The organism is uncultured Porticoccus sp., assembly GCF_913061305.1.
GTDB lineage: Bacteria > Pseudomonadota > Gammaproteobacteria > Pseudomonadales > Porticoccaceae > Porticoccus.
Map to the genome: position 1 here is coordinate 114,042 of NZ_CAJXST010000001.1, position 56,411 is coordinate 170,452.

Below are 56,411 nucleotides of genomic sequence, written 5' to 3' on the forward strand. Positions count from 1 at the left end.
AACGATGACTCACCCCGCTCTTTTTGCATTTTTGCAAATATCGTTTGAACATAATGAGAATTATATTTCATATTTGCAACACTCATACTGCACCTGAACCCATTCACTTACAGAGGATCGCAATATGAACAAGTACGCAAACCACGGCACCGGCCTACTTCGCATCAGCCTTGGCATTATCTATATCGCCCACAGTCTGTACCTGAAACTGGTGGTATTCACCCTGCCCGGCACAGCCGCCTTCTTTGCAAGCCTCGGCTTGCCCGCTATAGCGGCCTATGCCACGTTTATCGTTGAGGCAATAGGCGGTATTGCATTGCTGCTGGGCTATCAGGCCCGCTGGGCGGCGTTGGCATTGATACCCGTCGCACTGGGAGCCACCTGGGCCCACAGCGGTGCAGGCTGGGTATTCAGCAATGCCGGTGGTGGCTGGGAATACCCGTTGTTTCTCGCCATCACCACGGCGGTCATTGCCCTACAGGGCAACGGTAGTCTGGCATTGCAACGCAATGCATGAGTCAACCCGTTAACCTGGAGCCATGCAGATGCACAAACACATCCGGGCAAACGAGCGGGGCAGCACGCTGCTGCCCTGGCTCCGAAGCTATCACAGTTTTTCATTCAACCGGTATTACGACCCCGCGCGGATGGGCTTTGGCCCCCTGCGGGTAGTTAATCAGGATTGGGTGGCTCCCGGTGGCGGCTTCTCCAGCCATAGTCACCGTGACGCTTTGATCATCAGCCTGGTCACGCACGGTGAGATGGTTCACCGGGACAACGCCGGTCATGAACGTTTACTTGGCACCGGAGACTATCAGTATATGAGTGCGGGTAGCGGCATCCGTCACAGCGAATTCAATGCCAGTGATACCGAGTCAATGGAATTTGTACAGATCTGGGTAACACCCCGCCACAAAAATACAGCACCTGCTTACCAGGTCCGGCATTTTGACGATGCGGCGACGCTGCAGCCAATCGCCGCCGGGGAGGTGGATGTGGATACCAAGGTCTTTCTGCTGGATCAGGACATCCGTATCTGGCAACTGCGGCTCAACGCCGGAGAACACCTCCAGCATAATTTACCCGATCAATGGCAGCGCCGGGTGCAACTTGTCAAAGGTGAAGTCACCCTGGAGAACACGCGCCTGCAACCCGGCGACGCACTGGAATTCGGCCCAAACCTATACCCGAGTCAGGTAACGACTTATCGGGCCACCAGCAACAGCCTGGCTCTGATCTTCGATATTCCCGCTAACAACCAACCAAGGACATCCCATGAACCCTCTTGATCAAACCACTCTGCAACAATTGTTTACCCATGCTCGCACCCACAGCCACTGGCAGGACCGCGGTATTGCCGCCGATACCCTGCGCCAGCTCTACGCGCTCGCCGCCATGGGTCCCACCAGCATGAATGCGCAACCGGGACGGTTTGTATTCCTCACCACCCCGGCGGCCAAACAGGAATTGCTGCCAGCGCTGGCAGAGGGTAATCGCGACAAAACCCTGGCTGCCCCCGTCACTGTGATTGTCGCCCACGACCCGGCCTTCTACCGTCACATGCCGGAACTCTTTCCGCATTTTGAAGGGGCTGACAAAATGTTTGCCGACAATGAGGAATTGGCCCAAAGCACAGCATTTCGCAACGGCACCCTGCAGGGAGCATGGCTGATCATGGCCGCCCGCGCACTGGGACTGGACTGCGGCCCGATGTCCGGTTTCGACAACGGCAAAACCGATGAGATTTTCTTTACTGAAAATGGCTGGAAATCCAACTTCCTGATCAACCTCGGCTACGGCGATTCGCAAAAACTCCACCCCCGAGGCAAACGGCTCGACTTCGAAGAGGCCTGCCTGTTGTTGTAGAACAGCCCCTCAAACTTCAGGCAATAAAAAATGCCGCTGTTCTCACGAGCAGCGGCATTCACTTATCTTACGTTCTAACTTTTAGTTTTTACTCTGACCCCAAATATCGCAAATATCCGGCGAGGCAACATAGCTCAACCTGAAGTGAATGGATGAGGGCCTTTATCTATTAACAATATGCCTCTTAAAGAAGCAGGATCTTCACTCAGTAAATCAACCTCATCTTCTACAACTTTGTTCATTACAACTTTCCAAACAGCTGACTTGAGATGGGAACATCGAAACCGAGCCAACTCGAGGTGCTGATATCTATTCTCGTACCTATTTGAATCTATGGAATTCGTACAAAATTCCAGATATTCACGAACCTGGGGCTTAGGAGTTTTTATACCATGGACGAGCAAGTTGCGAATTAAACGCACCTCTGCAAAGCGAGGTGGCCATTTAGATTTATCGACCCAATTTTGAGTAACTTCAGCTGCTTCACAAATTGTGTCTAGCATAACAAAACACAAAACCAAGTCCTCAGTATGGCTAGCGACGTCCCACGCAGACAGTATAAATTCTAACGCTTCCTCCTCCTCCCAACCCACATGACTTGGTGGAAATTGCTTTTGATGAGCCCAGCCTGCTGAAGGTTTTATAGTGATTCCACCGGGAGAAGGTTCGATATTGATAGAGGTCGCTTTTAACAGCTTATTAGTAAGAGCATTCAGTCGAGATAACTCGCGACTAATCCACCGAGCACAGCGGTTACGAAACTCATCACTTGATTCATCGCAGTTACGAGCTAGTTCAAACTCAACTTTTTCATCAGCTATGCGACAGCCACCTTGTTCGAGCAAAGTCGAGTGGAGTGAAGTTAAACCGGGAATTTCACACGTCACAACATAGTTGGACATAATTACCTCATTTTAAATTTCTGGTGCTCGATACTTACGCAGAACGCCTTACGCCAATATTCAGCGGCCGCCTTTACGGAGCGGAGCGTAGAAAAGGCGGTCCGGTGGAGGCCCGTTAGGGCCGGAACGTACTGGAATGACTGGTTATGTGTTCTCGTCGAACATAGCATTCAGAATACCGTACACCAGCTCATGCATGTATGAATTGCCGCCAAGATGGACAAGTTCGTTGTCCCCGTTCTGAAACGTCAGGTATGGATGAGCCTCGCTACCATCGAAGCTGACTTCTGAGACGCCATCAATCATGCAGGCTACTTCAAAGGCCACTTTCCCGGTTGTTTCTTTCAGCACATCCCCTTTAAGGCCACCAGCGTCCAAATGGTCAGCAACCCTGGCGATCATTTCGCCAGTCAGAATCTCTTGTTGCTCCAGGAAGGAGCCCGCATCTATCGATATTTTCATGTTCTCAAAGATATTTGGGGTCAGTGTAAAAATACCAATCAAATCAACTGGATATTTTTGGCAAGACCACCAGATGAATAGTTTTGCCTATGTGACTAGCCTGAGGCCCTGACGCAGTTGCGCCCCTCGGACTTGGCCCGATAGAGCGCCTTGTCCGCAGTGTCCAACAGCTTTTTGGCTGTCTTGCCCGGTCCTGGCGCTTCGCTGGCAACACCGATACTGACTGTCACGACTCCGGGGGCAACGCTTGTATGGGGGATGGCGAGCGCTTCTACGACGCTCCTTGCGCGCTCCGCTACCTGCATGGCCACCGTGATATTGGCACCGGGCAATACCATCGTAAACTCTTCACCGCCATAGCGCGCCACCAGGTCTTCCTGACGCAAACTCTGCTGCAGCGCCTCGGCAACTCGCCGCAGGCATTCGTCGCCCGCCAGGTGACCGTAGCTATCGTTATACAGTTTAAAGTTATCGATATCGACCATCCCGATACCCAGCCGCCGTCCACTGGATATGGCCCGGAGCCACTCGGCGTACAACAGTTCATCCAAACCACGTCGATTGACCAGGTTGGTGAGCTGGTCGGTGATGTTGAGGGCTGCCAGCTTCAGGTTAACCAGCTCGAGCTCCTTCTGCGCCTGCATGCGCTGGCTCATCTCGGCGTCCATTTGATCCTTTGCCTGTTGCAGCGCCCGGGTCATTTTTTTATTGTCCTGCAGCGCCACCTCCAGCTGTTCGGTGCGCCGCTGCACCTCTTCTTCCAGCACGATAGCCGTCTGGAACAGGTTGAATGCCGAGCCCTGCAGGCTGCTGGCGTGCTCTGCGCGGTTCATCAACACCTCAATGACTTTGTTGAGCCGCTGTACTTCCCTGTCCTTTTCGGGCTCCGACCGCTTGTCGCCCTGCTGGCTCAGTTCGCGCGGTTTATTCATCGACAGTTTCCGCCATATGCCCAAAGGCGATACCGGTTAACGTCTGGTTGACGTGCACCCCACCATATTGTTCGCCATAGGTATTGAAACCGACGACCTGATAGTCGTTCATGATTTCACCCATGCGCTTTTCGAGCCCCTTCTGAGTAACCTCCAACCGCCGCAACACACAATCGCATGCCAGAACCAGCGCCAGATCGCCCATGTCCTGCTTTACCGACTCCAGGCTGTGTCGCAGGTTTTCAACCAAATCAACGCCCTGGGCCTCGCGCAAAACCAGGCCTTCTTCAATGGCACAGTAAAATGTCAGGCTCTTGTCATCATTGGCCGACTGGATGGCACGCACGTAATCCGTACCATCGATAAGTACAACCACGGGTGACTCGGCAAACCGGCCCGGTGCCAGATCGTCAACGGTCACGCCAAGCAGACGCGCGTACTCATCTGATGCCGGATAGCCGCTTATCTCATAAACGGTACGGGTTGCCGGGTCCGCCTCCGTCACAACCATCCGCTCTTTGCCAGGGACAAAATGCTGTGTCTTGAACGTTTTGTAAGGCAAGGGCGTGGTCGCCAGTACCATCACCGCGCTGTCGGAATGAAAACGTCCCTGGTGGAAGACACGGGTTTGCTCAAAGCGCAGGTCATCCCCTGCAGAACCGCCAACCAGGGGGATACGGCCGAGCCCATACTGGAGGGCGTGGACCACAGGCTCTTCCCGAATGGAAAGCCCGTCAATCATCAGAAAGGCAAAACAGTTTTCGTCACTCGCCTGAGGTGCCAAAGCCTCCAATTGCTGCAACTGTTCCTGAACAAATTTCTGCCCATCCACCATCGAGAATTGCTGCAAATTGTCCAGGCGGCCAATGACGGCGCTGCAAAACTCTGCGGGGAAACTCACACCGGACAAACTTTGGCTACAGTACCCCTGGGGGCCGATTTCTCCCGCTGACGTGCAACCCACCAGGGGGACGTCCCTGAACAACTCGTTCAACGCGCTGGTCAGGCGATCCAGATCGTAGTGGCTGGAACAAAAAAAGATCACCAGTCCCGGGTCGGGCTGCTCTAACTGACGGTATAGCTCGCGCACTGCTTCCCGTTCATCGGCGGCGAGACTGTGACCATGGCGAATCTGAGGTTCTCTGCTCATCTGTACTCCCATCAATCTGGCTGGACCGGCGCTGCAAGAAATCGACCGTGTCTCTCCAAAGTACCAGCTGCTCACTTTTCAGCGCCAGCTCTATATTCTATTTGTTTTCTTTCCGGGTCCCCAATCACTCATAAGCGCTACCAAAAACCTCACACTAATAAGATAGTACAGGTACCCCCGGGATATTTTGGGTCAGGGTAAACCTACCCCTTTCTTATATTTTTTGCATTGCACGATGATGCTTGGCCTTGTTCAGGCCTTCAATGTATAGTTGTACGGCATTTCCGTACATAATGGTGGGTATATGGATACCATAAGCGTAAACAAATTTCGAGACAACCTGAAAAGCGTTGTAGAGCAAGTAGTTAGCAGACATGAGCCCTTGAAGGTTACCCGTAGAGCAGGCGAGGCCTTTGTGGTTTTGAGCGCCGAAGACTGGGAGCGCGAACAAGAAACGTTATCCGTTCTGCAAAATCGTGACCTGATACAGCAAATTGCAGCCTCTCTTGAAACTCACCAGCATGGCCAAGGCTATAAACCGACCAAAGAGCAGATGGATGAGATCACTGGTATTTGAAGGGAGCACTTGGGAGGCGCATGAACAAATGCGGGAAAAAGACAAGAAGCTGCATAAAGCTCTATGCAAACTCCTGAAAGAAATGCTTCGCTCTGACGACCCATCTTCAGGTTCAGGTAAGCCAGAACCTTTAAAGCATAACCTTTCTGGGCTTTGGTCCAAGCGTATATCCCGGAAGGATCGATTGATATATAGAGTTGATGATAATTCGATTTATATCTTCGCTATTGGTGGGCACTACGACCAGCCCTAACCCCGCAATCACGGGCTTGTCGCGTGCATTGCATTAATTAGCTTCTATTTACTGTGATGATTGTTGTGATGGTTCCCATGTCCAGCACGACCATAGCCTCTCAAAGCCATGTATTTAGCTATCTGTTGATCATTGAGGTTTTTAGTCTGCTGCAAATGCGCGCTGAGGTGGACTGCGCGCAGACGGGATTCAATATCGCCAATATTTTTCACAAGTTTCGACAAAGATGAATCGTTGATCACCTTACTCCTGAATACCTCATTCAGCGCACGCTCCGCCGCAACCAAATCAGCACCCAGTTCTTTGGCCGCGGTCTCCATCTGGGCAAAAATAACTTCGGTCTCTCTCTGCTGATCAGCTGTGAGAGAAAGCTCTTCTTTAAGCTCAAGCACATGCGCGGGACCAGGGTACCCATTCAGTTCTGCTGCTTTGGCATAACCCATACCTTTTCCAGACAATAGGCCGTCAATCTGTGATTTTGACAGGGCTTTGATTTCTCGGCCTTCTTCGCCAGCATAAGGGGAGCTTTCCGAAGCCAGAGCTTGTCCAGCCAGCATCACTAACACCATTACCAAAATGGCCTTTACTCGGTTATTCATATGATCTCCATCAATAAAGGGGTCGGTGACTTTTGAGAATAATTTGTTGTACCTGACCCCACTTATTGTTGAGAATAATTTGCAGTTGTCACCGACCCCTCTTACGGTTCGGAAAGTTGTATCTGACCCCACTTGTACCTGTACGGTTCGGAAAGTTGTACCTGACCCCACTTGTATTAATCACGTTTAGTGAAGTTGAGTGAAGACTTCCGGATGTTGTTCCGCAATTCGCAGAAGAGCCACAGCTGGGCCTTGCGGTTCGCGGCGGCCTTGCTCCCAATCTTGGAGTGTACGCATACTGACGCCCAGCAACCCCGCGAATGCTGATTGCGACATTTTGAGCTTTGAGCGGATTACTTGTGGTGGAGAAGGCTCCGAAAGCTCTGTGGTTTTTAATTGAACCTTACCTTTCTTGTACTGCTGAATCTCTCTAATGCCACCCAGGATCTCAGCACCGATATCTCGCTTACTCATGATCGATTGCCTCTGCGATTTGTTTCAAAATATGACCAGGAATCGTAGTTCGCTCCGATTTGCTATAAATCGTAAGCATCCAAACTTCATGATCAGGCTTCTTCCAATAGTAGATAACTCGAACACCACCGGACCCTTTAACGATATCGCCAGCATCGGGCTTTTGCATGAGATAGGTCTGCAATGCTCGATAATCTTCATCCGAAAGGTAATTTGGGAGAAGTTTCGTAAAAGCACTGGTTTCGATAAATATCATAGCGCCAGATTATACGGCATTGCCGTATTTTGGCAAGAGCAAGGTTAAGACATGTAACGCCTTGCACAGCGGCGCGAGGTACAAGCGTCCGACGCCGCAGGCGCAGGCGCGAACTGCTGCAATTTATTAGATGCTGTCTTCACGTTAAGTTTAACCCACCATCTGAAAGCACGATTTCACCAGTTAAATAGGAGCTATTGATTAACATGCCAGCGATATAGGCAATTTCCTCTGGTTCTGCACCCCGTTTCATAGGGGCTTTGGTTTCCCAAAGTTCGCGAGCAGCTGCCCAGTCTTTACTCATGGGGGTATGCACTAGACCTGGAGCTATGGCGTTGACCCTAATACCAGGCCCCAAATTCAAAGCCAAGAGCTTTGTCATATGATTGAGCGCAGCCTTAGTTACTGAATAAGGAATTGATGCCCCTTTGGGGCGTACACCGGCATGAGAACTGATGTTAAGAATACAGCTAGTAGTACCTTCAGAAGAGGACTTTTTCAACAAAGGCTCAGCTTCGGAAATCAGTGTCCATGGAGAAATAACATTAACCTCATGGAGCATTCGCCATATTTCAGGAGTAGCAGCCTTTAGATTTGAATGGTCTATAACCTCAGTTAATGCTGCGTTATTCACTAGAACATCCAAACGTCCATACTTGGAGGCAATTTGCTCAATTAGACCTTTCGATTCAGCCTGATTTGATAGGTCAGCCTGGAAATAAGAAGCGTCTTCGTTCTCTGATGCCAAGTGCTGACCGGCTTCTACAGATGAGCGCGAATGGAAAACGACGGAAAAACCCTCAGCAGCAAGCCGGTTGGCAATAGCCTTACCAATCCCTGATGTTGATCCTGTAACTAAAGCGACTCTGTGTTCCATGTAATTCAGTCTGTATATGTATGGTTGGAATTGGTGTGCATCTAACGCTCCGCTAATGTGCGCCGCCCGCGGCGTCACCATTTAGCGGTTTGTGAGCAGCTTCAGCTTGCAAACGCTCAACCAGCCAGACCTTTATGATCGACTGCCGTGTAACGCCAATACGAGCCGCTTCACGATCCAACGACTCTACTACCCATGAGGGAAAGTCAACATTTATGCGCTTCTGTTCCTGGTTGGCACGACGTGCCGTGGACAAGTCAAGATCATCAATGATGTCCTTCTTACCTTGGTCAAATTTCTTGTCAAAATCTTTAGCTTTCATACAGCTCTACCTCTCTTATGCGAGAGCGCCTCACAGAAATGAGCCGAATTGCTCCATTTCTATAAGTGATGACGGCAGACCAAAGTTTCTGGCCTATAAGACCTATGACCAAAAATCGAGACTCATCGTCCGATTTAGCCTAGATTTCCAGCAGGTTAGGGTCCTTCCACAGAGCCTGAGCATCCAGAAAGTCAATTCCATGCTTTTCTAGATTGGCTCGGCTTTTGTCGTCATCATACTCGAAGTCGCTCATGAGTATAAATTATCCCTTTTTTACTCATTTAGCAAGAGAGGTGGAATTTTGGGTGGCTGCTAACGTCCCTCTCGAAGCGTTTGTTAGCCATCAGTGGCAATCCTGAACTCGGGATTCCAACCAAGCACAGACTTGGCCTTGAAACTGGAAATGGTTCCGTCCTCCTCTGCAATGTTGAATATGCCGGACTGTCGGCAGGTGATCGAAAGTCGCGCGGCTTCGGCAGCGGCATCGACATGCACTGGTCCACCAGTTGGTGCAATATCAAATCCAGTGCCAGGGCCGTAAAGTTTGCCATAGCGCAATACGGCCGCAGTAAAAGGGCCACCGAGCACCTGCTGCTCCAAGCCAGCCACGGCACGAGCAGATAAAGCAGCAGCTTCATCTGTGGACGCGACATTCAAGGGCGACTCCTCGACGTAAGGCGTAACACTGGGGGCATAAGCAAAAGCAATACTCTGGGCGACAAATTGTTTCGCACGGGCAGCTATTGCAGCGGAAACGAGATTTTTCGTGCCGATTTCTCGCAAGTAAGCGTTTCTGATGCGAGCTTCCGCCATCAGCTTTGGATCAAGTCCATACGGGAGATCAGTCAACTGGTGAACAACAATATCTGGTTGCGCCGCGAGTACCGCAGAGTGAAGCGAGTCCAAATCAAAGACATCCACAACTACCGGGGTTACGCCCAACGACTCGAGAATGCCTACTCGCTCGGGCTTTCGGGTCGTGCCAACAACCAAGAAGCCATCATCTACTAATAGTCGACAAAGCTTCCGGCCAATCGCCCCACTTGCGCCGGCTACGAATATTCGCTTGACGAATGAATTTTGCATGCTATATCCCGTGATGGTTAACGACCGGCTTTGGGACGGCGGAGCTTCAGCGTAGCCGTCCCAGCCGCATGATTTTTATGCGGCGACAGCTGCTTGTTAGCCATTGCTCGGTACAACCCTTGAAATAAACTGATCCCACGGAGGGTTGTCCTCTGGGCACCAGATAGACTCAATGTGCTCTTTGGCCCGGATAGCAGGCCAACCGAGATGCTCATATGCATACATAGAGTAGAATGCTGATACCCGGTAGTTTGCTGCACAATGAATCAATACCTTCTTTCCTTGGCAAGACTTCATAGCTTTAACGAATTCTGAATAATCCTGCTCTGTCGGAGCTGCAAAATCTATCGGAATGTAAAGATAATCAACGCCTTGGCTGACAACGATATCTTCCTCGTTCTTTATAGCGTACTGGTTATCATGTGGCAGAAGATTAATTACAGCTTCATAGCCGCTAGTGCGTAATTCCGAGAGCTGCTCCTCGCTCAGGAGTCCAGAGGTAGAAACTGCTTCGTCGATAGTCCGAAAATTGTATGCTTGATCGACACTCATGACATTTTCTCCTGATGGCTAACGCGCCGGTTTGTAGCCGCGAAGCGGCGGAAAAACGGTCGCTGTGCAGCCGATTGTTAAAGCCTGCCCAGCCAGTACTGCGGACGCCGGCGGTCATGGGCAACAGCCAGAACCTGAAAACCATCAGGGCTCTCTCGGTAAACGATAGACAAGGGAAATCTGTGAAGGTGCGCTCTACGAATATCTGGGGGCAACTCGACTTGCCAGACTTTTGGTGACTCGCCAATCAAATTGGCCAAGGCCTCAAATTCCCCTATGAAGGCACCACCCAATCCCGGAACTTTTGATTCGTAATAACCAACTGATTCCAGGAACTCGGCTTCCGCTGCCGAGTGAAAAGAATAGTTCATTTGATCAGTGCTCTAGCCTTCCTCATGACGTCCTCACCAGACACTGCCTGAACCGTGCCATTGTCGAGCTCTTCGCCCCTGCGCCGGGCCTCAAGCAACCAATCGGACCTGAGCTCTTCTTCTGGCGGAGACTCCAGACTCAACACCAGTCGCTGGATCAACTGGACTCGCTCCTCTTTAGGGAGGTGGAGCGCCTCATCTTCAATTTTCTGGAGATTCATGGACAAAGCCTCTCGTTCACGTATCGCCCAATTTTGACACGGATGGGTACCAGGTGCCACGACTCGGCTTTTCAGCTTTAACGTTAGCGATCAGCTGCGCCGGAAAGCGGCGCAGAAATTGCGAATGCAATTTGTGTGACGGTTGGTGTTGTCCACTGCATCGCCATGGTTAGGCGTCACTGCCCGCCCCGGCCGGCTCCTTCCTAAAAACCATCCGCGTCCACGTTACCCCCGGTTTGTTGCTCATCTTGCTGGGCTGATCAGCAAGGTGAAGCGCGACCTCCATCCCGTATCGGCGAGCCAGAACAGTTGTCATTGGGCCGTCAGTAGGGAATACGTGTTTGCCGGCTCCTGCGGGGCCGTGTCGTAAAGATAGCGCGCAAATACCCCCATCGATCAAGAGCGTCGAGAGTCGTGCCATGCTCCACTCGCGTTCTTCGTCGTCAAGATGATGCCAGACTCCCTCCAGGAGTATGAACCCGAACCGCTCCGAAGGATCAGGCAAATCCTGGAGATGCGGGAGGCTATCCTGGACCCAAGAAATATCGAGATCGCCATAGGTCGAGCGTCCTGCGTCCAAGAAGGCCGGAAGCGGTTCGGCCGCAACGACTGAGTACCCCATCCGAGACAACGCGGCGGCATTCTGCCCAGCCCCGGCTCCTGCATCGAGCACACGACACGGAATGGATGGTAAGAACTCGAGGACGTCGCTACAGATCTCTGCGAAGTTCAAGGCCTGACTGGCTTCAATGAATACGTCTACGACCTCCTCGTAACCTCGCGTCCCCGCTACGGTATCCGCTAGTTGGTCTTTGCGATCAGTCATGCCCGTGACGCCTAACAGTATGTTAATGATGGCTTTGCCATCATAATAATTATTAGAGTGCATTCCTCATAATTCACAGCAATTAAAATGCACTTTTCCTAACTTATTAGTTATACAGGATTTATTTTTTCGGCGGGACGTACAACAAGCTTCATGGATGAGGTTGGCATGGCGAAATCTCCCTTTCTTGAATTTATTGTTTGGTTTGTGCAGATTCGCAATTGCAGCAAACGAACCATTGAGGTGTACCTGTGCTGGATCCAATATTTCATAGTGCTTTGTGGAAGGCAACTCTCGGGGACTTGGGGTTTTCTGATATCGAGGGTTTACTCGTCGTTCTAGCGGTGGAGAGGCCGGTATACAGAAGGAGGTGAGCAGCCCCCTCAGTCATCTGTAGGGGGCTTGGACAGGAAATCCGGGAATGGGTTGCTTTAATGAGCACCACGCTGATGAGCACACCAACCTACTCATCAGCGCGGCATATTAGCTGGCGATGGCTTCCATTTCCTCCTCCGACCTCGCTGCTGCCCGGTGCCGACCGAGGCCATTGAAGATGGCCTTGATTGCCGCACTGATAATATTCCGGTGTACCCCTACGCCGAATATCGCCGGGCCATCGTCGATCTGCATTTCCAGGTAGCACACCGCCTCCACTTCCGAGCCTGTTCCCAGGGCGTGCTCGTGGTAGTCGATGACGCGAATATTGCCCCCCAATGCTTTTACCGCGGCGTCGATGGTGCCGTTGCCGATGCCATTGACGGTTCTGGGCTTGCCGTCCTCGCTAAACCGGATCTGCACTTCGGTGGCGCCTTTGTCGCCATGACTGTGGCTGGAGACATCTGCCTCTTCGAAGCCATAGGCACCCTGTTCCCGCAGATATTCCTGTTCAAACAGGGCGAAAATATCGGCGCTGCTGGCCTCGCGGCCCTCCCGGTCGGTGAAGGCTTTCACCACGCGGCTGAATTCAATCTGCAGGCGGCGCGGCAGTTCCAGGCCGTACTGCTGTTGCAACAGGAAGCTGACCCCCCCCTTGCCGGACTGGCTGTTGACCCGCACCACCGCTTCGTAGCCCCGGCTGAGGTCGGCGGGGTCGATGGGCAAATAGGGCACCTCCCAGATCTCGCCCTCCACCCGCTGGGCAAAGCCCTTCTTGATGGCATCCTGGTGGGAACCGGAAAAGGCGGTGAACACCAGTTCGCCGGCATAGGGATGGCGCGGATGCACCGGCAACTGGTTGCACTCCTCGACGGTGCGGCGAATGGTCTCGATACGGGAAAAATCCAGCCCGGGGTGAACGCCCTGGGAATAGAGGTTCAGCGCCAGGGTGACAATATCCACATTGCCGGTGCGCTCGCCGTTGCCAAACAGGCAGCCCTCCACCCGGTCGGCACCGGCCATCACCGCCAGCTCCGCCGCCGCCACGGCGGTGCCCCGGTCGTTATGGGGATGGACACTGATGAGGATGCTGTCCCGGCGGTTCAGGTTGCGGTCCATCCACTCCACTTGGTCGGCATAGACATTGGGGGTGGACATTTCCACCGTGGCCGGCAAATTGAAAATCATCTTGTGCTCGGGGGTGGGCTGCCAGATGGCGCTGACCGCGTCGCACACCTCTTTGGCCACCGCCAGTTCAGTACCGGAAAACACCTCCGGCGAATACTGGTAGACCCACTCGGTCTCCGGGTGCTGGCTAGTGTAGTGCTTGACCCAGCGGGTGCCCTGCTCGGCAATGGCCTTCACGCCTTCCACATCGGTGTTGTAGACGATGCGGCGGAATTGTGGCGCTGTGGGGTTGTACAGATGCACGATGGCCCGCCTCGCCCCCACCAGGGATTCCACGGTGCGGGCGATCAAATCCTCGCGGGCCTGGGTCAACACCTCGATGGTGACATCTTCGGGAATGCGGTCCTCCTCGATCAGGCGGCGCACGAAATTGAAGTCGGTGTCGGAGGCGGCTGGGAAGGCCACTTCGATCTCCTTGAAACCAATCTCCACCAGCATCTCGAAAAAGCGCAGCTTGGTGTCCACCGACATGGGGTCGATCAGGGACTGGTTGCCGTCCCGCAGGTCGGTGCTCATCCAGATGGGCGGTTTTTCGATGGTGCGGCCGGGCCAGCGGCGGTCGTGCAATTGCACTGGCACGAAAGCCCGGTATTTGCTGGCGGGATTGGTGATCATACAGTTCTCCACGATTGACAAATAAGGCCCTGAGAAAAGTCGGCAACCGAAGCAAAGGGTGCGGGTAGCGGGGCTCTGTCGGTGCCAGGGGCTTCTGGCCCACTGCTTTTCTCAGGATGGTTGACAGTTTAATGCGTTAACGGCGGCATTTTATTGCTACTTGTATGGCATTTTTTATTATTTAAGCAATAATATGTTTATATAAATATTAATTGAGCAATTATATGAAACTAGATTCCTACGACCGGGCAATTCTGAGAAAGCTGCAACAGGAAGGGCGCATCTCCAACCAGGATCTGGCGGAAGAGGTGAACCTCTCACCATCTCCCTGCCTGCGCCGGGTGCGGCGACTCGAAGAGGAAGGGGTTATCGATGGCTACACCGCCCGGCTGAATGCCCGGCAGTTGGGATTAAACCTGATGGCCTTTATCCAGATCAGCATGGACAAGCATATCCCCGAGCGCTTCGAAGGGTTCGAATCAGCGGTTGCCAACTTCCCGGAAGTGCTGGAGTGCCACCTGATCACCGGTCAGGCGGCGGACTACCTGCTCAAGGTGGTGGTGGAGGATATGGACGGCTACCAGCGGTTTTTGCTGAATAAAATTACCCGTATCGAGGGGGTATCCGGGGTGCAATCGTCCTTTGTTTTGAAATCGCCGCAGAATACGGCAACCTTGCCGGTATGAGCGCCCATCGCGCACCGAGAGTTCTCCGGCTTTTTAAAGCAACGACAGCATAGCCGGGCCGCTTACCAGCCCTGCTATTCGAAACTTGCCAGATCAGCGTCCATACTTAGCCCAAGCGTCCCTACTCAACCCAGCGGTTATCGTTCAAGCAGAATGGCCATGACATTGACCGATCTCAGAACCCGGATTCAGCGAGCCACCGATGCCGACGAGCACGGTTGTGTCGAGCAATTGCTGGCGGCCTTCCCGCTCAGCGAGACACAGCAACAGCAATCGCTTATTCAGGCTCGACAATTGGTGGAGAGTTGCCGGGAGGCAACCGGGGGTAAATACCTGCTGGATGCCTTTTTACAGGAATTCGGCCTGTCCAATCGCGAGGGCGTTGCCCTGATGTGTCTGGCGGAGGCACTGCTGCGGGTGCCGGATGAGGCCACCGCCGATAAGCTGATTGCAGAAAAAATCCGCGACGGCAACTGGGCCAATCACCGTGGGCACTCGGACTCCCTGTTCGTCAATGCCTCGGTGTGGGGTCTGATGCTGACGGGTGCGATGCTGCCCCTGACTGAAGACATCACCGCAGATACCAGCCGCTGGATGAAACAACTGGTGAGCCGACTGAGCGAACCGGTGGTAAGGCGGGCCATGCTGCGGGCGATGCAGATGATGGGCAGCCACTATGTGCTGGGCCAGACCCTGCCCGAAGCCATCGCCCGAGGCCACGACGAAGCCCCGCCGAATACCCGGTTTTCTTTCGATATGCTGGGAGAAGGTGCCCGCACAGAGGCGGATGCCCGGCGTTATTTCGAGGCCTATGCCACCGCCATTGAAACCATCGGCAAGGCCAGCCGGAACGCGACTACGCCCCTTACCTCACCCCATACCTCGGATGGCATTTCGGTCAAGCTGTCCGCCCTGCACCCCCGCTACCAGTTCAGTCAGCGGGACCTGGTGATGAGCGAGCTGTTACCGCGCATCCGCAAGCTGGCCATTGCTGCCCGGGGGCACCGTATCGGCCTGAGCATTGATGCCGAGGAAGCCGCCAGGCTGGAGCTGTCCCTCGATATCTTTGAAGCCCTGGCCCGCGATCCGGCACTGGCTGACTGGGATGGTCTGGGCTTTGTGCTACAGGCCTACCAGAAACGTGCCCCGGCCGTGATTCCCTGGCTGATCAGGCTGGCCGGAGAAACCCGTCGCCAATTCATGGTCAGGCTGGTGAAAGGCGCCTATTGGGATACGGAGATCAAACTCGCCCAGCAACAGGGGCTGACCGACTACCCGGTGTTTACCCGCAAGGCACATACGGACCTCTGTTACCTGCACTGCGCGCAACAGCTGCTCGCGGCGCCGGGAGCGATTTATCCGCAATTCGCCACCCACAATGCCCAGACCATCACCGCCATTCAGCAGCTGGCCGGCGATGCTCCCTATGAATTCCAGCGCCTGCACGGCATGGGCGAGGTACTCTACGGGCAATGGCAACATGGGCAATCGCAACGGCAGCCGGCTGAGCTGCCACCGGTAAGGGTTTACGCGCCGGTGGGCGAACACCGCGATCTGTTGCCCTATCTGGTGAGGCGTTTACTGGAAAACGGCGCCAACAGTTCCTTTTTAAACCACCTGCTGGATGAACAGATGTCGGTGGATTCCCTGGTGAGCCCCCTGTTACCCCAGATTCGCTCGGTGACGCCCCATCGCCACCGGCTGATCCCATTGCCGGTGAATATCTACCGCGCCGCCGGTGAAGAGCGCGCCGGGGCGGCCGGTTTGGATCTGAACAACCCACTGATCAGTGAACCACTGGTTGCCGCACTCAACGAGACACCCGTCACTGTCCAAGCCGGGCCTGTGGTGGGCGGGGAATGGATCCAGCGGGACCCGCAGCCGGTCCTGTCCCCCGCCGACAACATAACGGTGGTGGGCCACTGCACGATGGCCAACGATGAGGATGTGGCCAAAGCCCTGCAGCAGGCCTCTGCAGCGCAGTGGGCCTGGAGCCAGCGTGGCGGTGCCGCACGCGCCGACATACTGGAACAAATGGCCGAGCTGCTCGCCGAACACCAGCTAACGCTGTTGAAGCTGATTGTGCAGGAGGCGGGGCGCACGGCTGGCGATGCGTTGGCGGAGGTGCGCGAAGCAATCGACTTCTGCCGCTATTACGCTCTGCAGGCCCGCTACCGGTTTTCCGGGGGTATCGATCTGCCCGGCCCCACCGGGGAGAGCAACCAGCTCTGTCTCGAAGGCCGCGGCGTGTTTCTCTGCATCAGCCCGTGGAATTTCCCGCTGGCCATTTTTACCGGACAGACCGCAGCGGCATTGGTGGCGGGGAACGCGGTGATCGCCAAGCCCGCCCTGCAGACACCGCTGGTGGCCGCCAAAGCCACCGAACTGTTTCATCGGGCCGGTGTGCCAGCCGAGGTGTTGCACCTCCTGCCCGGTGAGGGCGCGAAACTGGGTGAACGGTTGCTGCCGGATCCGCGGATTGCCGGCGTCGCCTTTACCGGGTCCACCGCTACGGCCAAAACCATCCAGCGCCAGCTGGCCCGCCGCCCCGGTGCCATCGTGCCACTGATCGCGGAGACCGGTGGCCAGAATGTCATGCTGGTGGATTCCACCGCCCTGCCGGAACAGGTGGTGGACGATGTGATTTACTCGGCCTTCCTCAGTGCCGGGCAACGTTGCTCGGCACTGCGAGTGCTGTTTATTCAGGACGATATTGCCGATGCCCTGCTGACTGCGCTTACCGGCGCACTGCAAACCCTGAAAGTCGGCAACCCGGCCAGCCTGGCTACCGATATTGGTCCGGTGATTGACGAGCGCGCCAGAGATACCCTGATGGCCCATGTCGAGCGGATCAGTCGGGAAGGCACATTATTGGGGAGTCTGAAAGCGGAGCAAATACCATCGCGAGGGTATTTTGTGGCGCCACATCTGGTTGAGATCGACTCACTGGCGCAACTGCCGGAGGAAGTGTTCGGGCCTATCCTCCATGTGATCCGCTATCGCGCCGCAGATATTGACCAGGTGCTCGCGCAAATCAACGACAGTGGCTTTGGCCTGACACTGGGTATTCAAAGCCGCCTGAAACGGTTTGCCGATTATGTGTTCAGCCATACCCGGGTGGGCAATACGTACATCAACCGCAACATGGTGGGCGCTGTGGTGGGCAGCAACCCCTTTGGCGGCTGCGGGCTATCCGGCACCGGCCCGAAAGCCGGAGGCCCCCATTACCTGATGGCCTTTGCGACCGAGAAAACCCGCACGGAAAATACCACTGCCCGGGGCGGCAACACGGCGCTGTTTTCCCTACCGGATGATTAGCGGCGGGTAAAATTCGGTTCGCGCTTTTCCCGGCGCGCCAGCAACCCTTCTTTCAGATCCCCGGAGCGGTGACAGTGCGAGGTGACAGCGAGGACCCTGGCGAGATCAAGATTGCCGTCCGCCATCTGATCACAGAGCTGCTTCATAGCCGCAACCGTGGTTGGTGAGAGTGGTGTCAATGTGTCCACCAGCTTCGAGGTTTCCACCTCCAGCTCATCCTGAAGCACCAGATGCGTCAGATACCCGGCCCGCAACAGCATTTCCGCGTCCAACACTTCCGCCGCAACCAGAATCCGTTTGGCTGTGGTGACACCCAGGCGTTTCACATAGCGGCGAATGCCGTTCGGCGGATAGCAGAGACCGATTTCTGCAGCAGGCACCTTGAGCCGCATGCCGTAAACACCTATCCGGAAATCACAGCACAGGGCAATTTCCGAACCACCCCCGTAGACACTGCCATTGAGGGCACAGATGACCGGCATGGGCATGGCCGTGAGACGATCGGTGAGCGTTTCAAATTTTTCGCCGGTCATATCACCCGAGGTCATCTCTTCCAGCGATGCGCCGGCACAAAAGGTTTTCTCTCCCTGACCGGTAACCACCAGAACCCGGATATCCCGGTTGGCCTCCACCTGATTCAGACAGTCGATAAACAGATCAATGCCAGCGGCAGTCAGTGAATTGTGTTTGGCTGGGTTATTGAGAAGGATACGGGCCACCGCTCCTTCCATGGATAGCACAACCGGGGCGTCCAAATTGCTCATAGTATCGGGCTCTTGTTATCGGGATCAGGTGGTTTCGGCATAGCGTTGTCTGATGCTTGCGGCGGCCGCGTGGTAGACGTCGCGTATTTCATCACGACGACTGATGCTCATGTTCAGATCGCGCAGCAAACCATCGGCGATACCGTAAATCCAGCCGTGTACGGTCACCGGCTGGCCTCGGGTCCAGGCATCACGGATTATATTGGTTTTACAGACATTGACCACCTGCTCAATGACATTCAACTCGCAGATCTCGTCGATCACGCGGTCTTGATCGGCCCCATCGGTGAGGTAAGCCTGATGGATGTACTGCACATCCTGAACATTCAGCAGCCAGTAGTCGATCAAGCCCAGATGTTGCTTCAATACCGCTGCTCTAACACCGCCACATCCATAGTGACCGCTCACTATCACATGTTTTACCTTGAGATACTCGACGGCATATTGCATTACCGAGAGGCAGTTGAGGTCGCTGTGCACCACCATATTGGCCACATTCCTGTGGACAAATAATTCACCGGGCATCAGACCGACAATCTCATTGGCCGGCACCCGGCTGTCGGAACAGCCGATCCACAAATACTCTGGCGTCTGCTGTTTTAAAAGCCGTTCAAAAAAGGAAGGATCTTTCTCTTTCTGGGCAGCGGCCCAGGCAACATTTTTCTCGAACAGTTCTTTCACTGAACATACTCCGCAGGGCTACTTCAGCAGACAAGTGTACGGTCAGTGGCGACACAAAAAAACCGGATTTTTAGTCCGGTTTTTCAAAGTGAGTATGGCTGACCCGCTGCGACGGCTCAATCGGGATCGCGATGTCGGATATCCCGGCCCTGTACCAGATAGACAATATGCTCACAGATATTCTTGGCATGGTCACCAATGCGTTCCAGGGAGCGCAACGTCCAGAGAATATTCATGGAGCGTGAAATACTGCGGGGGTCTTCCATCATATAGGTGATCATTTCCCGCAGCGCTGACTTGTAATCCATATCCACCTGGCGGTCGGCCTTCATGGTGACGATAGCGGATTCCGCATCAAAACGGGAAAAGGCATCCAGAGAGTCGTTGAGCATCTTGCGCACGCAATTGCCGATATGACGCACCTCGGTATAGCCCCGGGGCGCACTACCCTGCTCGGAAAGCAGAATCGCCATTTTGGCAATTTTGTTGGCTTCGTCGCCGATCCTCTCCAGATCCCGGAGCGTCTTGGACACAGCGAGCACCATCCGCAGATCGCTGGCTGCCGGCTGACGCCGGGCAATCAGCGTGGTACAGGTGTCATCGATGTCCATCTCCATGGAATCTATTCTGGCTTCCACCTCCATCACTTTATCTGCCAAAGTGCTGTCGGCATCTTCCAGGGCGCGAATCGCATCGGCTACCTGCCTTTCCACCAGGCCGCCCATTTCCAGCATGCTGGTCCTGATTTCTTCCAGGTCTTCATTAAATTGTCTGGAAATATGTTGGTCGAGATTCAAGTTGTCCATCCTCAGCTCCTTAAGGGCCTGTTCACACCCATTGCATTGCCGCTGTTGTGGTTAAAACAGTGCCAATCACGGCGTGGTGAACGTACTTTGGTGGTGCCAAAGTAGCGAGCCGCAACATAGAGTGGCGCTTTTTTTGCCGCAACCCGAAGGGCTGGGGTCATTTTTTCGCCCAGCGTCGTTATCACTCGCTCATATAGAACCACTATACTTTTCTCCTTCTGCCTTGCTGGACAAAAAAATGGCCTCCAGCAGCGATAATGCAATGGGTGTGAACAGGCCCTAGCCAAAGCGCCCGGTAATGTAGGATTCCGTCAGCTCGTGTTGCGGCTTGGTGAAGACGGTGTCTGTGTCGTTCATTTCAACCAGCCAGCCAAGGTGGAAATAGGCGGTGCGCTGGGAAACCCGGGCGGCCTGCTGCATCGAGTGAGTAACAATGGCGATCGTGTAGGACTCGCTCAGCTCCCTGATCAGCTCTTCGATCTTGGCGGTGGCAATCGGATCCAGCGCCGAACAGGGCTCATCCATCAATACCACTTCCGGGCTGACGGCAATGGTCCTGGCGATACACAACCGTTGCTGCTGCCCACCGGAAAGCCCGGTACCGGGAGAATCCAGGCGATCTTTCACCTCGTCCCACAACCCCGCCTTGCGCAAGCTGTTTTCCACAATTTCGTCCAGATCGGTTTTGCGATTGGCGAGACCGTGAATCCGTGGCCCGTAGGCGACGTTGTCATAAATCGACTTGGGGAAAGGGTTGGGCTTCTGAAAGACCATCCCCACCCGGGCGCGCAACTCCACCACATCCAGCTTCGGATCATAAATATCCTGATTTTCCAGGTGCAGGCTACCCTCCACCCGGCAGATATCAATGGTATCGTTCATCCGGTTCATGCAGCGCAGAAAGGTGGACTTGCCACAGCCACTGGGGCCGATCAGTGCCACCACCTCGTTTTTGCCGATATCCAGACTGACCCCGTGGATAGCCTGATCCGTATCATAAAATACATTTACATCGCGCATGCGCATCTTGGGATCATCCACAAAGGGTGCGCCAACGGTTTTTTCCGGAATGTACAAGTTTTCTTCTGTCATCATATGCTCTTGTGCAACGACCCTGGGGTCCACTTGCACAGCATCCTGAAACACATTCATTTTTTCTGCAATATCCATGTTGTTTCCTGTCAGTTACCAGCGGCGTTCAAGGCGTTTTCGCATGACCACCGCCAGGGTGTTCATAGTGATCAGAAATGTCATCAGCACCATGATGGCAGCCGATGTCATGGTGACGAACGATTGCTCGGGGCTGCTGGCCCAGAGAAAGACCTGGACCGGCAATACGGTGGCGGCATCCAGCGCGCCGGTGGGCAATTCAACGATAAACGCCACCATGCCAATCATCAGCAGTGGTGCGGTTTCACCCAGGGCCTGGGCCATCCCGATGATGCCACCGGTCAGCATCCCCGGCAGCGCCAGTGGCAGTACAAATTGCAGCACCACCTGCATTTTTGAGGCACCCAGCCCCATCGCCGCCTGGCGAATGCTGGGGGGAACCGCCTTGATCGCCGCCCGACTGGAGATAATGATGGTGGGCAACGTCATTAGTGTCAGTACCAACCCGCCCACTAACGGCACCGAGCGGGGCATGCCGAACAGGCCGATAAATACCGCCAGACCCAGCAAACCGAAGATGATGGAAGGCACCGCAGCCAGATTGTTGATGTTTACCTCGATAAAATCGGTGAAGCGATTCTTCGGGGCAAATTCTTCCAGATAGACGGCCGCAGCGACACCGATCGGGAAACTCAGCGCCAACGTCACCAGCATGGTAAACAGCGAACCCAATATCGCCCCGAGGATACCGGCCTGTTCCGGTTCGCGGGAATCACCGCGGGTAAACAGGGAGTGATTGAAGCCTGCGCGAACCTCGTTACCCTGCTCCAGTTCCTGCATCCAGGCCTGCTGCCGATCACTGAGGCGAGCGGTTTCGCGCTTTGCCTCACTGGTTTTCATGTACATATCAGCGTCATCGTTGAGCTGCAACCACAGCGTGCGGGTCTGGCCGAGCAATTCCGGCGACTCTTCCAGCATGGCGCGCAGTCGGTAGCCCGCAGCGGTGCTCACCAGAGCAGATAGTGCGCGCTTGTCTTCGCGCTCCTCCACGCCGGGAAAGCGTGCCTGCAAGGCATTGCGGACAACCCCTTCGTAGTTGCCGTACTGCAATTGTTCCGGGTCGCGCGGATCGTCGATGCCCAGGGTTTCCGGGTCAAAGGTGATCTGCAGAGAAACGGAATATTCGTAGAAAGCCCGATAGCCCTTGCCAATGATATCGGTGAACAGCAACAGCAGTGCCAGCAGACCAATGCTGATGGCACAGATGCCAAAGAACTTGAAGCGTTTTTCTGCCCGATAGCGCCGCGCCAGCGTTTTGCGAACCTGTTCGGTGGTTACACTCATACTTTAATCCTCTTGCAGCCGAGCCTACTCGTACTGTTCCCGGTATTTCTTGACGATGTGCAGAGCGACCACATTCATCAACAGGGTGGTAATGAACAGCATCAGACCCAGGGCAAACGCCGCCAGTGTTTTGGCACTGTCGAATTCCTGATCGCCGGTCAGCAGGGTGACAATCTGTACCGTAATGGTGGTCACCGCCTGCAGGGGGTTGGCGGTGAGATTGGCCGCGAGACCGGCCGCCATAACCACGATCATGGTTTCACCAATGGCCCGCGAGGCCGCCAGCAGAATACCGCCCATAATGCCCGGCAGCGCCGCGGGGAAAATCACTTTTTTGATGGTTTCCGAGCGGGTGGCACCGAGTCCGAGGGAGGCATCCCGCATCGCTCTGGGCACCGCAGTGATCACATCGTCAGACAGGGAAGAGACAAAGGGAATCAACATAATCCCCATCACCAGCCCCGCCGCCAGTGCAGATTCAGAGGCGACGGAGAGCCCCAGCGACTGACCAACATCACGAATAAAGGGTGCCACGGTGAGCGCTGCAAAAAAACCGTAGACGACGGTCGGGACCCCGGCGAGCACCTCCAGCGCGGGCTTGGCGAACGAGCGCACTTTGGAGTGGGCATATTCCGCCAGATAAATGGCCGACATCAATCCCACCGGTACCGCCACCATCAGAGCAATGGCTGAAATAAGCAGGGTGCCGGCGAACAACGGTACGGCACCAAAGGCACCCTCCGAGGCCACCTGATCCGCACGCAGCGCCATTTGCGGGCTCCAGTTGAGCCCGAACAGGAAATCCGCGATCGGCACCTGTCCAAAAAACCGGATCGATTCAAACAACACAGAGAACACGATACCAACTGTGGTCACCACTGCCAGTACCGCGCAGAGCATGAAGACGACCAGCAATACCCGTTCCACCTGTTCACGGGCTGGCATTCTTGCGGAAACCCGCAGCCAGGCCCAGGCACCACCCAGCATTGCCAGTACGATCACAACAACGGCCATGGCCATGGCACTGATCGATTGCAACTGGTTTAGTCGTCCGGCGGCGTTAGCCACGGCAGCATCCACAAAGTCTGTCGGCAGTGCACCACTGGCCACATTGCCAATCTGACTGAGCATCAGGTTGCGTGCAGTACCATCCACCGGTTGCAGCTCTGTGGGCAGGCTGTCCAATACCATGATACGGATCAGGGTCTGATCAAATATCAGCCAGGCCACCAGTACTGTCAACGCCGGCAGCGCGCACCAGATGGCTGAGCGCATGGCATAGTAAAACGGTAGTGAGCGCAGATGGCGGATACCACCCAACGGCTGTGCAACCTGCAGTGCCCGGTGGCGACCCATAATGAAGGCCGTAACAATCATCGCAGCAAGTATTAATAATAGCTGTCCGGTCTGCATGAACTGCTCCAGTATTATTTTTCCACCTACAACCGTTTAGCGGTGGGAATGTCTCAATACCCAGGGACAAGAAGGCCCGACGTGTTCTACGCCGGGCCCGCTGTCGCTAGTCAACCTTATTCAAACTCTTTACCGGTCATGCTGCCGAGCGACTTGGCGTTATCCGCCCACTTCATGCGCTCATTTTTTGGTGAAGGAATCAAGCCCTTGTCTGCCAGATACCCTTCGTCACCCCAGGCGCGGTCGTGAGTAAACTCTTTCACGTACTCCTGGATACCGGGAATCACACCGACGTGGGCTTTTTTCACGTAGAAATACATGGAGCGAGCCATCGGGTATTCACCACTACCTACTGTTTCCATGTTCGGGCTGACACCTTTGATTTTTACAGCTTTCACAATGGAGCGGTTCTGATCGAGGAACGAGAAGCCGAATACGCCCAGTATATTGGGTGAAGATTCCAGTTTCTGAATGATCAGGTTATCGTTTTCGCCAGCTTCGATGTAGTGACCATCTTCGCGAATGCTGCGACAGACCGATTTGTATTTGCTTTTGTCCTGACCTTTCATCGCTTTCAACCAGGGGAAGGTCTTGCAGCCACCTTCAACACCCAGTTCGTTGAACGAATCGCGGGTTCCGGACGTGGGCGGCGGACCTACCACCTCAATCTTGATATTTGGCAGTGCCGGATTGACGTCTTTCCAGGTTTTGTAGGGGTTGGCTACCAGCTCTTCTGTGCCGTTCGGATTTGGCACATCCTTGGCCATCGCCAGGTACAGATCACGCAGGGTGATATCGAGATCGGGCCCTTTTACGGAATTGGCGACTACCAGGCCGTCATAACCGATCTGTACTTCGGTAATATCTTTAACACCGTTGGACTTGCACAGTTCAAACTCTGATTGCTTCATACGACGGGAAGCATTGGTGATATCGGGATGCTGGGTGCCGACGCCCTGACAAAACAACTTCAGTCCACCACCGGAGCCGGTGGATTCAATTTTGGGGGTCGGGAAACTGGTGTTACGGCCGAACCGTTCTGCCACGACGGTAGCAAATGGGTAGACGGTGGATGAACCGACTATGGAAACGGTATCACGGGCCATTGCTGGCACACTGGACAGAGCCAGTGCTGCAGCGAGTACTAATTTATGGGTATTTTTCACGTTTGCCTCCAGGGCTGATCATTAACATCGGGACTGATGCTAGTGGTCTATCGTGACAACTCTATGAATCTTGTATGACAGTAATGTGACACAGCTCAGATGGCGCAATACAAACATGCTTCAGCCTGGATTACCATGTCGGCTTCACCCGTTGCCATAAGCGCCCCACCTTACTGCCCGGGCAGGTTTGTTCTGGTCGAGACCCGCCCGGTCTTATAAACTGTGCAACGGTTACGAGAGATAATAAAAATGCCTCGATTGATACATTTTCTGGAGCATCTGGCCAGCGGTATCGACTGTTTTACCGAATGGACCGGTAGACTGGTGGCCTGGCTAACCCTCGCCATGATGGTACTGACCTGCCTGGTGGTGGTCATGCGTTATTTCCTGCAATCCGGCTCGATCGCCCTGCAGGAGTCGGTCACTTATTTTCATGCGGTGGTTTTTCTGCTGGGTGCCGCCTTCACCCTGAAACGGGGCGGCCACGTTCGTGTGGATATTTTCTATCAACGTTACAGCCCGCGCATGAAAGCACTGGTGGATGCGCTGGGTGGCCTGCTGTTTCTCATCCCCGTCTGTATTCTGATACTGCTGTTCTGCTGGGAATACGTCACAAACAGCTGGGCAATAAGGGAAGTCTCCAAGGAGGCGAGCGGGCTACCTTGGGTTTACCTGCTGAAAAGCCTGTTAATTCTGATGCCGATTACCCTGCTTTTACAGGGTATTGCGGAAGTCATCAAAAACCTGCTGTTTTTCTTTGGGCTCAGCCGGATGCAAACCGTTGAACATCAGGAGCCCCTGCTCTGATGGCCGAATACATTCCAGTACTGATGTTTGCCGTGGTCTGCCTGATGCTGATGGCTGGCTACCCGGTAGCGCTATCACTGGCGGGCACCGCCCTGATTTTTGCGATGGTAGGCTCCGCCACCGGCCATTTCGATATGTCTTTTTTGCATGCCCTGCCCAACCGTTTATACGGCACGATCGACAATACCACCCTGATCGCTGTGCCCCTGTTTGTGCTAATGGGCGTCATGCTGGAGAAATCCAGGCTGGCGGAGGACCTGCTGGACAGCATGGCTCTGCTGTTTGGCAAGTTCAAAGGGGGGCTGGGTATTTCGGTGGTGGTGGTGGGCATGCTGCTGGCCGCCAGCACCGGAATTGTCGGTGCCACGGTGGTAGCCATGGGCCTGATGTCCCTGCCCACCATGCTGAAACGGGGTTACGATCCGGCATTGGCCACCGGCTCCATTTGCGCCACCGGCACCCTGGGGCAGATTATCCCCCCGTCCATCGCCCTGGTTCTGCTGGGCGATATCCTGTCCAGCGCCTACCAGCAGGCCCAGCTGGGGATGGGTATTTTTAACCCGAAAACAATCTCTATCGGGGATCTGTTTGTGGGCGCGATTGTGCCCGGCCTGTTGCTGGTGACCCTGTACATTCTGTATTTGATCGTAATCTCACGGCTTAAACCCGAGCTTGCGCCAGTGGCTGAGGTGGACGGGGAGTCCAGCCTCTCGGCGGCCAGATTGCTGCGCAGCCTGTTACCACCGGTGGTCCTGATCGTGGCCGTACTGGGCTCGATTCTCAGCGGTGCGGCCACCCCCACGGAAGCCGCCGGGGTCGGTGCGATGGGCGCTACACTGCTGGCTCTGGGGCGTCGGCAACTGACCATGAAAAGGTTGCGGGACGTCACCCAGTCCACCACTGAAGTCACTGCCATGGTGTTCCTGATCCTGATCGGTGCCGCGATATTCTCCCTGATCTTCCGGGGTTTTGGTGGTGAGGAGTTGATGGAAGACCTGTTCACTCATATTCCCGGCGGGGTTGTCGGCGCCACTCTGGTGGTCATGGTGGTCATTTTTCTGCTGGGTTTTATTCTCGATTTTATCGAAATCACCTTTGTCGTCGTGCCCATCGTCGGACCTATTTTGCTGGCAATGGGACTCGACCCGGTTTGGCTTGGCATCATGATCGCCATCAACCTGCAGACCTCTTTTCTGACTCCGCCCTTTGGCTTTGCCCTGTTCTATCTACGCGGTGTTGCACCGCCTTCGGTAGCAACCCGCGATATTTACCGTGGCGTCGTGCCTTTTATCATCATTCAACTATTGCTGATGTTAATGCTGGCCATCTGGCCATCGCTGGCCACCTGGCTGCCATCCATCGTTTTCTGAAATCCGTACATAATTTAATAATAAGGAGTAGAGCTTGACTGAGATCAATCAACCGCCGGCACCCCGCGGCGAACTCACCCTGCAGACCATCGCCATGCCCAAAGACACCAACTCGAGTGGTGATATTTTTGGCGGCTGGCTGCTCTCACAAATGGACCTCGGCAGCTCCATTCTGTCCCAGCGGGTTGCCAAAGGTCGCGTGGCCACGGTGGCAATCAGTGAGATGTCGTTTCTTCGGCCGGTTCCGGTTGGCGCCATAGTCAGTTGCTACTGTGAGTTGATGCAGGTCGGCAGCAGCTCCATGACCATCAACGTTGAGGTCTGGATCAACATTGAATCCACCAATGAACCCGCCAAGGTAACGGAAGGACAATTTGTCTTTGTTGCCATCGACGAACGGGGCAAAACCCGCACGGTCAGCAAGGACAAATAAAAACGGTACTGGTCTAACCACCAATACCGTTCAATGTTTGTGTCGGGAGCCGCAATATTGTCAACCGGGAAGTTGGCCTGAAAGTGCTGAAAAGCGTTTATTGCTGCTGCCCGGCTTCTATTTTCTCAAAATATTCCGTGAGCTCCTGAAAACCGCCTATATATTCTTTGCCGTGGAATATCTGCGGTACCGTATTGACCGGCTGGCCAATGGTTTTGGCCAGATCCGCCGGACTGATACCCTCGTCGTGGATATTCACATAACGGTATTCCAGCCCCTTGGCTTCCATCAGCTCCTTGGCGCGGCGACAGAAACCACAGGCATCGTGGCCGAAGATAGTAAAAGGTTGCATAGTTCTTCTCCTGTTGGAATCAGATATTCATGGTAAATACTTTAACTTTCGACCAACAATAGCTCTAGCTAATTATTACTATGCGGGTAATAGCAATACGCAATCAGAGGTTAACTATTTCTTCACGCAACCACAGCATTCTCAGCAAAATCAAAATCGCTACCGCCGCCAGAAGATGCTTAAGGGTATGACCGCTAATGAGAGTGGTTGCGACAAAAATCTGCTGATCCAGATATTCCGTCAGCTTCGCCAGACCGTAGCAGAGCAAAATAACCAGGATATCCCGGCTTCTGGTAAACCGTGATCGGCTAATGACCATCAGCAGGACAATGCAGAGTATCGGCAAAAACTGCACCACCAGGTAGGGGCGCAAGTCTCCCCGGCCCAGGCTCTCCGTGATATGCCAGTAGATAACGGATCCTGCACCGACCAACAACAGTGGATAAAAAAGTATTTTTTGCAATGGGCGGCCCAAATACTCAGCAAACAACGCCGTGGTCAACGCCATAAAAACAACGGCCATTGGTAGCCGGTCCCAGAGCAGTGTCCCATTGCTGGGATTGAGATGAAACCAGATCGAACCCATACCGGTAAACATAACGGCTGCAAATAGCGTCAGGTAGGCAGGCGTCACGGAAAAATTATCGTGCACCAGTTGCCTTTTCCACGTCAGCACAACACCACAAATGCCGAGCAGGATAAGTGGCAGATTGGACACCACATTCAGGAAGTTGTTTATGCCGAACAGCATTCTTTGGTCGGCAAACTGCAGATACTTTTTCGGCTGTGCCACGGGTTCTACCAATAGAAAAAACAGGCCCGTAACGCTGACCAGTATAAGTAACAGGAACGCAATTTTTTTATCCATGGCCTGAGCACATTTTTCTGGCACCCTTAGAGAATCCCTATTACTGGGCAGGAATACCAGGCAGGAACGCCCTCCAGGACATCGCCAGGCGGGGATAATTTATCCCTGGCCACAGCTCCCCGGTGAACCGACCATTGTCCCGCTGCCCGTCCAACCCGACGGTGGGCTTTAGTGCAACCCCTCTTCAATGGTTTTCCTATACCTTCAGGAAGTACTGTATCAACCTTTGGCTATACCTGCTCAGAAACCGGTGCTGCATGGCCGGCGTCAATAAAGCCCTTACTATTCGGGGGTTGCAGCCTTATAATTGCCGACTTTGTATGCCATGGGGGAACTCAGTTGTCACAGACTACACCGGATGTTTCAACTTTCCAGGGGCTTATTCTGTCTCTGCAACAGTTTTGGGCAAAGCACCACTGCGTCATCCTGCAACCGCTGGATATGGAGGTGGGTGCGGGAACCTTCCACCCGGCAACTTTCCTGCGCGCCATCGGCCCCGAGAGCTGGCACAGCGCCTATGTGCAACCCTGTCGCCGCCCCACAGATGGCCGCTACGGTGAAAATCCCAACCGACTGCAGCACTACTACCAGTTTCAGGTTGTCCTGAAACCGTCCCCCGATAATATTCAGGAGCTGTATCTCGACTCCCTGCGACAACTCGGCATTGATACCAATATCCACGATATTCGATTTGTGGAGGATAACTGGGAATCACCCACGCTGGGCGCCTGGGGGCTCGGTTGGGAAGTGTGGCTGAACGGCATGGAGGTGACACAGTTCACCTACTTTCAGCAGGTGGGCGGGCTGGAATGTTTTCCGGTCACCGGTGAAATCACCTACGGTCTCGAACGAATTGCCATGTATTTGCAGGGCGTGGATAGCATCTATGACCTGGTATGGACCGAGGGACCGGAAGGCCGCGTCACTTACGGGGATGTTTTTCACCAGAATGAGGTGGAGATGTCAGCTTTTAACTTCAATGAGGCCAATGTGGATTTCCTGTTCCACAGCTTCGATGTTTACGAAAGCGAAAGTCAGCGTTTAATTGAAAAAGGCCTGCCACTGCCCGCCTATGAAATGGTCATGAAGGCCTCCCATGCCTTCAATCTGCTGGACGCGAGGCATGCCATCTCCGTCACGGAGCGACAACGTTTCATTCTCCGTGTGAGAACCCTGGCAAGAGCCGTGGCACAGGCGTATTTCAACTCACGTCTGGCACTTGGCTTCCCGCTGGCACCACCGGCGCTTGCCAATCACGTTAAACAGCTGGCAGCAGAGGCTCAAACATGAGTTCAGATTTTCTTGTTGAAATTGGCACAGAAGAGCTCCCGCCAAAGTCACTGTTGAACCTGTCAGAGGCTTTTCGGGAGGAGATTGTAAATCGTCTCTCCGGGCTAAAGCTGAATTTTGGCACCGTTTCCTCATTTGCATCACCGCGTCGCCTGGCAGTGGTTGTTCGCGCGCTCGATCCGATAACACCCGGGCAGGAAACCATCAACTGGGGGCCACCCAAATCCGTTGCCTTCGATCAGGCTGGTATGCCAACCCGCGCCGCCCAGGCCTTTGCCGAGAAAAACAACTGTCCGCTGGCCGCGTTGCCGGAAATGGTGGAGCACGATGGCAAACAGGAAAAACTGTGCCACAGGGCCAACCAGCCGGGACAATCAACCACTGCCCTGCTGGGGGATGTCGTGTCCGGCGCCCTGGCGGCACTGCCCATCCCAAAGCGGATGCGCTGGGGTACACGCCGCGAAGAATTCGTCCGGCCCGTTCACTGGATTGTTATGTTATTCGGTAACGAAATCGTCGAGACAGAGGTAATGGGCCTGCCCGCTGGTAACCGGAGTCGGGGGCATCGTTTCCATGCCCCCAACGACATCGTTATTGATAGTCCGGCCAGCTATGGTCAGCAACTGAAGCAGGCTTACGTGTTGGCAGACTTTGCTGAACGTCGCCATTTAATTCGGGAAGGCGTTCACGCCGCCGCCAAACAAGCCGGCGGCCATGCGGTTATCGATGACGATTTACTGAATGAAGTGACCGCCCTCAACGAGTGGCCCGTGCCATTGGTGGGACAGTTTGAAGCACGCTTTCTCGACGTCCCTGCGGAAGCACTGATCTCCTCCATGAAATCCCATCAGAAATATTTTCATGTGCTGGATGACAGTGGCAAGTTAATGCCGGTCTTTATTACCGTCGCCAATATTGAGAGCACTGACCCAGAGCAGGTAATCCGCGGCAATGAACGGGTGATACGACCGCGCCTGTCGGATGCCGCCTTCTTTTACGAAACTGACCGGCAAACCACGCTGGCCAATCAGCGCGAGTTACTTCGCAGCATTGTGTTCCAGGCGAAGCTCGGATCGCTGTTTGACAAGACTGAACGGGTCGCCAGTCTGGCCCGGAGCTTGTCGGAGACAACCGGTGCCGACGGCACGCTGGCATTCCGGGCCGGGGAGTTGAGCAAGTCGGATCTGGTGAGCGAAATGGTCGGTGAGTTCGATGATCTGCAAGGGACCATGGGCCGCTATTATGCCATGCACGATGGCGAAGACCCGGAAGTGGCTGATGCGCTTTTTGAACAATACCTGCCCCGTTTTGCCGGTGACATCATTCCCACCACCAGGACCGGGATTACCCTGGCGATAGCCGACCGCCTGGACACGCTTGTCGGCATCTTCGGTATCGGGCAACCGCCCAGCGGCTCAAAAGACCCCTTTGCCCTGCGCCGCGCAAGCCTCGGTGTATTGCGGATTATTGTCGAACACAATATCGACATTGATCTCAAGGCAGCACTGGACCTGGCACTCGCCCAACTCGATGCATCGGCGCTGGTAGATAGTACCGACCATATAAACAAGCAAGTACTCACTTACATGCTGGATCGCTTCAAGGGGCGATATGAAGATGAGCATATCCCTGCAGAAGTCTTCCAGTCAGTTGCTGCGCGACAGCTCACTAACCCTCTGGACATTCATCTGCGAGTACTGGCTGTGCACACCTTCAACCAACTGCCGGAAGCAGAGGCGCTTGCCGCCGCCAACAAGCGCGTGTCCAATATTCTTTCCAAACAAACCGATCTGCCTGATGGCAAGGACGTGAATCAAGACTTACTTACCGAGTCCGCCGAACAGGCACTCGCCGGAACACTTATGGCACTGACCAGTGCAGTCAGCCCACTTCTCCAGGCCCGGGATTACACCAGCGCACTGAAAGAACTGGCCAAATTGCGGGATCCGGTCGATCAGTTTTTTGATGAGGTCATGGTCATGGCAGAACAGTCAGAAGTGCGCATGAACCGCCTTGCGCTGTTACAAAAACTGCAGGCATTGTTTTTGAATATAGCGGACATTTCCCTGTTGGTACCGGCCAAGTAAATGACGAAGCTGGTAATTCTCGATCGGGATGGTGTAATCAATCAGGACTCCGATAATTACATCAAGACTGTCGATGAATGGATCCCCCTGCCCGGCAGTATAGCTGCTATAGCCAGGCTCCACCGGGCCGGTTATAGCGTGGTCGTGGCCACCAATCAGTCCGGTATTGGGCGGGGTCTATTTGATCTCAATGATCTGGAAGCCATGCACGAAAAGTTGTCTGAGCTTCTGGCACAACAGGGTGCCGAGCTGGCGGGCATATTCTATTGTCCCCATACACCTGAAGACCACTGCCATTGCCGAAAACCGGCGGCCGGGCTTATCGATGCCATTGCCAGTGAATTTGGTGTGTCACTCAATGGGGTTCCCCTGATTGGCGACAGCCTGCGGGATCTACAGGCTGGCTTGAGTCATCAGTGCACCCCCATTCTGGTACGTACCGGCAAGGGTACCGCCACGGAAAAAAAACTGCCTGCTCAACCGGAAATCGAGTTACAGCGAGCGGCAGTTTTTGATGATCTTGGCCAGGCTGTGGATTATTTATTGGCCCAGGACACAGGAATTTCCCATGAATAAACCGATTATGCTCCTGCGCTCAATGCTGTTTTATCTACTTTATACGCTGATAGTCTTTATTTTCGGCTTCATTGCCACCTGCTCCGGGCCTTTTCTAGGCTACCTGAACCGTCACCGTCTACTCACCACCGCCGGCATGCTGATCAACCGTGCACTGAGTCTCACCTGCGGTATTAACGTCCAGGTGGATGGCCTGGAAAATGTTCCCCATACCCCGTGCGTCATCCTCAGCAAACACCAATCCACCTGGGAAGTTTTTTTCCTGCAGCGGCTCTTTATGCCCGTCAGCACCATCCTTAAACAGGAGTTACTGAAAATACCTTTTTTTGGCTGGGGTATCCGCCTGATGCACCCCATTGCCATTGATCGCAGCAACCCCCGCCAGGCCATGAAGCAGGTTATGCAACAGGGCACGCAACGTATCAGCGAAGGGAACCGGGTGGTTATTTATCCAGAGGGCTCCCGCATCCCTTTTGGTAAAATTGGCAAATATGGCCGTAGTGGCGCCGCCCTGGCGATTGCAGCAGGTGTGCCCATCATTCCGGTAGCCCATAATGCGGGCTATTGCTGGCCGGCCCGGCAGCTGATGAAACGACCAGGCACGATCCATGTCATTATTGGTAAGCCCATTATTGTGACACCGGAGAGCAACAGCCAGGTTGTGACAGAACAGGTCAAAGACTGGATTGAAACACAGCAGCTAAGATTGGCCGATCAGTAAGTTTTCTATCACAAGCTGTTAGATTTTCTACCCATACTCTCCTAGACTGAATTGTGTGACTGTTCACAATCAGCGTGGGTTTTATCCATGAAAGATATTGATAAGGGTGCTTATGTTGGTGAGGATCGACGCAAGGAGCAGCGCCGGAAAAGCCCCGATAGGCGTGATGATATTCGCGTTGAACCCAACAAAGACGAGCGCAGGGAAAATCGTGGTCGCCGGAAAACAGATGGCGATGTCTGGCGGGATCACGAAGAATAGAACGCACTGTGTACAGGCAAACAGACCATAAAAAACCCGGCTATTTACCGGGTTTTTTATTTAAAATCAACTAGTTAGACATCGAGATTGGTTACCGATAGCGCATTGGTTTCAATAAACAGCCGACGCGGTTCCACCTGGTCACCCATCAGCGTATTGAACATCTGGTCAGCAGCAATCGCGTCCTCAATCGTCACCCTGAGCATTCGGCGGGTTTCCGGATTCATAGTGGTATCCCAAAGCTGTTCAGGGTTCATTTCTCCCAGCCCCTTGTAACGCTGAACGTTGTAACCACGGCGCGATTCACCCATAAGCCAGGCAAGGGTTTCACTAAAGCTGGTGACCGGTTTGCTGCGATCGCCCCGCTGGACATACGCGCCCTCTTCAATCAGGCCGTGCAACTGTCTGCCCAACGCGACGATCGCACCGTATTCGCCCGATGCAAAAAATTCATGGTTAAACCGGTAATTGGTCGGTACACCATGGGCTGTCAGCTCAACAACGGGTAAAAAAGTATGCCGTTCGGGGTCTTCAATAACGCTTACCTTGTAACGGTGGCTACCGGCAATATTGTCCTGTTCAAACGAACCGGCCAGCTCTTCGCTCCATTGCTCGACAACGGCACGGTCAGAAAGCTGACGAGGTTCAAGGACAGGGGTATCAATCAATTTTTTCAGCACACTTTCTGGATAAACCCGCGACATCCGATCGATAATATTCATTACACGGCGATAGTCGGCAACCAGGCTTTCCAGTGCAGGGCCACTGATGGGCGGTGCTTCAGCCGTCACATGCAGGCTTGCCGCTTCCAGGGCGGACTGTGTCAGGAAGGCCGTCAATGACTGGTCATCTTTAAGATATTGCTCCTGTTTTCCCTTACTGATTTTATACAGCGGCGGTTGAGCGATATAGATGTGTCCCCTTTCGACCAGTTCCCGCATTTGCCGGAAGAAAAAAGTGAGCAACAGGGTGCGGATGTGTGAACCATCGACATCGGCATCCGTCATGATCAGAATCGTGTGGTAACGAAGTTTATCGGGATTGAACTCTTCCGTACCAATGCCACAACCCAGAGCGGTGATCAGTGTGCCCACTTCCGCACTCGATAACATTTTATCGAAACGGGCCTTTTCTACATTGAGGATTTTTCCCTTCAGGGGAAGAATAGCTTGAGTTCGGCGATCCCTGCCCTGCTTGGCTGAGCCACCCGCAGAATCACCCTCCACCAGGTACAGCTCGGAAAATGCCGGGTCTTTTTCCTGACAATCTGCCAGTTTCCCAGGCAATCCGGCGATATCCAGCGCACCCTTGCGACGAGTCATATCACGGGCTTTACGGGCGGCCTCCCTTGCCCTGGCGGCATCCACCATCTTATTGACGATACTTCTGGCATCCTGGGGATTTTCCAAAAGGTAGTCCATGAAATTGCTGCCCATCTCTTGCTCAACAGCGGTTTTTACTTCTGAACTGACCAGTTTGTCTTTGGTTTGTGAGGAAAATTTTGGGTCGGGCACTTTAACAGAAACAATCCCGGTCAACCCTTCTCGGGCATCATCCCCGGTGGTATTAACTTTGGCATTTTTTCCGAGTCCCTCTTTCTCGATATAGGTATTGAGACTTCTCGTCAAAGCCGCCCGAAATCCAGCCAGATGGGTACCACCATCGCGTTGCGGAATGTTGTTGGTATAACAGAAGATATTTTCCTGAAAACTGTCATTCCACTGCAGGGCCACCTCGACACCGGTCCCGTCCTCACGCTGAACATCAAAATGCATGACCTGATTGATCGTGGCTTTGTTGGTGTTTAAATATTCCACGAAAGCCTTGAGTCCACCCTCATACTCATAAATGTCCTCTTTACCGCTCCGCTCATCAAGCAGCACAATACGCACACCTGAATTGAGAAATGACAGCTCCCGCAGCCGTTTGGCTAAAATTTCGTAATGAAACTTGATGTTGGTAAAGGTCTCTGTAGAGGGCACAAAGTGAATCGTCGTACCGGTTTCACTCGTATCACCGACCACCGCCAAGGGCTCCTGTGGTACACCGTGGCGGTAAACCTGCTCATAGATATGCCCACCGCGTCTGATGGTCAGCTTTAGTTCAGCCGACAATGCATTGACCACAGAAATCCCGACTCCGTGCAGCCCCCCGGATACCTTATAGGTGTTGTCGTCAAATTTTCCACCGGCGTGAAGCACCGTCATAATAACTTCAGCAGCAGACACGCCCTCTTCGTGCAATTCCGTGGGTATACCCCGGCCATTGTCGGATACTGATATAGATTCGTCGGGATGGATGACTACCCTGATTTCTGAGCAATGACCTGCAAGTCCTTCATCGATGGAGTTATCAACAATTTCAAACACCATATGGTGCAAACCGGTACCATCGTCAGTATCGCCGATATACATCCCAGGGCGTTTTCTCACGGCATCGAGGCCTTTGAGAACCTTGATACTGGAAGAATCGTAGCTATTTTGTTCATCAGTCATAGGTGGAGCCCCTAACAATCGTGTTAATTTCTGGACGCAAATTACTCAGTGCCATGCTCTTCCCGAACAGAACCCTGTTCCACGTGGAACAACCTCAGGTCGCTTGTCGACCCAGACCAGAGATCCAATAGATCCCTCCGCTCTACGCCGGTGACGAAAATCTGCGCACCGAGAGCGCTGAGCTTTTCACAAACCTGCTGTCTGTGTTTAATATCCAGTTCTGCCGGTAGATCGTCTATCAAATAAAGGCCGGACCGACCGGTCTTATTATAAAAAAGATAACCTTGAGCAACTTGCATAGCCGTCGCCAGCACTTTTAACTGCCCGCGGGAAAGTATATCGCTGGCATTTTGTTTCTTTATCCTGATCCGCAAATCTGCACGGTGGGGACCATGGTGGGTAGTCTTTAGCAGGCGATCTCTAGGGCGATCTTTCAGCAGCACCTCTGCCAAACCCATTGTCTCATCCCAGCCGGGATGCACGGCGAACTCCACGTCCCCCAACCCCTCAGACAACTCGCAGGCCAGCTGTTTGACTATGGGTAACAAATCATTGAGATAGGCATTTCTCGAGGTGTTTATCTGTTGCGCGAGATCGACAAATTCTGTATCCCAAACAGCCAACATTTGTTCGTCTATTCTATCATGTCGCATTAACGAATTGCGTTGTTTCAATACACGCTGATAACGCCGCACCAACTGCTTGTAGTTGTGTTCCACGTGGAACACACCCCAATCGATAAATCGACGTCGATATTGTGGCCCTCCACCAATCAGGTCAAAGCCCTCGGCGTTTAAAAGCAACAACGGCAAGGTTTCAGCAAGTGCCGATGCGGCGGCGATCTGTTGTCCATTTATTTTGAACAAGAAATCCCCCTGACGACCGCGAGATACACCAATCGGGGTTGAAACACCGGAGGATTCACGCAGACCATATGCAGTACAGACCTGCTCTTGCGTGTTTATGACGGTATTGAGAACACGGCTTCGGAAGGAACGGCCACGGCCCAACAGAAAGATCGCCTCCAGGAGGCTTGTCTTACCGCTGCCGTTGAGACCGTGGAAAAGATTGACCTGTGGGGAAAGAGACAGCTGAATGTGCTTCAAATTTCTCAATCCGTGCACATGCAACTGTTTAAGATACATTGACTGTGTCTATTGTTATACCCAAACCAGGCACGCCCTATAGGCGCATCGGCATTACCACGTAGACAGCGCCCTCTGCCGCGGGGTCTTCAATCAGCGCACTGCTGTTCGCATCGGACAAAGTAAAGCGGACCTCCTCCCCACGCAAGACATTAAGCACATCAATGACATAACTGACATTAAAGCCTATTTCCAATTCACCAGCATCGTAGTTAACAGCCACGTCTTCCTGGGCCTCCTCCTGCTCCGGGTTGTTCGCGGTCAACGTCAGCAGGCCATCACCGAGGAGCAAACGCACTCCACGGTATTTTTCATTGGAAAGGATCGCGGTGCGACTGAACGCATGCCGCAGTTCTTCCCGCCGTCCGATGAGCTGTTTATTGCCACCCTTGGGCAAGACACGCTGGTAATCAGGATAGGCGCCATCAACCAGTTTTGAAGTAAAACGAAACTCTGGTGTTGAAACCCGTATGTGATTATTGCCAAGTACAACCTGAACCTCAGCATCCTCAGCGAGCAGGCGGGACAGCTCCAAAACGCCCTTGCGTGGTATGATGACCTGTATCACATCGCTGACCAGATTCTCCAGGGGGGCGTCACGCATGGCCAGCCGATGACCATCCGTTGCAACAACCCGCACTCGGCCTTCACCAACCTCAAGTAGCATCCCATTCAGATAGTAGCGTACATCTTGCTGGGCCATGGCAAACGCTGTGCTATCCAGCAATTGTTTGAAGATTTGCTGACTCAGGGAAAACTCCCTGTTACCAGGACCGTCTTCTACACTTGGAAATTCATTTGCCGGAAGCGTCGACAGGGTAAAGCGACTCCTGCCACTCGTGACGGTTGCACGACCCGCATCGACCGAAATAGTCAACTCTGCGCCCTCGGGGAGAGAGCGACAGATATCCATCAACTTTCGACCGGGCACCGTGATTTCACCATCTATAACCGGACTGTCACCCAGATCCAGATAACCAAGAATTTCTACTTCAAGATCCGTTCCAGTTAACGACAAACGGCCGCCACTCAAGCCAATCAGCACATTCGATAGGATGGGCAAGGTCTGACGTCTTTCAACAACGCCAACCACCAACTGTAGGGGCTTAAGAAAATCTTCTCGCGATACGGTGAACTTCATTAGCTATCTTCCAACAAGTAAATAAGGTCGGTTATCTGAGGGCTACTATTATGATCTATCCTGGATTCCGGGAACAGGTTTTGTCACCTGACAGTCAGGTGGTCAATGCCCGCAGGAGTTGTTTAAAATCTTCGCCTATATCGCGACTCGTTTCCTGCAACTCTTTAACCTTTCGGCAAGCATGAAGGACCGTAGTATGATCCCTGCCACCGAAGGCCTCGCCTATTTCCGGTAAGCTGTGATTCGTCAGCTCTTTGGCCAACGCCATTGCTACCTGGCGAGGTCTGGCGATGGACCGGCTTCTGCGTTTTGAAAGAAGCTCTGATAGTTTAACCTTGTAATATTCGGACACCACCCGCTGGATATTGTCGATGGTCACCAACTTGTCCTGCAGGGCCAGTAGATCCCGAAGAGATTCACGAATCAGGTCAATATCTATAGGTCTACCGGTAAAGTGAGCACTCGCTATAACTCTTTTCAGCGCACCTTCAAGCTCACGCACATTTGACCGGATACGCTGGGCAATAAAAAATGCAGCGTCATTCGGCAGCTCAACCTTTGCCTGGTGAGCCTTTTTAATAAGAATCGCTACGCGGGTTTCCAGCTCCGGCGGCTCTACAGCGACTGTCAGCCCCCACCCGAAACGGGACTTGAGGCGCTCTTCAAGGCCGTTTATTTCTTTTGGATAGCGGTCACAGGTCAGGATCATTTGCTGACCACCCTCCAGGAGCGCATTGAAGGTATGAAAAAACTCTTCCTGAGATCGCTCTTTTCCGGCAAAAAATTGAATATCATCAATTAACAGGGCATCCACGGAACGGTAAAAACGCTTGAAATCATTGATGGCGTTTAACTGCAAAGCCTTGACCATATCGGCAACAAAACGCTCGGAGTGCAAGTAGATAATCTTTGCATTGGGTTTCTGCAGACGCAGCGCATTGCCCACCGCATGCATCAGGTGGGTTTTTCCCAACCCGACACCACCATAGATAAAGAGTGGGTTGTAAGAACCGCCAGGGTTTTCAGCAATCTGCTTGGAAGCAGCCAGTGCCAGCTGGTTGGATTTCCCCTCGACAAAGGAAGAAAAGGTAAAAACCTCATTTATATTGCTTTGGTGATTCAGGCCGCCCTCAATACCACTGTTTCTGGAAGCAGCATGTGTCTGTGGGCGGGTCGGTATAGCAGCAGCCACTGGGACTGAAACACCGGCATCAACCTCCAGATCAGGAGATGGCCTCGAAACCGCCGCCCCCTGCTCCCTTTCATGAACACCTGATTCTACGGTGACGGCACATCGCTCCCCGCAAACCTGCTGATAAATATCGACGATTCGATCGAGAAACTTGTCCGATACCCAGTCTTTCACAAAACGATTGGGTGCCAACAGACAGACGCTGTTTGAGGTGGTCGAGCCCTCAGGCTGTGAGGTATCGAGTTTTAGTGGTCTTATCCAGGTATTAAATTGCTGGGCAGGCAACTCTTCCTGAAGATAGCTCAGACACTTTTCCCATAAAATTTGAGCCAAACCAAACCCCTTTTTGCTTTGTAGGCGGCACGAAAATGCGGATACTTCGTGTTGTTTTTATGGGCCCAGTCTAGCGACAAAAGGTCCGGTTATCCACACCTATCTGTTATTGCTTTAACAGGCAATAAACCCACTATATTTATATTTATCAGTAAGTTATATAATACAAGAGGTTTTATGTTATACACAGAAAAAATATTTGTAATGGTTGTTTTTTAATCAAACCCTGTGGATAACCTGTTATCAAAATGTGTGTTTACTGGGGATTTGCTGTCAAAGAGATAATATGAGCGGGCGCCGTTACTGGCCTGCAGTGATTAATGACTGTCCATCAAAAACAAGTCATTTTCCGATGCAAAAACTGGAAAAAATTTCACCCAGTAGATCATCCGAAGTAAATTCTCCTGTGATTTCGGCCAGACACTGCTGGGCCAAACGCAAGTCTTCGGCAAGCAGCTCGCCCGCACCAGCCTCATTGAGTTGTTTTTCGCCGCTACACAGATATTGTTGGGTGCGCTGCAGCGCATCGAGGTGACGCCGTCTGGCGGTAAACCCCCCCGCCTCACTGCCCGAATAATCCATGCACTGCTTGAGATGATCAACCAGATAATCCAGACCATGGCTCTGTTTGGCTGAAAGCGTCACCACCGGATGCCCCCGATTCTCTGTAATGCCCACCGGAATCTCTGACGCATCCGCTTTGTTCAGGATGAAACTGATATTTTCGGCTTGCGGAAACCTGTTGAAATACTCCGGCCAGTTCTTTTGTGGATCCAGCGAGTAGGGTTGACTGCTGTCCACCACAAACAGAACCCGATCCGCTTCTTCTATTGCCTGCCATGCCCGACGAATACCTTCCCGCTCAATGGGATCAGCCGACTCGCGCAAGCCCGCCGTGTCGATGACATGCAGCGGCATCCCATCCAGGTTGATCTCCTCCCGCAATAAATCCCTGGTAGTCCCCTCTATGTCGGTGACGATGGCACTGTCCCTACCCGACAGCGCATTGAGCAAACTGGACTTGCCGGCATTGGGCTTGCCTGCAATAACGACCGTCATACCCTCTTTCAGCAGAGCACCCTGTGTTGCTTGATGAAAAACCTCATCAAGCCGGGTAACGATCTCATGCAAATCTGCACTGACCCGGCCATCAGCCAAAAAGTCGATTTCCTCCTCGGGGAAATCAATGGCCGCTTCCACATAAACCCGCAGACCGGTCAATGCCTCCAGTAATTGGTGGATCTTTGTGGAAAAGGCCCCCTGCAGAGAACGGACTGCACAACGGGCGGCCTGTACCGAGGTGGCACTAATGAGATCGGCAATGGCCTCGGCCTGGGTCAGATCGAGCTTGTCGTTGAGGAATGCGCGCTGCGAAAACTCACCGGGCAAGGCGAGCCTGGCACCCAGCTCAACGGCGCGCTGTAGCAGCATATCCATGATGACCGGACCCCCATGCCCCTGCAGTTCGAGCACATGTTCTCCGGTAAAGGAATGGGGTGCAGGAAAATAGATCGCCAGACCGCGATCAATAACCTGATGATTGCCGTCGTGAAAGTCTGTAAAAACGGCTTTGCGCGGTTCCAGGCTCTTCCCAATCAACCCGTCGACAAAGGGGCCCAGTGCGGCCCCCGAAATACGTATCACGCCGACCCCACCGCGGCCCGGTGGAGTCGCCACTGCGACAATAACATCCTGATCGTGACTGGGGCTGTTCATGTATCACCAAAAAGGCTCCCGGAGGAGCCTTGAAGTATCTATTTCTTTTTCGCCGAAGCTGCTTCTATCTGACGGGTGATCATCCACTGTTGAAGGATCGAAAGAAGATTGTTTACTGTCCAGTAAAGCACCAACCCGGCCGGAAAAAACATAAAGAAAAAAGTAAAGGCAATTGGCATCATTTGCATGATTTTTGCCTGAGTGGGGTCTGGAGGCGTGGGGTTCAGTTTCTGTTGAATAAACATACTGGCACCCATTAACAACGGCAGGATAAACAGCGGATCCTTGACGGATAAATCCTGAATCCAGAGTATCCAGGGTGCATGTCGCAACTCCACACTCTCAAACAATACCCAATAAAGCGCAATGAATACCGGCATCTGTACCAGGATAGGCAGGCACCCGCCCATGGGATTGACCTTTTCCCGCTTGTACAGGTTCATTGTCTCCTGGGAGAGCTTCTGGCGATCGTCCCCGTAAAGATCTTTCAGGCGCAGCATTTCGGGCTGCAATCGACGCATGTTCGCCATGGAACGATAGCTGGTAGCAGAGAGCTTATAGAATGCCGCCTTAATGAAGATGGTCAAAAGAATGATCGACCAACCCCAGTTGCCGATCAGTTCGTGCAGCTGGTTGAGCACCCAGAACAGGGGTTTGGAAACCCACCAGAGCCAACCGTAGTCCACGGTCAAATCAAGGTAAGGGGAAATCTTCTCCAGCCTGTATTGATCCTTGGGGCCAGCGTAAAATGCGGCCTTGAACTCCCCGGTAGTGCCGGGTTCAACTGAGGTCTGAGGCGAAGTAAAACCGATGGCGTAAAGATCCTGGTTGCCAAGCTGACGCAGGGAAAAGGTGTTGGTCGTTGATTGATCCGGGATCCAGGCACTGATGAAATAGTGTTGAATCATTGCAACCCAGCCACCTGTCAGGCTGTCCTTGAAAGGTTTTTCAGCGAGATCGCCGAAATCGAGTTTTTTGTAGTTGTCTTCCGTTGTGCGCAACGCTGCGCCAACATAGGGGTTCATTCCCATTCCGGTGGACACCTGGGGCTCATGGCTATCGCGCTTGATCTGGCCAAACAAGCCCGCCTTCCAGGTATCAGTACCCCGATTGTCAACAAGATAGCTCACCTGGATCAGGTGGTTGCCCCGGGTAAAACTGAACCGTTTAGTGATGATGACGTCATTCTGCTGGAAAACCATGTCAACCTGAAGCTGGTCAGCATCTCCAGCGAGTTGATAGTCATTTCTTGTGGCCTTGAAAAGCGGACGCCCTTCACTGTTGTCTGTCCCGTCGGCGCCAATCAGGCCACTTTGTGCAATGTAAGTCGTACTGGCTGTCTGGTTGAGCAGCACAAAAGGCGAGGAATCCTCTTCCAGCTCAGTCAGATGTTCTGGCAACGCCACCCGAACGATATCGCCACCCCGGGTATCGATCAGTACATTGAGCACATCAGTGGATACAGATAACAGGCGGTCTGTCGTTGTTTCGGGTACGGTCGACTCAACGGATGTTGGCGTTACCGGGGAAGTATCATTTTGTAGTGCAGGTATTTCGTTATTAGCAGAAGTCGGTGTTGTGTCGCTGGGTATTTGCGCCGTTTCCGGGGCTAAAACAGTTTCTTCAGAAACAGGACTCTGATTGACCTGTTGAGAGCTCTGAAAGGTATCCCACTCAAGAAACAACATATAAAGCACTACCAGCATGCCAGCTATCAGTAATGAACGTTGCCAATCCATAGTCATTTAACTCTTTTCTTTTTCAGATTGTGGTACGGGATCATAGCCACCCGTGTGAAAGGGGTGACACTTTAACAGACGCTGAAACCCAAGATAGACACCCTTTGAAACACCGTGCACTTTGATTGCCTCTTCTGTATAGCAGGAGCAACTGGGATAAAAACGACAGTTTTTTCCCAACAGAGGGCTTATCAGGTACTGATAGCCCTTGAGCATAGCCAGCAATAATGAACGCATGATTACTGTTCTGCCTGAAGTTTTCGCGATAACCGGCGCCAGCTGTTTTCCAGCAGGTCGGTTTGTTCCCTCGGCGTCAGGCGGTCCATACCCTGACGTGCCAAAAATATTATATCAAGGGAATCAAGGAGATTTTGAGAGTGACGGAAGGTTTCACGGACAACTCGCTTTACACGATTGCGATCTACCGATCGACGAATGTGTTTTTTTGCTACCACGAGACCGAGGCGTGGCTGGCAAAGCCCGTTGGGTTTGGCCAGTAATAAAAGGTTGGGATGTGCAACTTTGTAACAGGTATCAGCAAAAACAGCCTGGTAAGCCCGGGCTGTTAATAGACGCTTGTTTCTGCCAAAAGAGGTCTCGGGCACAGGACTGCCCTGGTCGAGGGTAACAATCAGGCTGCCAGACGCTTACGGCCCTTGGCCCGGCGACGGTTTATTAGCTGACGACCATTTTTTGTTGCCATGCGTGCACGAAATCCGTGGGTACGCTTGCGCTTCAATACACTGGGCTGGAATGTTCTTTTCATGGCGTACTTCCTTAAGCTGGCCTGTTACCTTCAAAGGGCGGGGGATTTTAATGAATATCCAGTGCCAGATCAATCAAAGATCATCCTCTGGACAAAATAACCTTGAAACAAACTTACCCACAGGCTGACAAGTGGTCCAAAGCCGGTTATCCACACCTGTGTTAAAACTGTGGGTAACTCACGGGAAAATCCGGTGGAATACCTATGAACAGAATTGTGGGTAACTCATTATAAATAGAGCCTGTGCACAACTGGCATCTTCGCCCACAGGTTACACAAAGAAAAGAAGCCCTCTCGAAGCAACTTACCAAGTGTTTTACATCACTTGTAACGCATTGATATTAAATCAATATTTTGATATACCCACAGAAAAGCTGTTGTATATATATAACTACTATTTACTAATACCTATATATAAAGAAAATATTTAATCTATTTTAATGGTTGCCTGATGTTCGACTGAACCCGGCAAATGAAATAGGGAAGCTGTGAGCTTGGGGGAGAAACGAAACGGTTAAATGATAGACAATTTACTTTATACTCCCCGCCCTTGCTCAAAAAATCAGAGAACAGTCTTTTGCCCATGAATTACCCGGAAAAGTTCGATGTCATCGTTATTGGTGGCGGCCATGCCGGTACCGAAGCCTGCCTGGCTGCGGCTCGAATGGGCTGCAAGACCCTTTTGCTCACACATAATATTGAAACCTTAGGGCAGATGTCCTGTAACCCGGCGATTGGCGGGATCGGCAAAAGTCACCTGGTGAAGGAAGTGGATGCCCTGGGTGGTGTCATGGCCCGTGCAACGGATCTCAGTGGTATTCAGTTCCGAACGCTCAATGCCCGAAAAGGCCCGGCTGTCAGAGCAACCAGAGCCCAGGCAGACCGTATTTTATACAAGGCAGCGGTTCGCCAAGTTCTGGAAAACCAGCCCAATTTGTGGATTTTCCAGCAGGCAGCTGAGGATCTGATGATGGCCGGCACTCGGGTGAGTGGTGTGGTAACGCAGATGGGATTGCGTTTTGAGGCGAAAACCATTGTTTTGACAGCGGGTACTTTCCTTGCCGGAAAAATTCATATCGGGATGGAAAACTATGCCGGTGGACGGGCCGGGGATCCACCGGCGCTGGGGCTGGCGGCAAAGCTCCGGGAATTGCCCTTGCGGGTCGATCGGCTGAAGACCGGCACGCCGCCAAGAATTGATGCGCGAAGCGTCAATCTTGAGGGACTGCAGGTCCAGTGGGGTGACAAGCCGGAACCTGTCATGTCATTTCTCGGGGATAGCTCGCAGCACCCGCAGCAAACCTGTTGTTACATTACCTACACCAACGAGCGCACGCATGAAATCATTCGTGGTGGAATGGATCGCTCACCGATGTATACCGGTGTAATTGAGGGTGTTGGTCCCCGTTACTGCCCTTCGATCGAAGACAAGGTGGTCCGTTTTGCCGACAAGCAAAGTCATCAGATTTTCATTGAACCAGAGGGGCTGACAACCCATGAGCTCTATCCCAACGGTATTTCAACCAGTCTGCCTTTTGATGTGCAGATGGAGCTGGTTCGCTCAATAGCTGGCTTTGAAAACGCGCATATAACCCGGCCGGGTTATGCCATTGAGTACGATTACTTCAATCCGCAGGATTTGCAGTACTCATTGGAGAGCAAGCATATTGACGGGTTGTTCTTTGCCGGACAGATTAACGGTACGACGGGTTATGAAGAAGCTGCCGCTCAGGGCCTGCTGGCTGGTTTGAATGCCGGACTGCAGAGTCGTGAAATGGCACCATGGTGTCCCCGGCGCGATGAAGCCTACATTGGCGTGCTGGTCGATGACCTTATCACCATGGGGACGCACGAACCCTACCGGATGTTTACCAGTCGCGCAGAATACCGACTGTTGTTGCGGCAGGACAATGCGGACATGCGGCTCACCGAAAAAGGGCGGGAGCTGGGGTTGGTTGACGATGAACGCTGGCAGCGCTTCTGTGAAAAAAGTGAAGCGGTAGCAAGGGAGCAGCAGCGATTGAAGAGTTGCTGGATCCAGCCTGGCAGTCCTCAGGCAGCAATGATTGCCGAAAAAACTGGCTCAGTGCCAATGCATGAATACAGTCTTTTTGAACTGCTGAAACGACCGGAACTGCATTACGACGATATTCAATCACTGCAGGAAGCGCCGTTGCAGGTTGCCGGGGAGGTGGCGGAACAGGTCGAGATAGATGCCAAGTATGCTGGTTATATCGCACGCCAGCAGGAAGAAATTGCTCGTATGCAACGCCAGGAAAACACCCCGATCCCCACCGATTTTGACTTCAGTGCAGTCAAGGGGTTGTCCAATGAGGTGAAACAAAAGCTGATGGCGACACGCCCGGATACCCTGTCGAGGGCCTCCCGCATACCGGGTGTTACACCAGCGGCAATATCTCTGCTGCTGATCTATCTCAAGCGAAAATCCATGGTTGAAAAGAAGATCGCCTCCTAGATGCCGCGTCGGGAACAAATGCTTCGGGATGGGCTGGAAGCTCTGGGTTTACCCCTGGAGGATAGGCAAATCCATGCACTTTTTGCGTACCTGGCGTTATTGCAACAGTGGAATCACGCCTACAATTTGACCGCTATTCGCGATCCCGAAATGATGGTTACCCATCATTTGCTGGATAGCCTCAGTATAGCCAGGCGAGTAAAGGGAATGCGTATTATTGATGTGGGGACCGGCCCTGGGTTGCCCGGTATACCGCTCGCAATATGCTTCCCGGAACGCCAGTTCAGCCTGCTCGATAGCAATGGCAAGAAAACCCGCTTTCTCTTTCAGGTAAAAACCACACTCGGTTTGGATAATGTGCAGCAACGGCAGTCTCGTGCTGAAACCTATCGCCCGGAACAGCCCTTCGATGCCGTCATCAGTCGCGCGTTTACCAGCCTGGCAGGCATGACCGAGAGCTGTGCCCATCTGCTGTCGAAGCATGGGCGTTTCTATGCCATGAAGGGGCAATATCCCGAGCAGGAGTTGAGCGAGCTGCCAAAACACTATAATGTCGTCGGCTCACACCGGCTTGTTGTTCCCGGTATTGAAGGTCATCGGCACCTGATAGAAATTGCGCCCGCCTGAGGACATTGCTTTGAGTCAAACATTTGCCATTGCCAACCAGAAGGGTGGCGTGGGGAAAACCACCACCAGTGTAAATCTGGCGGCTTCATTGGCCAGCTACAACAAACGTATCCTGCTGGTGGATATGGATCCTCAGGGTAATGCCACCATGGGCTGCGGTATCGAAAAAAGCCAGCTGAAAATAACGATCCTGGATGTGCTCACCGGCGACATCAAAACAGAAGACGCTCTGCAGCGCTGTGAGACGGGCAATTTTGATCTGTTACCAGCCAATGGTGACCTCACTGCAGCCGAAGTGGAACTGCTTCGAGTGACCAATAAAGAGAGCCGGTTGCGCCATGCATTGGCCAGAGTGAAAAGCAGTTACGATTACATCGTTATCGACTGTCCCCCGTCGCTCAGTATGCTGACAGTAAACTCGCTGGTGGCCTGTGATGGCGTCATCATACCCATGCAGTGCGAATACTACGCCCTGGAGGGTTTATCGGCGTTGATGACGACGATCGGTAGGATAGGGAAATTCCTCAATCCAAAACTGCAGGTCGAGGGTATATTGCGGACAATGTACGACCCCAGAAATAGTCTGACCAACGAGGTTACCGCGCAGTTGCGAAGGCACTTTGGCGACAAAATCTATCGTATCGCGATCCCGCGCAATGTCCGACTGGCAGAAGCACCGAGCTACGGACAGCCGGCTCTCAGCTATGACAAACATTCCAAAGGTGCGCTTGCTTACCTCGGGCTGGCAGGGGAAATCATTCGCAGAGGCAAATCGGCGAGAGCACAGATTGACAGGGCAGGTTAACGTTATGGTCAGAAGAAAAGGTTTGGGGCGGGGCCTGGATGCACTGTTGGGTGTTGACGAAGACGAGGAGGCTTCAGCTTCTCAACACGTGCCGGAAGGCGATCACCTGAAAGAGTTGCCGCTGGAGTTGATGACCCGTGGCAAATACCAGCCCCGTCGGGATATGCACCCTGAAGCACTGGAGGAGCTCGCCAATTCCATTCGTGTACAGGGGGTTATGCAGCCCATTGTTGTGCGAGCCATTGGGGTTGACAGCTATGAGATTATTGCCGGAGAGCGTCGCTGGAGAGCGGCCCAGCAGGCTGGACTGGAAACCATACCGGCGCTGATCAGGAATGTCTCAGACGAATCTGCCATTGCGATGGCGTTGATTGAAAATATTCAACGCGAAGATCTCAATGCAATGGAGGAGGCCCAGGCACTCACTCGTCTGCAACAGGAATTTGGTCTGACCCAGCAACAGGTGTCCGATGCGGTTGGTAAACCCCGCAGTACGGTAGCGAACATCATGCGCCTGATGAGCCTGGAGGAAGATGTGCAAAAACTACTTGAGCACGGTGATCTTGAAGCAGGCCACGCCAAGGCGCTGCTTGGATTGTCAGGTCTCATGCAGGCTGAGGTGGCCAGAACGGCCGTGGCAAAGGGCTTGACTGTCCGGCAAACAGAAGCGCTGGTGAGGAAGATGCTCAAACCCCCGGTTGAGCAGGAGAAACAGAAAGACAACAGTGATATCAGGGTGTTGCAGGACAAACTATCAGAGCAAATCGGTGTCCCTGTACTGATTGAGCACTCAACCAAAGGCAAGGGAAAACTGACCCTTAAATACAACAGCCTGGATGAGCTGGAAGGTATTCTTGAACACATAAAATAGCGCCAAGCCATAAGCGGCATCAATGGCGGCTATTTATTTCGCGGCGCTCCAAAACCTACCTCGATGGCAAAGTTTAGTTGAATCTACAACTTGTACTACCTATAATTGCCGCCCGTTTGGGTTGGCAAAATTGTCAGCTCAAGCAGAAAGCACGGATGGGGGAGGTGGTGGATGAAAGCTACCATTAAATCTCCGCCGGTAGCTCGAATAGCGCTGGTTCAACTGATGGTTTTGTTGGTTGTGGTGTTAGCTTCGCTACCGGTCGATAGAGTACTGTGCTGGTCCTTGCTGATTGGTGGGGTAATTCAGATAGGCCCACAAGCCTATTTTACCCGACAGACCTTTCGCTATATGGGAGCCAGGCAGACCCCAAAAATAATACGTGCCATATACAGGGGAGAGACGGGCAAATTATTGCTCACGGTTGTGTTGTTTGGTTTGACGTTTAGTTATATGTCGCCAATCAGTCTGCCCGGCGTTTTTCTCGGTTATGGTGCCATGATAATTGTGCAGTGGTTTTGCGTTGCACGGGTATTAAGTCAATCGAGCAATTAGACCTCGCTGGTTTGAGAGATAAAAATGGCAGGCGATACACAACAAACGGGAACAGAATACATCCAGCACCACCTGACCAATCTTACCTATGGTCAGCACCCGGAAAATGGCTGGAGTTTTGCTCACAACGCCCAGGAAGCCTCAGAAATGGGCTTCATGGCAGTTAATGTTGACAGTCTGGGCTGGTCATTTGGTCTGGGCGTAATTTTCCTTCTTTTGTTTCGTTGGGCGGCCAAGCGCGCCACCACCGGCGTTCCATCCGGGTGGCAAAATTTTGTCGAAATGATGGTGGAGTTTGTCGATGGGACTGTAAAAGACAGCTTCCATGGCAGAAATCCCTGGATAGCCCCGATGGCCCTGACAATCTTTGTCTGGGTTTTTTTGATGAACCTGATGGACCTGATACCGGTTGATGTCATTCCCTGGCTAATGCTTCAGGCGGGTGTGCATTTCCAGAAAATCGTCCCCTCCACCGACCCGAATATCACGCTTGGCATGGCATTGGCCGTTTTTGCCATGATTATCTATTACAGTATCAAAGTGAAAGGTGTTGGTGGATTTCTGGGTGAGTTGACCCTGCAACCCTTCTCTGCCAAAAACCCTGTTATACAGGCTGTTTTTGTTCCAATCAATCTGGCCCTTGAACTGGTGGGCCTGCTGGCCAAACCCTTCTCGCTGGGCTTGCGGTTGTTCGGCAATATGTATGCCGGCGAAATGATCTTTATCCTTATTGCGATGATGTACAGCGCAGGTTGGGTATTGGGCACCTTCGGTGGCGCCTTGCAGTTGGGGTGGGCAATCTTCCATATTCTGATCATTACCCTGCAAGCATTTATATTTATGGTTTTGACCGTTGTGTACCTGAGCATGGCACACGAAGATCACTGATTTACTTTTAACTTTACTACTACAGTCATTAGGAGATAAAAATGGAACTCATCTTGGTTGCAGCCGCAATTATGGTTGGTTTTGGTGCCCTGGGTGCCGCAGTTGGTATGGGCTTGCTGGGGGGGAAACTCCTGGAAGGCACTGCTCGTCAACCGGAGCTGGGTCCGATGCTGCAAGGTAAAATGTTCCTTCTGGCAGGCCTGATCGATGCGATCCCGATGATCGGTGTGGGTATCGGTATGTACCTGATCTTTGCGGTTTATGCCGGTTAAGCAACAACAACCCGATTCTTTTTTTAACCCTAGGAACGAGGTGTTGGCGTGAATATTAACCTGACCCTATTCGGGCAGCTGATTTCTTTTCTGTTCTTTGTGTGGTTCTGCAAGAAATTTGTATGGACAGCCATTATCAATGCAATGGAAGAACGGCAGAAGAAAATAGCCGATGGCTTGGATGCTGCCGATCGCGCATCGCGCGATCTGGAGCTGGCCCAAGAAAGAGCCACCGAGCGGCTCAAGGAAGCCAAGCAAGAAGCGGCATCCATACTTGAGCAAGCAAATAAGCGTGCTAACCAGATAGTCGGTGAAGCCAAGGAGCAAGCCCGGGCCGAAGGTGATCGTCTTAAAGCAGCAGCTCAGGCAGAAATCGAACAGGACGTTAACCGCGCGAAAGAAGAGCTTCGTAAAAAGGTTGCCGTGCTTGCTTTGGCTGGTGCTGAAAAAATCTTGCAGGCAAATATCGATGAAAGTGCAAACAGTGCACTGGTCGATAAGCTTGCAGCAGAGCTGTAACCGAGGTTTAACATGGCTGAATTAAGCACGTTGGCTCGGCCCTACGCAAAAGCAGCTTTTGAACATGCTGCGGCAGCGGGAGATCTGCAAAACTGGTCTGATGGTCTTGCTGTAGCCGCTGCTGTTGCACAGCAAAATGTAGTAGACAAACTGTTGAGTTCGCCGACTTACACGGCAGCACAGCAGGCAGAAAAAGTAATAACCGTTTGTGGTGATGCCCTATCTGGCAAGATGCTGAATTTTATTCGGGTTTTGGCAGACAATCATCGTCTTAAGCTGTTACCACAGATATATCAGCAATTTGAGATACTTAAGGCCAATCGCGAAAAAACCGTTGAGGTGAATATCGTGTCAGCCAGAGAAATCAGTGCTGAGCAACAAGAAAAGCTGGCCAGTGCGCTCAGTGCGAAACTGGAACGCACCGTTAACATGCAGGTGTCCATCGACAGCACACTGATAGGTGGTGCCGTGGTACGAGCTGGTGACACCGTCATAGACGGATCCATACGCGGGCGATTGTCAAAACTCGCCGAAGCATTACATTCATAGGATTGAGGACCAGAGCACATGCAGCAACTGAATCCATCCGAGATCAGTGAGATCATCAAAGAGCGTATCGATAGCCTTGATGTTTCCTCTGAGGCGCAAAACGAAGGCACAATCGTTTCGGTATCTGACGGTATTATTCGCATACACGGCCTGGCCGATGTGATGTACGGTGAGATGATTGAATTCGAAGGTGGCATCTACGGTATGGCTCTCAACTTGGAGAGAGACTCTGTCGGTGCTGTTATTCTGGGGGACTATAAAAGTCTGGCCGAAGGTCAAAAAGCCCGCTGTACAGGTCGCATCCTAGAGGTTCCGGTTGGACCAGAGCTGGAAGGTCGTGTACTTGACGCCCTGGGCAGCCCCATCGATGGCAAGGGCCCGCTCAATGCCAAGATGACGGAAGCGCTTGAAAAAGTGGCACCGGGTGTTATTGACCGTCAATCGGTGGATCAACCCGTACAAATCGGCCTCAAGGCAATCGATGCGATGGTACCGATCGGTCGTGGTCAGCGGGAATTGATTATTGGTGACCGCCAAATCGGCAAAACAGCGATCGCAGTAGATGCCATCATCAACCAGAAAGATTCCGGCATTAAGTGTATTTATGTGGCGATTGGTCAAAAGGCCTCTTCCGTTGCAGCCGTTGTGCGCAAGCTCGAAGAGCACGGCGCCATGGCCCACACCATTGTGGTTGCGGCAACTGCGTCCGACCCCGCTGCCATGCAGTATCTGGCACCCTTCGCCGGCTGTACCATGGGTGAGTACTACCGCGATCGCGGCCAGGACGCCCTGATTATTTACGACGATCTGACCAAACAAGCTTGGGCCTATCGTCAGATTTCGCTGTTGCTGCGTCGTCCGCCGGGCCGGGAAGCCTACCCGGGTGACGTCTTCTATTTGCACTCACGTTTGTTGGAGCGTGCTGCACGTGTTAGCGCGGCGTATGTTGAAAAATTCACCGACGGCGAAGTCAAGGGAAAAACCGGTTCACTAACCGCGTTGCCCGTGATTGAAACCCAGGCGGGCGACGTATCAGCCTTCGTTCCGACAAACGTGATTTCGATCACTGACGGGCAGATATTTCTCGAGGCTGATATGTTCAATGCCGGTATCCGCCCTGCCATGAACGCGGGTATCTCGGTTTCACGGGTTGGTGGTGCTGCACAAACCAAAGTCATCAAGAAACTGTCGGGCGGTATTCGTACCGCACTTGCCCAGTACCGTGAGCTTGCCGCCTTCTCTCAGTTTGCCTCTGACCTGGATGAAGCGACCAAGTCTCAGCTTGATCACGGTGAGCGTGTTACGGAGCTGATGAAGCAGGACCAATATTCGCCACAAAGCGTGGCAGAAATGGCCGTGGTGATTTATGCCGCTGACCGGGGTTACCTGAAAGAAGTCGCAGTCAACAAGATTGGTGATTTTGAGCAAGCACTGCTTTCGTATATGAAAGCTGAACACGGTGACTTGCTTGATCAGATCAATCAGACCGGTGACTGGAACGACGACCTTGATGCCAGTTACAAGGCTGCGCTGGATAAGTTCATCAGCACTCAAACCTGGTAATTTCTGATTTGGGCTGACATTGTCAGCCCAAAATGGTGAAAGGCTAAATTATGGCAGTCGGAAAAGAAGTCAAAACAAAAATCAACAGTATTCGTAGCACACAGAAAATTACCAGTGCTATGGAGATGGTTGCTGCGAGCAAAATGCGGCGGGCACAGGAACGTCGCGAGATAAGCAAGCCCTACGCCGACAGAATTCGCTCTGTTGTTGGTCACCTTGCCAATGCGAATGTGGAGTACAAGCATCGCTATATGGAAGAGCGTGAAGTAAAACGGGTGGGCTTTATTATTGTTTCGACCGATCGCGGTCTATGTGGTGGTTTGAATACCAACCTGTTCAAAGAAGTTATCAAGTCAATGAAGTCCTGGTCAAATGAAGGTGTCGAGATTGATCTCTGCGCTTTGGGTAACAAGGCAGCGGCTTTCTTTGGCAGTTACGGTGGCAATGTTGTCGCTACCGTTAAAGATTTGGGTGACCAGCCCTCTGCCAGTGATCTTATTGGCGGCGTGAAGGTGATGCTCGATGGCTACGATAAGGGAGCCATTGATCGCCTTTATCTGGTATCGAATGACTTTATTAATACCATGACCCAAAAACCCGTGGTAGAACAGTTGCTCCCCCTGCTGCCAATCGAAGACGATAAGATGAAGCATCACTGGGATTACATCTATGAACCCGATGCCAAGGATCTGCTCGACGGACTTCTGGTTCGCTATATCGAATCTCAGGTTTATCAGGGTGTGGTTGAGAACAAGGCCTGCGAACAGGCGGCGAGAATGATCGCCATGAAGAGCGCCACCGATAATGCGGGTGATTTGATCAATGAGTTGCAGCTGCTTTACAACAAAGCACGCCAGGCGGCAATTACCCAGGAGCTGTCCGAGATCGTCAGTGGTGCAGCAGCCGTTTAATACAAGATTTTACAGCCTTAGTTTAAGAGGAATCAGACATGAGTAGCGGACGTATCGTACAAATTATTGGTGCGGTGATTGACGTGGAGTTTCCACGTGATCAGGTACCCAACGTATATGACGCACTATTAGTTGATAAGCAAGGTCTGACCCTGGAAGTCCAGCAGCAGCTTGGTGATGGCGTTGTGCGTACTATTGCCATGGGTTCTTCAGAGGGTTTGAGCCGGGGCCTCAGTGTCGGCAATACCAATGCACCGATCAGCGTACCAGTAGGTATTGCAACCCTCGGTCGCATCATGAATGTATTGGGTGATCCGATTGATGATTGCGGACCTATTGGTGAAACTGAGCGCGCCTCCATTCACCGTAAGCCACCGGCCTATGATGAATTGGCTGCGTCTACAGATCTGTTGGAAACTGGCATCAAGGTGATTGACCTGGTCTGCCCGTTTGCCAAGGGTGGCAAGGTAGGTCTGTTCGGTGGTGCCGGTGTCGGTAAAACTGTCAACATGATGGAACTGATTAACAACATTGCCACCGAGCACTCCGGTCTGTCCGTGTTTGCCGGTGTTGGTGAGCGTACTCGGGAAGGTAACGATTTCTACTTTGAGATGCAGGAATCGAAAGTTGTTAACATCGAAACCCCCAGTGACTCCAAAGTGGCTATGGTTTACGGCCAGATGAACGAACCACCCGGTAACCGTCTTCGTGTAGCGCTGACCGGTCTGACCATGGCTGAAAAATTCCGTGATGAAGGTCGTGACGTACTTCTGTTTGTTGACAACATCTATCGTTACACCCTGGCGGGTACGGAAGTATCCGCACTGCTCGGTCGTATGCCTTCTGCGGTTGGTTACCAGCCAACACTGGCCGAAGAAATGGGTGTTCTCCAGGAACGTATTACCTCGACCAAGGTTGGCTCCATCACCTCGGTACAGGCTGTCTATGTTCCTGCTGATGACTTGACTGACCCCTCCCCCGCTACCACGTTTGCTCACCTTGACTCCACAGTTGTATTGAGTCGTGATATTGCAGCCAAGGGTATTTATCCTGCGGTAGATCCGCTGGATTCTACTTCCCGCCAGCTCGATCCGTTGGTTATTGGTCACGAACACTATGATACGGCGCGCGGTGTCCAGACGGTTCTGCAACGTTATAAAGAATTGAAGGACATCATTGCCATTCTTGGTATGGACGAGCTTTCAGAGGACGACAAACTGGTGGTCTCCCGTGCCAGAAAAATCGAGCGCTTCCTCTCGCAGCCTTTCCATGTGGCGGAGATCTTCACTGGTTCACCTGGAAAATACGTTTCCTTGAAAGATACTATTTCTGGTTTTCAGGGAATTCTTAACGGCGACTATGACAACCTGCCCGAGCAAGCATTTTATATGGTAGGTACGATTGATGAAGCTGTTGAGAAAGCAGGAAAAATGAAGTAAACGATCAATATAGGCACTAAGATATGGCTATGACTGTGCACTGTGACATCGTAAGTGCCGAGCAGTACCTGTTCTCCGGACTGATAGAGCTTCTGGTCGCCAGTGGTTCACAGGGAGAGCTGGGTATCACCTTTGGTCACGCGCCGCTGTTAACAGACCTAAAACCTGGCCCTGTCCGGATTGTTAAGCAGAACGGTGAAGAAGAGATTTATTACCTGTCTGGTGGCTATCTCGAAGTCCAGCCCAACAAGGTATCTATTCTGGCTGATACTGCATTGCGAGCTGATGATCTCGATGAAGCCGCGGCACTGGAAGCCAAGAAACATGCTGAACAGGCTATGACCAACCAGAGCGGCGAGTTTGATTATTCCCGAGCTGCATCCCAGCTGGCTGCCGCCGCTGCTCAGCTCCGCACCATTGAACAATTGCGTAAAAAAATGGGTGGAAAAAAA

The 56,411-nt window shown here is 52.8% G+C and carries 61 protein-coding genes and 1 pseudogene (1 of these 62 only partly in view); 28 read left to right on the top strand and 34 right to left on the bottom strand.

Translation table 11 applies throughout. From position 1 onward, the window contains the following. Nucleotides 1-124 precede the first annotated feature (124 nt). From QZ516_RS00590 to QZ516_RS00600, 3 genes are read left to right on the top strand one after another with little or no spacing between them, the layout of a single operon-like run. A complete protein-coding gene (locus QZ516_RS00590; RefSeq protein ID WP_297184793.1) occupies nt 125-517 on the top strand; it encodes a DoxX family protein in 393 nt (130 codons plus the stop codon). Between the two features lie 28 nt (nt 518-545). Then, on the top strand, nt 546-1,289 hold the full coding sequence (locus QZ516_RS00595) for a pirin family protein (protein WP_297184795.1): 744 nt from the start codon (nt 546-548) through the stop codon (nt 1,287-1,289). Beyond that, nucleotides 1,276-1,866 (top strand): malonic semialdehyde reductase, encoded by a 591-nt coding sequence (locus tag QZ516_RS00600; RefSeq protein WP_297184796.1) that lies wholly within the window; start codon nt 1,276-1,278, stop codon nt 1,864-1,866. The genes QZ516_RS00595 and QZ516_RS00600 overlap by 14 nt, the downstream gene beginning before the upstream one ends. Nucleotides 1,867-2,000: 134 nt before the next feature. On the opposite strand, the gene QZ516_RS00605 is transcribed toward QZ516_RS00600, so the two are convergent. The 4 genes from QZ516_RS00605 to nosP form a co-directional block, all read right to left on the bottom strand. Further along, nucleotides 2,001-2,768: a hypothetical protein gene (locus tag QZ516_RS00605; protein ID WP_297184798.1), complete on the bottom strand. Its 768-nt coding sequence runs from the start codon at nt 2,766-2,768 to the stop codon at nt 2,001-2,003. Between the two features lie 144 nt (nt 2,769-2,912). Beyond that, nucleotides 2,913-3,272: a hypothetical protein gene (locus tag QZ516_RS00610; RefSeq protein ID WP_297184800.1), complete on the bottom strand. Its 360-nt coding sequence runs from the start codon at nt 3,270-3,272 to the stop codon at nt 2,913-2,915. A 53-nt stretch (nt 3,273-3,325) separates the two neighbouring features. Continuing rightward, a complete protein-coding gene (locus QZ516_RS00615) occupies nt 3,326-4,162 on the bottom strand; it encodes a diguanylate cyclase (protein ID WP_297184802.1) in 837 nt (278 codons plus the stop codon). After that, nucleotides 4,155-5,312 (bottom strand): nitric oxide-sensing protein NosP, encoded by a 1,158-nt coding sequence (gene nosP, locus QZ516_RS00620; RefSeq protein WP_297184803.1) that lies wholly within the window; start codon nt 5,310-5,312, stop codon nt 4,155-4,157. The genes QZ516_RS00615 and nosP overlap by 8 nt, the downstream gene beginning before the upstream one ends. A 304-nt stretch (nt 5,313-5,616) precedes the next feature. Here nosP and QZ516_RS00625 point away from each other — a divergent pair, with 304 nt between their 5' ends. Beyond that, on the top strand, nt 5,617-5,889 hold the full coding sequence (locus tag QZ516_RS00625) for a type II toxin-antitoxin system Phd/YefM family antitoxin (RefSeq protein ID WP_297184805.1): 273 nt from the start codon (nt 5,617-5,619) through the stop codon (nt 5,887-5,889). A 28-nt stretch (nt 5,890-5,917) separates the two neighbouring features. Further along, nucleotides 5,918-6,142 (top strand): Txe/YoeB family addiction module toxin, encoded by a 225-nt coding sequence (locus tag QZ516_RS00630; protein WP_297185509.1) that lies wholly within the window; start codon nt 5,918-5,920, stop codon nt 6,140-6,142. Nucleotides 6,143-6,186: 44 nt separating this feature from the next. Here QZ516_RS00630 and QZ516_RS00635 read toward each other — a convergent pair whose 3' ends face one another. The 12 genes and pseudogenes from QZ516_RS00635 to leuA form a co-directional block, all read right to left on the bottom strand. Next, on the bottom strand, nt 6,187-6,741 hold the full coding sequence (locus tag QZ516_RS00635; protein ID WP_297184807.1) for a hypothetical protein: 555 nt from the start codon (nt 6,739-6,741) through the stop codon (nt 6,187-6,189). Nucleotides 6,742-6,927: 186 nt separating this feature from the next. Next, on the bottom strand, nt 6,928-7,215 hold the full coding sequence (locus QZ516_RS00640; RefSeq protein WP_297184809.1) for a type II toxin-antitoxin system MqsA family antitoxin: 288 nt from the start codon (nt 7,213-7,215) through the stop codon (nt 6,928-6,930). Continuing rightward, nucleotides 7,208-7,471 carry a hypothetical protein gene (locus tag QZ516_RS00645; protein ID WP_297184811.1) on the bottom strand — a complete coding sequence of 88 codons (264 nt, stop codon included), beginning with the start codon at nt 7,469-7,471 and terminating at the stop codon, nt 7,208-7,210. Before QZ516_RS00645 ends, QZ516_RS00640 begins: the two co-directional genes overlap by 8 nt. A gap of 139 nt (nt 7,472-7,610) precedes the next feature. After that, nucleotides 7,611-8,348, bottom strand: coding sequence for an SDR family oxidoreductase (locus QZ516_RS00650; protein WP_297184812.1), 738 nt, complete (start codon nt 8,346-8,348; stop codon nt 7,611-7,613). Between the two features lie 52 nt (nt 8,349-8,400). After that, nucleotides 8,401-8,670 carry a CopG family transcriptional regulator gene (locus QZ516_RS00655; protein WP_297184813.1) on the bottom strand — a complete coding sequence of 90 codons (270 nt, stop codon included), beginning with the start codon at nt 8,668-8,670 and terminating at the stop codon, nt 8,401-8,403. After that, nucleotides 8,660-8,923, bottom strand: a pseudogene (locus QZ516_RS12730) (BrnT family toxin). Before QZ516_RS12730 ends, QZ516_RS00655 begins: the two are co-directional and overlap by 11 nt. An 83-nt stretch (nt 8,924-9,006) precedes the next feature. Then, complete coding sequence (locus tag QZ516_RS00660; RefSeq protein ID WP_297184814.1) at nt 9,007-9,756, bottom strand: NAD(P)-dependent oxidoreductase; 750 nt, start codon at nt 9,754-9,756, stop codon at nt 9,007-9,009. A 96-nt stretch (nt 9,757-9,852) separates the two neighbouring features. Then, the gene (locus QZ516_RS00665) at nt 9,853-10,308 is read right to left on the bottom strand and encodes a protein tyrosine phosphatase family protein (protein WP_297184815.1); all 456 of its coding nucleotides are present in this window, start codon (nt 10,306-10,308) and stop codon (nt 9,853-9,855) included. A gap of 77 nt (nt 10,309-10,385) precedes the next feature. Next, on the bottom strand, nt 10,386-10,679 hold the full coding sequence (locus QZ516_RS00670; RefSeq protein ID WP_297184816.1) for a type II toxin-antitoxin system RelE/ParE family toxin: 294 nt from the start codon (nt 10,677-10,679) through the stop codon (nt 10,386-10,388). After that, the gene (locus QZ516_RS00675) at nt 10,676-10,900 is read right to left on the bottom strand and encodes an addiction module protein (RefSeq protein WP_297184817.1); all 225 of its coding nucleotides are present in this window, start codon (nt 10,898-10,900) and stop codon (nt 10,676-10,678) included. Before QZ516_RS00675 ends, QZ516_RS00670 begins: the two co-directional genes overlap by 4 nt. 169 nt (nt 10,901-11,069) lie before the next feature. Further along, the gene (locus QZ516_RS00680) at nt 11,070-11,726 is read right to left on the bottom strand and encodes a class I SAM-dependent methyltransferase (protein WP_297184818.1); all 657 of its coding nucleotides are present in this window, start codon (nt 11,724-11,726) and stop codon (nt 11,070-11,072) included. Between the two features lie 483 nt (nt 11,727-12,209). Further along, nucleotides 12,210-13,904, bottom strand: coding sequence for a 2-isopropylmalate synthase (gene leuA / locus QZ516_RS00685; protein WP_297185512.1), 1,695 nt, complete (start codon nt 13,902-13,904; stop codon nt 12,210-12,212). Nucleotides 13,905-14,128: 224 nt separating this feature from the next. Here leuA and QZ516_RS00690 point away from each other — a divergent pair, with 224 nt between their 5' ends. Both QZ516_RS00690 and putA read left to right on the top strand, forming a co-directional pair. Next, on the top strand, nt 14,129-14,590 hold the full coding sequence (locus QZ516_RS00690; RefSeq protein ID WP_297184820.1) for an Lrp/AsnC family transcriptional regulator: 462 nt from the start codon (nt 14,129-14,131) through the stop codon (nt 14,588-14,590). Between the two features lie 159 nt (nt 14,591-14,749). Then, the gene (gene putA / locus QZ516_RS00695; protein ID WP_297184821.1) at nt 14,750-17,908 is read left to right on the top strand and encodes a bifunctional proline dehydrogenase/L-glutamate gamma-semialdehyde dehydrogenase PutA; all 3,159 of its coding nucleotides are present in this window, start codon (nt 14,750-14,752) and stop codon (nt 17,906-17,908) included. On the opposite strand, the gene QZ516_RS00700 is transcribed toward putA, so the two are convergent. The 7 genes from QZ516_RS00700 to QZ516_RS00730 form a co-directional block, all read right to left on the bottom strand. Continuing rightward, entirely contained in the window at nt 17,905-18,672 is a 768-nt protein-coding gene (locus tag QZ516_RS00700; protein ID WP_297184823.1) for an enoyl-CoA hydratase/isomerase family protein, read from the bottom strand. The genes putA and QZ516_RS00700 overlap by 4 nt on opposite strands. A 24-nt stretch (nt 18,673-18,696) precedes the next feature. Next, nucleotides 18,697-19,353: a carbonate dehydratase gene (gene can / locus QZ516_RS00705; protein ID WP_297184825.1), complete on the bottom strand. Its 657-nt coding sequence runs from the start codon at nt 19,351-19,353 to the stop codon at nt 18,697-18,699. 116 nt (nt 19,354-19,469) lie between these two features. Continuing rightward, nucleotides 19,470-20,159: a phosphate signaling complex protein PhoU gene (gene phoU, locus QZ516_RS00710; protein ID WP_297184828.1), complete on the bottom strand. Its 690-nt coding sequence runs from the start codon at nt 20,157-20,159 to the stop codon at nt 19,470-19,472. Between the two features lie 279 nt (nt 20,160-20,438). Continuing rightward, nucleotides 20,439-21,185, bottom strand: a complete 747-nt coding sequence (gene pstB, locus QZ516_RS00715; RefSeq protein ID WP_339639807.1) for a phosphate ABC transporter ATP-binding protein PstB — start codon at nt 21,183-21,185, stop codon at nt 20,439-20,441. Between the two features lie 159 nt (nt 21,186-21,344). After that, nucleotides 21,345-22,613 (bottom strand): phosphate ABC transporter permease PstA, encoded by a 1,269-nt coding sequence (gene pstA / locus QZ516_RS00720; protein WP_297184831.1) that lies wholly within the window; start codon nt 22,611-22,613, stop codon nt 21,345-21,347. A gap of 24 nt (nt 22,614-22,637) precedes the next feature. Beyond that, nucleotides 22,638-24,026, bottom strand: coding sequence for a phosphate ABC transporter permease subunit PstC (gene pstC, locus QZ516_RS00725; RefSeq protein ID WP_297184834.1), 1,389 nt, complete (start codon nt 24,024-24,026; stop codon nt 22,638-22,640). A gap of 116 nt (nt 24,027-24,142) precedes the next feature. Continuing rightward, the gene (locus QZ516_RS00730) at nt 24,143-25,132 is read right to left on the bottom strand and encodes a substrate-binding domain-containing protein (protein WP_297185514.1); all 990 of its coding nucleotides are present in this window, start codon (nt 25,130-25,132) and stop codon (nt 24,143-24,145) included. A gap of 309 nt (nt 25,133-25,441) precedes the next feature. Between QZ516_RS00730 and QZ516_RS00735 the strand changes: the two genes are divergently transcribed. From QZ516_RS00735 to QZ516_RS00745, 3 genes are read left to right on the top strand one after another with little or no spacing between them, the layout of a single operon-like run. After that, entirely contained in the window at nt 25,442-25,999 is a 558-nt protein-coding gene (locus tag QZ516_RS00735; RefSeq protein WP_297184837.1) for a TRAP transporter small permease subunit, read from the top strand. Next, nucleotides 25,999-27,369: a TRAP transporter large permease subunit gene (locus QZ516_RS00740; protein ID WP_297184840.1), complete on the top strand. Its 1,371-nt coding sequence runs from the start codon at nt 25,999-26,001 to the stop codon at nt 27,367-27,369. The genes QZ516_RS00735 and QZ516_RS00740 overlap by 1 nt, the downstream gene beginning before the upstream one ends. Before the next feature lie 34 nt (nt 27,370-27,403). Then, complete coding sequence (locus tag QZ516_RS00745) at nt 27,404-27,802, top strand: acyl-CoA thioesterase (RefSeq protein ID WP_297184843.1); 399 nt, start codon at nt 27,404-27,406, stop codon at nt 27,800-27,802. 97 nt (nt 27,803-27,899) lie between these two features. Here QZ516_RS00745 and QZ516_RS00750 read toward each other — a convergent pair whose 3' ends face one another. After that, nucleotides 27,900-28,154, bottom strand: coding sequence for a GrxA family glutaredoxin (locus tag QZ516_RS00750; RefSeq protein ID WP_297184846.1), 255 nt, complete (start codon nt 28,152-28,154; stop codon nt 27,900-27,902). A gap of 103 nt (nt 28,155-28,257) precedes the next feature. Beyond that, the gene (locus tag QZ516_RS00755) at nt 28,258-29,022 is read right to left on the bottom strand and encodes a ceramidase domain-containing protein (protein WP_297184850.1); all 765 of its coding nucleotides are present in this window, start codon (nt 29,020-29,022) and stop codon (nt 28,258-28,260) included. Nucleotides 29,023-29,361: 339 nt separating this feature from the next. On the opposite strand from QZ516_RS00755, the gene glyQ reads away from it, so the two are divergent. The 5 genes from glyQ to QZ516_RS00780 all read left to right on the top strand — a co-directional run bounded on the left by glyQ (nt 29,362) and on the right by QZ516_RS00780 (nt 33,957). Next, nucleotides 29,362-30,312: a glycine--tRNA ligase subunit alpha gene (gene glyQ / locus QZ516_RS00760; protein ID WP_297184852.1), complete on the top strand. Its 951-nt coding sequence runs from the start codon at nt 29,362-29,364 to the stop codon at nt 30,310-30,312. After that, nucleotides 30,309-32,399, top strand: a complete 2,091-nt coding sequence (gene glyS / locus QZ516_RS00765) for a glycine--tRNA ligase subunit beta (RefSeq protein ID WP_297184855.1) — start codon at nt 30,309-30,311, stop codon at nt 32,397-32,399. Before glyQ ends, glyS begins: the two co-directional genes overlap by 4 nt. Continuing rightward, nucleotides 32,400-32,975: a D-glycero-beta-D-manno-heptose 1,7-bisphosphate 7-phosphatase gene (gmhB, locus tag QZ516_RS00770; protein WP_297184858.1), complete on the top strand. Its 576-nt coding sequence runs from the start codon at nt 32,400-32,402 to the stop codon at nt 32,973-32,975. After that, a complete protein-coding gene (locus tag QZ516_RS00775; protein ID WP_297184861.1) occupies nt 32,968-33,696 on the top strand; it encodes a lysophospholipid acyltransferase family protein in 729 nt (242 codons plus the stop codon). The genes gmhB and QZ516_RS00775 overlap by 8 nt, the downstream gene beginning before the upstream one ends. Nucleotides 33,697-33,783: 87 nt before the next feature. Then, nucleotides 33,784-33,957, top strand: coding sequence for a hypothetical protein (locus QZ516_RS00780; RefSeq protein WP_297184865.1), 174 nt, complete (start codon nt 33,784-33,786; stop codon nt 33,955-33,957). Between the two features lie 74 nt (nt 33,958-34,031). Here QZ516_RS00780 and gyrB read toward each other — a convergent pair whose 3' ends face one another. From gyrB to rpmH, 9 genes are all read right to left on the bottom strand, one after another. Next, the gene (gyrB, locus tag QZ516_RS00785; RefSeq protein ID WP_297184867.1) at nt 34,032-36,452 is read right to left on the bottom strand and encodes a DNA topoisomerase (ATP-hydrolyzing) subunit B; all 2,421 of its coding nucleotides are present in this window, start codon (nt 36,450-36,452) and stop codon (nt 34,032-34,034) included. Between the two features lie 41 nt (nt 36,453-36,493). Beyond that, complete coding sequence (gene recF / locus QZ516_RS00790; RefSeq protein ID WP_297184870.1) at nt 36,494-37,597, bottom strand: DNA replication/repair protein RecF; 1,104 nt, start codon at nt 37,595-37,597, stop codon at nt 36,494-36,496. A gap of 37 nt (nt 37,598-37,634) precedes the next feature. Continuing rightward, entirely contained in the window at nt 37,635-38,738 is a 1,104-nt protein-coding gene (gene dnaN / locus QZ516_RS00795; protein WP_297184873.1) for a DNA polymerase III subunit beta, read from the bottom strand. Nucleotides 38,739-38,832: 94 nt separating this feature from the next. Next, nucleotides 38,833-40,263: a chromosomal replication initiator protein DnaA gene (gene dnaA, locus QZ516_RS00800; RefSeq protein ID WP_297184876.1), complete on the bottom strand. Its 1,431-nt coding sequence runs from the start codon at nt 40,261-40,263 to the stop codon at nt 38,833-38,835. A gap of 342 nt (nt 40,264-40,605) precedes the next feature. Further along, nucleotides 40,606-41,979 carry a tRNA uridine-5-carboxymethylaminomethyl(34) synthesis GTPase MnmE gene (gene mnmE, locus QZ516_RS00805; protein ID WP_297184878.1) on the bottom strand — a complete coding sequence of 458 codons (1,374 nt, stop codon included), beginning with the start codon at nt 41,977-41,979 and terminating at the stop codon, nt 40,606-40,608. Nucleotides 41,980-42,017: 38 nt separating this feature from the next. Beyond that, nucleotides 42,018-43,718 carry a membrane protein insertase YidC gene (yidC, locus tag QZ516_RS00810; protein ID WP_297185516.1) on the bottom strand — a complete coding sequence of 567 codons (1,701 nt, stop codon included), beginning with the start codon at nt 43,716-43,718 and terminating at the stop codon, nt 42,018-42,020. A gap of 6 nt (nt 43,719-43,724) precedes the next feature. Further along, complete coding sequence (yidD, locus tag QZ516_RS00815; protein ID WP_365332480.1) at nt 43,725-43,955, bottom strand: membrane protein insertion efficiency factor YidD; 231 nt, start codon at nt 43,953-43,955, stop codon at nt 43,725-43,727. Between the two features lie 2 nt (nt 43,956-43,957). Beyond that, entirely contained in the window at nt 43,958-44,323 is a 366-nt protein-coding gene (gene rnpA / locus QZ516_RS12735) for a ribonuclease P protein component (RefSeq protein ID WP_365332483.1), read from the bottom strand. A 26-nt stretch (nt 44,324-44,349) separates the two neighbouring features. After that, on the bottom strand, nt 44,350-44,484 hold the full coding sequence (rpmH, locus tag QZ516_RS00820) for a 50S ribosomal protein L34 (protein WP_036858822.1): 135 nt from the start codon (nt 44,482-44,484) through the stop codon (nt 44,350-44,352). 583 nt (nt 44,485-45,067) lie between these two features. Between rpmH and mnmG the strand changes: the two genes are divergently transcribed. The 13 genes from mnmG to QZ516_RS00885 all read left to right on the top strand — a co-directional run. Beyond that, entirely contained in the window at nt 45,068-46,960 is a 1,893-nt protein-coding gene (gene mnmG, locus QZ516_RS00825; RefSeq protein ID WP_297185522.1) for a tRNA uridine-5-carboxymethylaminomethyl(34) synthesis enzyme MnmG, read from the top strand. Between the two features lie 18 nt (nt 46,961-46,978). Beyond that, nucleotides 46,979-47,587 (top strand): 16S rRNA (guanine(527)-N(7))-methyltransferase RsmG, encoded by a 609-nt coding sequence (gene rsmG, locus QZ516_RS00830; protein ID WP_297185524.1) that lies wholly within the window; start codon nt 46,979-46,981, stop codon nt 47,585-47,587. Between the two features lie 10 nt (nt 47,588-47,597). Beyond that, nucleotides 47,598-48,392: a ParA family protein gene (locus QZ516_RS00835; protein ID WP_297184881.1), complete on the top strand. Its 795-nt coding sequence runs from the start codon at nt 47,598-47,600 to the stop codon at nt 48,390-48,392. Between the two features lie 4 nt (nt 48,393-48,396). Beyond that, a complete protein-coding gene (locus QZ516_RS00840; RefSeq protein ID WP_297184884.1) occupies nt 48,397-49,263 on the top strand; it encodes a ParB/RepB/Spo0J family partition protein in 867 nt (288 codons plus the stop codon). A 171-nt stretch (nt 49,264-49,434) separates the two neighbouring features. Then, the gene (locus tag QZ516_RS00845; protein WP_297184888.1) at nt 49,435-49,818 is read left to right on the top strand and encodes an ATP synthase subunit I; all 384 of its coding nucleotides are present in this window, start codon (nt 49,435-49,437) and stop codon (nt 49,816-49,818) included. A 24-nt stretch (nt 49,819-49,842) separates the two neighbouring features. Next, nucleotides 49,843-50,706, top strand: coding sequence for a F0F1 ATP synthase subunit A (gene atpB, locus QZ516_RS00850; RefSeq protein WP_297184891.1), 864 nt, complete (start codon nt 49,843-49,845; stop codon nt 50,704-50,706). 41 nt (nt 50,707-50,747) lie between these two features. Next, entirely contained in the window at nt 50,748-50,978 is a 231-nt protein-coding gene (gene atpE / locus QZ516_RS00855; protein WP_036858829.1) for a F0F1 ATP synthase subunit C, read from the top strand. Between the two features lie 48 nt (nt 50,979-51,026). Beyond that, a complete protein-coding gene (locus QZ516_RS00860) occupies nt 51,027-51,497 on the top strand; it encodes a F0F1 ATP synthase subunit B (protein WP_297184894.1) in 471 nt (156 codons plus the stop codon). A gap of 12 nt (nt 51,498-51,509) precedes the next feature. Beyond that, nucleotides 51,510-52,046 carry a F0F1 ATP synthase subunit delta gene (locus tag QZ516_RS00865; protein WP_297184897.1) on the top strand — a complete coding sequence of 179 codons (537 nt, stop codon included), beginning with the start codon at nt 51,510-51,512 and terminating at the stop codon, nt 52,044-52,046. A gap of 18 nt (nt 52,047-52,064) precedes the next feature. Next, nucleotides 52,065-53,609, top strand: a complete 1,545-nt coding sequence (gene atpA / locus QZ516_RS00870; RefSeq protein WP_297184900.1) for a F0F1 ATP synthase subunit alpha — start codon at nt 52,065-52,067, stop codon at nt 53,607-53,609. 50 nt (nt 53,610-53,659) lie between these two features. After that, on the top strand, nt 53,660-54,520 hold the full coding sequence (atpG, locus tag QZ516_RS00875; protein ID WP_297184902.1) for a F0F1 ATP synthase subunit gamma: 861 nt from the start codon (nt 53,660-53,662) through the stop codon (nt 54,518-54,520). 38 nt (nt 54,521-54,558) lie between these two features. Next, complete coding sequence (gene atpD, locus QZ516_RS00880) at nt 54,559-55,959, top strand: F0F1 ATP synthase subunit beta (RefSeq protein WP_297184906.1); 1,401 nt, start codon at nt 54,559-54,561, stop codon at nt 55,957-55,959. 23 nt (nt 55,960-55,982) lie between these two features. Next, a protein-coding gene (locus tag QZ516_RS00885) for a F0F1 ATP synthase subunit epsilon (RefSeq protein WP_036858836.1) crosses the window boundary here: on the top strand, nt 55,983-56,411 show its 5' portion. 3 nt of this gene lie beyond the right edge of the window; the window shows 429 of its 432 coding nt (coding positions 1-429); its start codon is at nt 55,983-55,985; the stop codon falls past the right edge of the window.

Bases quoted from the DNA above. Each gene is read 5' to 3' on its own strand.
- QZ516_RS00590 (WP_297184793.1), top strand. From the start codon at position 125: ATGAACAAGTACGCAAACCACGGCACCGGCCTACTTCGCATCAGCCTT.
- QZ516_RS00595 (WP_297184795.1), top strand. From the start codon at position 546: ATGCACAAACACATCCGGGCAAACGAGCGGGGCAGCACGCTGCTGCCC.
- QZ516_RS00600 (WP_297184796.1), top strand. From the start codon at position 1,276: ATGAACCCTCTTGATCAAACCACTCTGCAACAATTGTTTACCCATGCT.
- QZ516_RS00605 (WP_297184798.1), bottom strand. From the start codon at position 2,768: ATGTCCAACTATGTTGTGACGTGTGAAATTCCCGGTTTAACTTCACTC.
- QZ516_RS00615 (WP_297184802.1), bottom strand. From the start codon at position 4,162: ATGAATAAACCGCGCGAACTGAGCCAGCAGGGCGACAAGCGGTCGGAG.
- nosP (WP_297184803.1), bottom strand. From the start codon at position 5,312: ATGAGCAGAGAACCTCAGATTCGCCATGGTCACAGTCTCGCCGCCGAT.
- QZ516_RS00625 (WP_297184805.1), top strand. From the start codon at position 5,617: ATGGATACCATAAGCGTAAACAAATTTCGAGACAACCTGAAAAGCGTT.
- QZ516_RS00630 (WP_297185509.1), top strand. From the start codon at position 5,918: ATGCGGGAAAAAGACAAGAAGCTGCATAAAGCTCTATGCAAACTCCTG.
- QZ516_RS00635 (WP_297184807.1), bottom strand. From the start codon at position 6,741: ATGAATAACCGAGTAAAGGCCATTTTGGTAATGGTGTTAGTGATGCTG.
- QZ516_RS00640 (WP_297184809.1), bottom strand. From the start codon at position 7,215: ATGAGTAAGCGAGATATCGGTGCTGAGATCCTGGGTGGCATTAGAGAG.
- QZ516_RS00645 (WP_297184811.1), bottom strand. From the start codon at position 7,471: ATGATATTTATCGAAACCAGTGCTTTTACGAAACTTCTCCCAAATTAC.
- QZ516_RS00650 (WP_297184812.1), bottom strand. From the start codon at position 8,348: ATGGAACACAGAGTCGCTTTAGTTACAGGATCAACATCAGGGATTGGT.
- QZ516_RS00655 (WP_297184813.1), bottom strand. From the start codon at position 8,670: ATGAAAGCTAAAGATTTTGACAAGAAATTTGACCAAGGTAAGAAGGAC.
- QZ516_RS00660 (WP_297184814.1), bottom strand. From the start codon at position 9,756: ATGCAAAATTCATTCGTCAAGCGAATATTCGTAGCCGGCGCAAGTGGG.
- QZ516_RS00665 (WP_297184815.1), bottom strand. From the start codon at position 10,308: ATGAGTGTCGATCAAGCATACAATTTTCGGACTATCGACGAAGCAGTT.
- QZ516_RS00670 (WP_297184816.1), bottom strand. From the start codon at position 10,679: ATGAACTATTCTTTTCACTCGGCAGCGGAAGCCGAGTTCCTGGAATCA.
- QZ516_RS00675 (WP_297184817.1), bottom strand. From the start codon at position 10,900: ATGAATCTCCAGAAAATTGAAGATGAGGCGCTCCACCTCCCTAAAGAG.
- QZ516_RS00680 (WP_297184818.1), bottom strand. From the start codon at position 11,726: ATGACTGATCGCAAAGACCAACTAGCGGATACCGTAGCGGGGACGCGA.
- leuA (WP_297185512.1), bottom strand. From the start codon at position 13,904: ATGATCACCAATCCCGCCAGCAAATACCGGGCTTTCGTGCCAGTGCAA.
- QZ516_RS00690 (WP_297184820.1), top strand. From the start codon at position 14,129: ATGAAACTAGATTCCTACGACCGGGCAATTCTGAGAAAGCTGCAACAG.
- putA (WP_297184821.1), top strand. From the start codon at position 14,750: ATGACATTGACCGATCTCAGAACCCGGATTCAGCGAGCCACCGATGCC.
- QZ516_RS00700 (WP_297184823.1), bottom strand. From the start codon at position 18,672: ATGAGCAATTTGGACGCCCCGGTTGTGCTATCCATGGAAGGAGCGGTG.
- phoU (WP_297184828.1), bottom strand. From the start codon at position 20,159: ATGGACAACTTGAATCTCGACCAACATATTTCCAGACAATTTAATGAA.
- pstB (WP_339639807.1), bottom strand. From the start codon at position 21,185: ATGCGCATGCGCGATGTAAATGTATTTTATGATACGGATCAGGCTATC.
- pstA (WP_297184831.1), bottom strand. From the start codon at position 22,613: ATGAGTGTAACCACCGAACAGGTTCGCAAAACGCTGGCGCGGCGCTAT.
- pstC (WP_297184834.1), bottom strand. From the start codon at position 24,026: ATGCAGACCGGACAGCTATTATTAATACTTGCTGCGATGATTGTTACG.
- QZ516_RS00730 (WP_297185514.1), bottom strand. From the start codon at position 25,132: ATGGCCCGTGATACCGTTTCCATAGTCGGTTCATCCACCGTCTACCCA.
- QZ516_RS00735 (WP_297184837.1), top strand. From the start codon at position 25,442: ATGCCTCGATTGATACATTTTCTGGAGCATCTGGCCAGCGGTATCGAC.
- QZ516_RS00740 (WP_297184840.1), top strand. From the start codon at position 25,999: ATGGCCGAATACATTCCAGTACTGATGTTTGCCGTGGTCTGCCTGATG.
- QZ516_RS00750 (WP_297184846.1), bottom strand. From the start codon at position 28,154: ATGCAACCTTTTACTATCTTCGGCCACGATGCCTGTGGTTTCTGTCGC.
- QZ516_RS00755 (WP_297184850.1), bottom strand. From the start codon at position 29,022: ATGGATAAAAAAATTGCGTTCCTGTTACTTATACTGGTCAGCGTTACG.
- glyS (WP_297184855.1), top strand. From the start codon at position 30,309: ATGAGTTCAGATTTTCTTGTTGAAATTGGCACAGAAGAGCTCCCGCCA.
- gmhB (WP_297184858.1), top strand. From the start codon at position 32,400: ATGACGAAGCTGGTAATTCTCGATCGGGATGGTGTAATCAATCAGGAC.
- QZ516_RS00775 (WP_297184861.1), top strand. From the start codon at position 32,968: ATGAATAAACCGATTATGCTCCTGCGCTCAATGCTGTTTTATCTACTT.
- QZ516_RS00780 (WP_297184865.1), top strand. From the start codon at position 33,784: ATGAAAGATATTGATAAGGGTGCTTATGTTGGTGAGGATCGACGCAAG.
- gyrB (WP_297184867.1), bottom strand. From the start codon at position 36,452: ATGACTGATGAACAAAATAGCTACGATTCTTCCAGTATCAAGGTTCTC.
- recF (WP_297184870.1), bottom strand. From the start codon at position 37,597: ATGTATCTTAAACAGTTGCATGTGCACGGATTGAGAAATTTGAAGCAC.
- dnaN (WP_297184873.1), bottom strand. From the start codon at position 38,738: ATGAAGTTCACCGTATCGCGAGAAGATTTTCTTAAGCCCCTACAGTTG.
- mnmE (WP_297184878.1), bottom strand. From the start codon at position 41,979: ATGAACAGCCCCAGTCACGATCAGGATGTTATTGTCGCAGTGGCGACT.
- yidC (WP_297185516.1), bottom strand. From the start codon at position 43,718: ATGGATTGGCAACGTTCATTACTGATAGCTGGCATGCTGGTAGTGCTT.
- yidD (WP_365332480.1), bottom strand. From the start codon at position 43,955: ATGCGTTCATTATTGCTGGCTATGCTCAAGGGCTATCAGTACCTGATA.
- rpmH (WP_036858822.1), bottom strand. From the start codon at position 44,484: ATGAAAAGAACATTCCAGCCCAGTGTATTGAAGCGCAAGCGTACCCAC.
- mnmG (WP_297185522.1), top strand. From the start codon at position 45,068: ATGAATTACCCGGAAAAGTTCGATGTCATCGTTATTGGTGGCGGCCAT.
- rsmG (WP_297185524.1), top strand. From the start codon at position 46,979: ATGCTTCGGGATGGGCTGGAAGCTCTGGGTTTACCCCTGGAGGATAGG.
- QZ516_RS00840 (WP_297184884.1), top strand. From the start codon at position 48,397: ATGGTCAGAAGAAAAGGTTTGGGGCGGGGCCTGGATGCACTGTTGGGT.
- QZ516_RS00845 (WP_297184888.1), top strand. From the start codon at position 49,435: ATGAAAGCTACCATTAAATCTCCGCCGGTAGCTCGAATAGCGCTGGTT.
- atpB (WP_297184891.1), top strand. From the start codon at position 49,843: ATGGCAGGCGATACACAACAAACGGGAACAGAATACATCCAGCACCAC.
- atpE (WP_036858829.1), top strand. From the start codon at position 50,748: ATGGAACTCATCTTGGTTGCAGCCGCAATTATGGTTGGTTTTGGTGCC.
- QZ516_RS00865 (WP_297184897.1), top strand. From the start codon at position 51,510: ATGGCTGAATTAAGCACGTTGGCTCGGCCCTACGCAAAAGCAGCTTTT.
- atpA (WP_297184900.1), top strand. From the start codon at position 52,065: ATGCAGCAACTGAATCCATCCGAGATCAGTGAGATCATCAAAGAGCGT.
- atpG (WP_297184902.1), top strand. From the start codon at position 53,660: ATGGCAGTCGGAAAAGAAGTCAAAACAAAAATCAACAGTATTCGTAGC.
- atpD (WP_297184906.1), top strand. From the start codon at position 54,559: ATGAGTAGCGGACGTATCGTACAAATTATTGGTGCGGTGATTGACGTG.